The organism is Methylobacterium endophyticum (assembly GCF_050591105.1).
Taxonomy (GTDB): Bacteria; Pseudomonadota; Alphaproteobacteria; order Rhizobiales; family Beijerinckiaceae; genus Methylobacterium.
Map to the genome: position 1 here is coordinate 111,504 of NZ_JBNHES010000005.1, position 55,699 is coordinate 167,202.

Genomic DNA, 55,699 nt, shown 5'->3' on the forward strand with positions numbered 1-55,699 from the left:
CCGAGGATGGAGCGCGGATAGCACGAGCACAGGGTGCAGACGATCAGGTTGTGCTCGCGGGCGCTGTTGGCGACCACCACGAGCTGCGCCTCGCCGACCTTCATGCCGAGTTCGGCGGCGGCGGACTTGCCGTCCGCGAGCAGCCGCGTCCGGAAGGCGTCGTCGACCCAGGCCCGCGCCACGAGGCGGGCGCCGAGATGGATGCCGGGCGCCTCCAGCTTCTCGATCTCCTGATCGACCTCGCCGGGGGCGAGCAGGCCCTTCTCCACGAGCAGCGCCTGGAGCGCCGCCGTCAGTCGGGCGGCCTCGGCATTGCCCGCGTCGGTCTCGATCACCAGCGCTTCCCGCGCCGTGTAGGACGCGCGCTCGGGGACGGGGCAGGGGTCGGCGGCCTCAGGCATGCGCTGCGTCCTTCTCGGTGGCCGGCTCCATCCAGTGCTCGTAGATCTCGATCACGAGGCTGTCCTCGGGGCTTCCGGCATAGTCGGGCCAGATCTCGCGCTGCGGGAACTCGACCCGGTAGCACGCCACCACCGGGCCGCCGGTGTTGCCGACGGCGAGATCCTCCGGGTTGAGGAAGGCGCCGCAGAACTGGATCACCGTGCCGGTGCGGTGGCGGATGTAGTGGGGCGTGCGGATATGGCCGGGCTTGTTCAACTCCAGCACCCGCACCCTGTCGCCGACGGCGTAGCGGGGCATCAGCGCGGCGCTCCCGGCTCGGGCATCGCCTTCAGCACGGCGTCGAGCTCCGCGCGGGTCAGCACGCCCTTCTGCTCCAGGATGTCGATCATCGCCTCGATGCGGCGGCGATAGAAGGAGAGCGCCTTGTACTTCTCGATCCCGAACGACTCGAAGCCGCGCCGCATCTCGTCGAGGCTGACGAGCCGCCGCGTGCTGTCGCCGAGGAGGTTGCGGATCGCCTCGACCCGCTTCTCCCAATCGAGCCAGGTCAGCTCGACCTTCGGCACCGGGCCCGCCGGATCGCCGCCGATGTCGTGATAGCCGCGCATCCTCTCCTCCTCAGATTCGCTTGCTCAGACTCGCTTGAGCGGGAAACCGGCCAGATAGGCGTCGGGCTTCGTCGGGTCGAAGGGGCGGCCCATGATCGAGAGCGGCGCCATGCCGGTGGTGGGCGGGGTCCGGCCCTGCGCGGCGAGGACGCGGCCCGCGTCGGTGGCGGCGAAGACGCGCTCGGCCACGGCCCTGTAGTCGAGCTCCTGCGGGATGATCTTCCAGCGCCGCAGCTGCGTCAGCAGCCAGATGCCGGTGCTCTCGTAGGGGAAGGGGTCGAAGCCGATGCGGTCCTTCGCCTCGACGATCTTGCCGAGCCCGTCGGCGTAGCGGCCGAGCAGCACCTGCTCCAGCACGGGCTTGGGCTGGTTGAGGTATTTCGCCGGCGCCAGAAGCTCGGCGACCTCGCGCCGGTTGTCGTAGGCGTCCGCGTAGGTCGCCGCGCGCACCATGGCCCTCAGCAGCGCCGCGAAGCTGTTGGGGCATTCGCTCACGAACCGCTCGCGCACCGAGAGCGTGCAGCACGGATGCCCCGGAAAGATGTCGCGGCTCAGCACATGCAGGAAGCCGATGCCCTCGAACACCGCCCGCTGGCCCCAGGGCTCGGCGAAGAACATGCCGTCGAGATTGCCGGCGGCCATGTTCGCGACGGAATCCGGCGGCGGATAGACCCGCAGCTCGACGTCGCGGTCCGGGTCGAGCCCGTGCTCGGCGAGGTAGTAGCGTAGCAGCATCGCATGCATCGAGTGCTCGTGCGGGATGCCGAAGCGGAACCCCTTCCACTCCTTCGGGTCGCGCTTGTCCTTGTGGCGCAGCGCCAGGGTGATGGCGTTGCCGTTGGTGTTCTGCACGGCGGCGACGCGGGTCGGGATCGGCTCGGAGCCGATCCCGAGCGACATCGTGAACGGCATGCCGAGCACGAGATGCGAGGCGTCGAACTCGCCGTTGTTGAGCTTGTCCCGCACCAGCGCCCAGCTCGGCGTGCGCACGAGCGACATGTCGAGCCCCTCGGCGCGGTAGTCGCCGCGCGCGTCGGCGAGGAGCAGCGGCACGGTGCAGGTGATCGGCACGAAGCCGACGCTGAGCTTCGTCTTCTCCAGCGGCTTTCCGGCGTCCTGGGCGAGCGCCTTGGCCGTGCCGAGGGGCAGCACGTCGCCGAGCGCGGCGAGCAGGGTCGCCGCGCCGAGGCCCGCCAGCAGCCGCCGCCGCGTCGGGCCGTGCGGGAAGACCGCATTCAGCAGGGCCGCCTCGATCACCCCGTCAAGCCTGGCCTCCTCCGAGCCGGCCGGGCCGCCGGGGGCATGCGCCGCCCGCGTTCGCCCGCAGCCGCAGGCGCAGGAGGCGTCGGGCGTCTCGTTGTCGCACCGGATCATGCCGTTCGGCTCCTCGTCCGTCGGGTCAGCCTCCGCGCACGGCGGCCTGGAAGATCCCCAGCGCCTGCGCCTTGAGGGCGGTGAAGTCGGGATGGGTGGTGGAGGCGGGGGTGCGCGGGCGCGGCACCCCGACATCGAGGAAGGCGGCGACGCGGGTCGGGCGCCGGGTCAGCAGCAGCACCTTGTCGGCGAGGTAGATCGCCTCGTCGAGGTCGTGGCTGACGAGGAGCGAGGTGGTGCGCGTCTCGCGCAGCACCTTCTGGAGCTGGTCGCGCATGGTCAGGGTCATCTCGTAGTCGAGCGCCGAGAAGGGCTCGTCGAGGAAGAGCACCTCCGGCTCGATGACCAGCGCGCGCATGATCGAGACGGTCTGCTGCTGGCCGCCCGACAGCTCGTAGGGGTAGCGGTGCAGGTCGAAGGTCAGCTCGAAGCCGGCCACCAGCTTGTCGATGCGGCGTCTGCGCTCGGCCTCCGGCACGCCCATCAGCGCCAGGGGATAGGCGACGTTGTCGATGGCCCGCATCCACGGGAACAGGGCCTCGCGGTAGTTCTGGAAGACGTAGCCGATGCGGGTCTGCGCCACGGTCTTGCCGTCGAACAGGATCTCGCCGCCGTCCGTGGGCAGGATCCCGGAGATCATGTTGATGAGCGTGCTCTTGCCGCAGCCGTTGGGGCCGAACACCGAGGTGATCGCGCCGCGCGGCAGGTCGAGGTCGAAGCGGTCGTAGACGGTGTTGCCCTGGAAGCGCTTCACCAGCCCCCGGATGGTGATGTGCGTGTCCGCCGCCTCCATCCCGCCGGCCGGCGGCCGGTCGGTGGCGAGCACCCAGAGCGGCACCGCGCTCAAAGGCCGATCTCCGCCTTGGCGAGCATGATGTCGGCGACCTTCATGGGCTTCTTGAGCACGCCCTCCGCCGCGAACACGTCGACCAGCGCCTGATAGGAGGCGAGGTCCTTCGCGTTCAGGTCGGCGAAGGGGCGCAGGTAGGGCTGCGCGACGATCTCGACCTGCGGCGCCTTGATGGCGGTGTATTTCGGCAGGACGGCGCGCAGGCGCGGGAAGTCGGTCTCCGTGAGACGCGTCGCCGCATCGAGCACCGTCACCACCTTGCGGGCGGTCTCGGGGCGTTCCTTGAGGAACTTCGTCGTCAGCACCGAGACGCCCGAATAGAACGGATCGGCGACCGCGCTCGCGCAGGGGTTGGTCACGGCGCGCCTGGCCTCGCCGAGTGCCGTCGCGATGGAGCCCACGGGCTCGAGGGAGAGCGTCGCGTCGGCGCTGCCGGAGATCACCGCCGGCACCTGCAATCCGACCGCGAGCTCGACCAGCCGCACGTCCTTGTCGGGATCGAGACCGGCCTTGCGCACCACATGGCGCGAGATCGTGCGCCACTGGATGCCCGGCAGGTGACCGAGGGTCTTGCCGCGCAGGTCGGCGAAGCCGGCGATGGTCGAATCCTTCGCGACGATCAGGCCGTCGTTGATGCGGCCGAGGGCGGCGCTGCCGCCCTGGAGCCCGAACACCTTGAAGGTGCCGGGAAACTTCTCCTCGGCGAGCGCCGTGATGCCGGCGGCGGCGCCCGGCGCGCCGACATCGGCACGGCCGGAGACGAGGGAGTCGATGATCTGGTTGGGCGCCTCGAAGCGCACCGCCTCGACCTCGATCCCGGCCTTCTCGAAGAGCTTCTCCTCGAGCGCCACGTAGAAGGCCGTCGTCTGCATGATCGGCAGCCAGGAGACGACGACCTTCTCGCGCGTCTGGGCGAGGGCGGGCATGGCCGGCAGGAAGGCGCTGCCGAGGGCGGCGGCGGTGAAGGAGCGTCGGGTCAGTTTCTCGGACATCGTTCGCTCCGGGTCAGCGGCCGGCCCAGTGGACGAGGCGGCTCTCGAGGGTGAGGAGGAGGAGGTTGAAGCCGTAGCCGAGGGCGCCCGTGAGCAGGATCGTCCCGTAGAGGGCCGGCATGTCGAAGGTGATCTGCGCGTCGATGATGCGCTTGCCGAGGCCGTTGTCCGAGCCGATGAACATCTCGGCCACGATGATGACCACCAGCGCCAGGGACACGGCGGTGCGCACGCCGACGAAGGTCTGCGGGAGCGACTCGTAGAGCGTGACGTCGCGGAACACGCGCAGCCGCGAGGCGCCCATGACGCGGGCGGCGAGCATGCGGGTGGGCCGCGCGTTGATGACCCCGTAGGCGACGTTGAACAGGATGATGAGGAAGGCCGAGAACGCCGCCACCGCGACCTTCGAGAGATCGCCCAGGCCGAAGACGATCATGAACAGCGGGAACAGCGCCGTCGCCGGGGTCGAGCGGAAGAAGTCGATCAGGAACTCCACCGAGCTGTAGACCCGCCGGCTCGACCCGATGACGATGCCGAGCGGCAGGCCGAAGGCGATCGCGATGGCGAAGGCCTTGAGCGTGCGAAACACCGTCTGGCCGAGATCGGCGGCGAGGTCGCCGGACCAGAGTCCGGAGGCGACCGCCTCGACGGTTCGGAGCGGGGAGGGCAGAAGGCGCGGGTTGACGAGCCCGGCCGCATGCACGAGCGCCCAGATCAGGAGCAGCGCGGCCGGGCCGACCACGAGCGGCAGCCACCGCATCGCCGACAGCGACGCCACGGCATCGAAGCGCCAACGGGGCGTGGACACGCTTCGTGCCACGGAAACAGGGCTTGCCATCGCGGGACCCCAGGTTGTCCGCCTGTCTGCACCGGGTCTGGCAAGGGGCATGCCAATTGCATGCAATCCTGAAAACGGAGGGGACCAGACCCGTGCGAAGCGCGCCGAACGAGACGTCCGCCGAATCGAATCCCAGGCCCCGCACCCGCGCCGAGCAGCTCGCGGCCGATCTCTCGCGCGAAATCCTGGAAGGGTCGCTGCCCCCCGGCGCGCGCCTCGACGAGCACTCGCTCGCGCGCCGCTTCGGGGTCTCGCGAACGCCGGTGCGGGAGGCATTGAAGCGCCTTGCGGGGCTCGACCTCATCGACGTGCGCCCCCATCGCGGAGCGGTCGTGGTCGACATGTCGGAGACCCGGATCGCCGAGCTCTTCGAGGCCCTGGCCGAGGCGGAGGCCGTCTGCGCGCGGCTCGCCGCCCTCAAGATGTCGACGCTGGAGCGCGAGCACATCGGCCGGCTGCACCGGGCCTTCTGCGATCTGGGCCCGATGGGAGAACCGACGAGCGTCGCCGCCGCGAACCGGGTCTTCCACGAGGCGATCTATGCCGGCGCGCATAACGGCTTCCTATCCGACCATGTGGTCGCCCTGCGCAAGCGCCTCGCGCCCTTCACCGCCGCCCAGTTCCGCCTGAACGGGCGCCCGCCCGACAGCGCGCGCGAGCATCAGGCCATCGTCACCGCGATCCTGGCGCGCGACGGCGCGGCGGCGGCCGAAGCCGTGCGGCGCCACGTCCTGATCGTCGGGCACGAATGGGCGCGCTGGGCGCAGGAGCGCTCCGCGACCGGCGACGCCGCGCGCGAGACGGACCCCGCCCACGACCCGTCGATGGCGTCGCGTTAGGCAGGATTGCATACAATCGCGCCGTTGCCGGCGCGAGGCGGCGGAGGGGCGTCAGTTGCGGGGGACGTTCCCGCGCGCGGATCTCGCATGGCTCAGGAAGAAGCGCAGCATCTCCCGGCTGGCATCCGGCCCGCGCGGGTCCGTGTAGGAGCCCGCCGGGCTGCCGCCGGACCACGCATGCCCCGCGCCGTGCAGAACCCATTGCTCCACGGGCACGCGTCCGTCGGCGGCGGTGCCGAGGGTGCGCGTGTAGGACGTGCCGCCGGGCGAGGTCCCGGTCTCGACGGTGGTCTCCAGCCGCGCCTCGGGCCTGGCCTGGGCGATGACGCGGTCGCCGTTGACGGCGTTGACCGTCTGGTCGCGGTCGCCGTGGAAGACGATGGTCGGCACCTCGGGCCCGGCCGGCCTCGGGCCTCCCGCGCCGCCGCCGCTCATGGCGGCGAAGGCCGAGGGCATGTCCCGCGCCGCGCCGCAGGCGAGCCCCGAATGGACGCCGGCCGCCGCGAACACTTCCGGGTAGGTCGCCGCCATGATGGCCGCCGCGGCCCCGCCCGCCGACAGGCCCGCCACGTAGACGCGATCCGGGTCGGCCCCGAACTCCTCCACCACCGCCCCGGCGATCCCCGCGATCAGGGACGGCTCGCCGCCGCCGCGCCTCTGGTCGCCGGCGTTGAACCAGTTCCAGCATTTCTGCGCGTTGGCCGAGGGCGGCTGGCGCGGATAGGCGACGAGGACGGTCTCCTCCTCGGCGATCTCGTTCATGCGCGTGCCGGCGGCGAAGTCGTCCGGGTCCTGCTGGCAGCCATGCAGCATCACCACCACCGGCAGGGGCTGGCCGTGATAGCCGCTCGGGACGAACACCTTGTAGGCCCGGCTGCCCGCGCCGTTGGAGAAGTTCCGCTCCTCGAAGCGCGCCCCCGGCGGCACCGGGCCGGGCGCCTTCCGGGCGAGCCCGGCACCGATGCCGAGAGCGCCGCCTCCGAGGACAGAACCGAGCCCCGGCAGGCCCTCCGCGATCCCGAACCTGTCGCGCAGCGCCTGCATCGTCCCGGCGAGATCGCCCATGCCGGGGGCGTCGTGCTGCCCGGTGCCGCGCTCCGGCGCCGTCCAGGCGCTTCCCGGCGCGGCGGGGGGCGTCATCTCGATGGTCGGCGGGGCTTTTCCCGCCGGGGCAGCCTGCCGCGTGTCTCGGTCCACGCTCCGTCCCTGGAGCGCCGCGAGGGCCTCGGACAGCTTGCCGGCCTTGGTCAGGCGGAGCACCGTTCCCATCACCTTGTCGCCGAAGAGATTCATCATGCGGTCCTTGCTGGCGCGGCCGCGAGGGGCGGCCGGCGATGCCGGGGAGGGGGAATCGCGGTCTCAGGCGATCCGGTCGGAAAGGGCGGCCTTGACGGCGGCGCTCGCGTGGAAGGCGCCGAGCACCTGCACCGAGGCGATCGCCGCGCGGGCGAGCTCCGGCGTGACGTCGTCGGCGATGCTGACGAGGCCGAGGACATGGATATGGACGGGGACCCCGGCATCGCGCGCCGCCTCGAGATCGCACCGTCCGTAATGCGACAGGCCGAGGCTCAGCTTGCGCCGGCCCAGCGCCTGCCGGACGGCGTCCTCCTGCCGGTCGAGCTGGTTGCGCACGGCGGTGCGGATGAAATCCGCACGGTTGGCGTAGAACCCGTCGCGGACCATGAGGTCGACCCGGCCGAGATCGACGAAGCCGAGATTGACCGTGATCTTCTCGCTGTCGGGCAAGCGGGGCCTTGGAACGTCGATCGCATCGGCCATCTGCCAGCCATCCTTTGACCATCCGGTTGGATGGTTGATAGATGGCGACGGGAGCGGAATCCGCAAGGCCCCATCAAGCCCCCGCAGCGAGACCCGGCGACGGCGCGCATCTCCGCAGCGTGCTGCGGCCTTCCGCTCCCGCGCCGCATGCCGTAAGCGCACGGCCGGCTTCCCCAAAAATTCCGCGGACCCATGATACGCCTCGACAAGATCGGCAAGCAGAACGGCCGCCAGATCGTCTTCATCGAGGCGTCGGCCGCCCTCCAGAAGGGGGAGAAGATCGGGCTCGTCGGCCCCAACGGCGCCGGCAAGACGACGCTCTTCCGCATGATCACCGGCGAGGAGGAGCCCGACGAGGGTCAGGTCGCCGCCGATCGCGGCATCACGATCGGCTATTTCAGCCAGGATGTCGGCGAGATGTCCGGGCGCAGCGTCGTGGCCGAGGTGATGGACGGGGCGGGTCCCGTCAGCACCGTGGCGACGGAGTTGAAGGAAGCGGAGGCCGCTCTCGCCGACCCCGACCGCCTCGACGAGATGGAGGCCCTGATCGAGCGCTACGGCGAGGTCCAGGCGCGCTTCGAGGAACTCGGCGGCTATGCGCTCGAAGGCAAGGCCTACGAGGTGCTCGCGGGCCTGAGCTTCAGCCAGGAGATGATGGACGGCGACGTCGGCAAGCTCTCCGGCGGCTGGAAGATGCGCGTGGCGCTCGCCCGCATCCTCCTGATGAACCCCGACGTAATGCTCCTCGACGAGCCGTCGAACCATCTCGACATCGAGAGCCTGATCTGGCTCGAATCCTTCCTCCAGGGCTACGAGGGCGCGCTGCTGATGACCTCGCACGACCGCGAGTTCATGAACCGCATCGTGTCCAAGGTGATCGAGATCGACGGCGGCGCGCTCACCACCTACTCGGGCGACTACGCCTTCTACGCGCAGCAGCGCGCCCTGAACGAATCGCAGCAGCAGGCCCAGTTCGAGCGCCAGCAGGCGATGCTCGCCAAGGAGATCAAGTTCATCGAGCGCTTCAAGGCGCGCGCCTCGCACGCCTCGCAGGTGCAGAGCCGGGTGAAGAAGCTCGACAAGATCGAGCGGGTCGAGCCGCCCAAGCGCCGCCAGTCCATCGCCTTCGAGTTCCAGCCGGCGCCGCGCTCGGGCGACGACGTGGTGATGCTCAAGAACGTGCGGAAGCGCTACGGCAGCCGCGTCATCTATGACGGGCTCGACTTCTCGATCCGGCGCAAGGAGCGCTGGTGCGTCATGGGCATCAACGGCGCCGGCAAGTCGACGCTGTTGAAGCTCGTCACCAACTCGGCCCAGCCGGACGCCGGCACCGTCACCATCGGCGGCAGCGTCAAGCTCGGCTACTTCGCCCAGCACGCCATGGACCTGCTCGACGGCGACCTCACCGTGTTCGAGGATCTCGAAGCCTCGTTCCCGCAGGCGGGGCAGGGGTCGCTGCGCGCGCTCGCCGGCTGCTTCGGCTTCTCGGGCGACGACGTGGAGAAGCGCTGCCGGGTGCTGTCGGGCGGCGAGAAGGCCCGGCTGGTGATGGCCAAGATGCTCTACGACCCGCCGAACTTCCTCGTCCTCGACGAGCCCACCAACCATCTCGACATCGGCACCAAGGAGATGCTGATCGCGGCGCTCGCCGCTTACGAGGGCACCATGCTGTTCGTGAGCCACGACCGGCACTTCCTCGCGGCGCTCTCGAACCGCGTGCTCGAGCTCACGCCCGAGGGCATCCACCAGTATGGCGGCGGCTACACGGAATACGTGGCGCGTACCGGCCAGGAGGCGCCGGGCCTGCGGAGCTGAGCGGACGCCTCAGCGGGGCGCCTGCTCCATGAAGTCGTCCTGGAATTCCTTCAGCTCCACCGCATTGAGGTCGGAGACGGCGAAGAAGGTCAGCCCGGCCTGGCGCCAGCCGAGCATGTTGTAGCCCTCGCGCGACGTCGCCATGGGCTTCGCCGCGTTGCCCGGCCAGAGGAACAGGTTGATGACGTGCTGGCGGCGCCTGTAGACCAGCGCCGCCACGACCCGGTTGTCGAGATAGTCGAGCCGGCCGCCGGCCAGGGGGAAGCCTCGGCCTGCGAGATCGATGACGGGCGGCGAGAAGTCGATCTTGCCGGCGAACCACGGCTTCACCGTGTGCTGGTCGGAGGATGCCACATCCGTCAGGTGGCTCGCCAGCAGCGAGCGGACATGGCCGGCGACGAGCTGGCCCGACAGGTCGGCGGAGTCGCGCGGCTGAAGCGCGAGGATCGCGAGGGCGAGGCTCGCGGCAACCGGCAGTCCGGCGGCGGCGGCGCTCCAGCGGCCGGCGGCCCGGCGCCATCGCATCCACGCCTCCCGAAGCCCGGCGCCGATGGAAGGGCCCCGCACCGGGGCGGCGGCGGCGCGCGCTTCCGCGGCGAGGGCGGCGCGCACCCGCTCGTGCAGAGCCTGCGGAGCCGCGAAGGCGACGCCGTCGCGGGCGAGCACGCTCCGCACGGCCTGGAGGCGGGCGAACGCGGCCCGGCATTCGGGGCACCCCGCGAGATGGCTCTCGCAGCGCAGCGTGTTGGCCGCGTCGAGCTCGCCGTCGAGATGCGCGTGGAGCAGGGCCGCCCAGTCGGGGCAGGCGGCATCCTCGTCGCGTGCGCCGTCGTCCCGTGTCATGGCCGCTCGTCCCCGCCGTGGCGGCGCCAGGCGGCGCCGAACAGGGCCCGCGCGCGGGCGAGGCGGGACATCACCGTCCCGATCGGCACCACCGTCACCTCGGCGATCTCGCGGTAGGAGAGGTCGTCGAATTCGCGCAGCACCAGCACCTCGCGGAATATCTCGGGCAGGCCCTCCAGGGTCCGGCGCACGAGCGCGGCCTCGTCGCCGCGCAACACCGCCTCGGCGGGCGTGTCCCGGTCACGGTCGGGGACACGCTCGGCCTCCTCGCCGTCCTCGCCCGCGCCGGCGAGGGGCGCGAGACGCGCCCGCTCCCGGCCGCGCTCGGACGCCCAGTCGCGCACGCCGTTGCGCACGATGGCGAGAAGCCAGGCGCGGGGATCGCCGCCGCGAAAGCCCTCGAAGGACCGGAAGGCCCGCAGGAACGCCTCCTGCACGATGTCGTCGGCGGCGTCCGGCTCGCGGGTCAGGAAGCGGGCGAGATTGTAGGCGGCATCGAGATGCGGCAGCACGGTCTCCTCGAACGAGCCGCGCCCCGGAGAGCGGGCCTCGGCGGCGGCCGGCTGTGGCCGCGAGGCGCGGCGGCGGGCGGAGGCGAAGGCCCCCGACACCGCCAGCACGACCGTCCGCGCAAGGCGGACGACGCCGGGCCCTCCGATCCGATCGAGGACCGCGCCGACCGGCATGGGCCCGGCCGCCCCGGACACGCTCGCGATCATCCCAGAACTCCGCGCATGCCCCGAAGCCCGCTCAGCCCGCCGAGGGCCGCACCACGACCTTGCCGGTCATGTGCGGATGGAGCGAGCAGAAATACGCATACTCGCCCGGCGTCTCGAAGACGAAGGTGAAGCTGTCGTCGGTGTCGAGGGTCTTCGACCGGAAGCGCTTGTCCTGGGCCACGACGGTATGGGGGATGTCGTCGCCGTTCACCCAGGTGACGGCCGTTCCGGGGGGCACGACCACCGTCTCGGGCCCGAAGGTGAAGTTGTCGATCCGGACCGTGACCGGATCGGCCGCGCGGGCGGGCGTCGCGGCGGCGAGCATGACGACCGGCAGGGCGAGCAGGGCGGATCGCCAGAGACGGCGGGCGGGAAAGGGCATGGTCTGGTCCTGCGGGAGGAGGGCTTGCGAGGGAGGGCGGCGGCTCAGCCGACGAGCGGCGTGTCGACGATGGCGAGCGGCTCGCCACCGCGCACGAAGCTGACGCTCGCGACCCCGAGCACCTTGCGCAGCTCGCCGGCGGGCAGCTTCATCGGGCCGGGCGAGGGGGCGGTGCCGGGGGCCGGCTGCGGAAAGGCCGTCGAGCGCGCCGTGTGGAAGGCGACGGTCCCCTCGACCTTCTGGATGATCTGGTGGATGTGCCCGTTGAGCACCGTCACCGAGCCGAAGCGCTTGAGCAGCCCGAGGGCGCGGGCGCCGTCCTGCGTGCCCCATCCCCACTCGGGATAGACCGTCCAGAGCGGGATATGGGCGAAGACCACGACGGGCATGCTCGAGGACAGCCCCGCCACGTCCCGCTCCAGCCATTCGAGCTGCTCGGCACCGAGATTGCCGAGGCCGCCCGCCTTCAGGTCGACGACGTTGACGAGACCGATGAAATGCACGCCGTTCTGGTCGAAGCTGTACCAGCCCGCGCCGCGCGATCCCTTGCCGTAGCGCTCGCGATAGGAGCGGCCCTGCTCGTCGTCGAGGAGGTCGTGCTCGCCGGGCACGAAGAACAGCGGCAGCCCGGTCTCGCGCAGGATCTGGTCGGCGTCGTCGAACTCCCGATCCTTGGAGAGATGGCTGATGTCGCCGGTATGGACGATGAAGGCGGGCTTTGCCGGCAGAAGCCTTATCTTGGCGACGGCCTCCCGCAGGGTCTCCCGCGCGTCGGGATTGGCCGCCTTGTCGAAGCCGACATGGCTGTCGCTGATCTGAAGGAAGGTGAAGGGCGCGGCGCCCTCCGCGGCGGCGGCGGTCTCGAGGCCGACGGCGCGCGGCAGCCCCCCGCCCAGGGACCAGAGCAGGCCGGTGCCCGCCCAGGTCATGCATTCGAGGGCCTGGCGCCGGCTCGGGCGGCCTTCGCGCCCGGCGTCGCCATCGTCGTGATCGGTCATGGGCTCGGCTCCCGCATCGTCGGAGGGGAGTTCGCCCCCTCGGACGACCCGGACCCGCGAGCCGCGCGGTTTATTCCTGGCCCGGCGCAATATGCGGGAGGACGGCGGAGGGGAGGGCGGGATCGCGGGCCCGCTCCGCCGGATGCGACCATGGCGGGGTCGAGAAGGCGCGCGCCAGGGCGTCGATCACGGCGGTGACGCGGGCGGGGCGGGGCAGGCCCGGCGGCGTCACCAGATGGAGCGCGATCGGCGGCGGCGACCAGTCCGGCAGCACCCGCTCCAGCCGGCCGGAGCCCAGATCCTCCCAGGTCATGAAGTCGGGCTGCACCGCGAGCCCGAGCCCGGCAAGCAGGGCGGGGGTCAGCGCGTCGGCGTTGTTGGCGCGCAGCCGGCCCGCCGGCGCCACCGTCGCCTCCGCCCCGTCCGGGCCGTCGAAGCGCCAGCGGTCCGGGGTCGGCAGGTAGGCGTATCCGAGGCAGGCATGGCGGGCGAGGTCGCGCGGATGCGCGGGGCGGCCGTGCCTGTCGAGATAGGCGGGCGCCCCGACGAGCGAGCGGTTCACCGCGCAGAGGCGCCGGGCCCGCAGCGAGGAATCGCCGAGCGCCGCGATGCGCAGGCCGATGTCGAAGCCCTCGCCGACGAGATCGACCACCGCGTCGCTCAGATGCAGGTCGACGCACAGTTCGGGATGGGCCGAGAGCAGGCCCGGCAGCAGCGGCGCGACATGGCGCAGCCCGAAGGACATCGGCGCGGCGAGCCGCACCAGCCCGCGCGGCACCGGGGTCGAGGCGGTGGCCAGCGCCTCCGTCGCCTCCCCCTCCGCCAGGATGCGGGCGGCCCCCTCGCGCGCCGAGCGGCCGGCCTCTGTCAGCGAGAGCCGGCGCGAGGTCCGGTTGAACAGCCGCGCGCCGATGCGCGCCTCCAGCCGGGCGACGGTCTTCGACACGGTGCCCTTCGAGAGGCCGAGCTCCTCGGCGGCACGGCCGAAGGAGCCGGCTTCCGCCACCTTGGCGAAGACGGCCCAGGCTTCGAGATCGGGAAGGCGCATGATCGGGACGGCGGATGGCGCGAGATCGGAAACGATGAGTTTCCAGTGTTTCTATTTTCGTGGCGCTCCGCAATCCTCAGATTGTCTCCATCGCAGACGGCGGGCCCGAGCCATCGGGACGGGCGGCCGCACCCGAGGAGTATCCATCATGTCGGAGCACGGCATCCACCACGTCACCGCCTTCGCGGGATCGGCGCAGCGCAACCTCGCGTTCTACACGCAGGTGCTCGGCCTGCGGCTCGTGAAGAAGACCGTCAACTTCGACGATCCGGGCACCTACCACCTCTATTACGGCGACGAGACCGGCCGCCCCGGCACGATCCTGACCTTCTTCCCCATCGACCATGCCGCTCCGGGCCGGGTCGGGATCGGCGAGACGCAGGAGACCGCCTTCCGCGTGTCCCGCGCCTCCATCGGCTGGTGGACGCATCGCCTGATCGAGAAGGGCGTCGCCCACGAGGCGCTGGAGCAGGTCTTCGGCGAGCCGGTGCTGCGCTTCCGCGATCCGGACGGGACCATGCTGGCGCTGGTCGGCGTCGAGACGGACACGGCGGCCCCGGCCTGGACCGGCGGCGGCATCCGGGCGGAGCACGCGATCCAGGGCTTCCACGGGATCACGCTGCTCCTCGCTGAAGCCGCGCCGACCGCGGCGATCCTGACCGGCGTCCTCGGCTTCCGCGAGACGGGCCGGGAGGGATCGAGCCTCCGCTACGCCGCCGACGCGGCGGAGGGCGGGTTCGTGACCCTGCGCGCCGTGGGCGGGTTCCTGCGCGGCCGGCAGGGCGCGGGATCGGTGCACCACGTCGCCTTCCGCGCAGGCGACGACGCGGCGCAGGAGGCGATGGTCGCCAAGCTGACGGAGGATCACGGGCTCGCGGTCACGGAGCAGCGCGACCGCAACTACTTCCGCTCGGTCTATTTCCGCGAGCCCGGCGGGGTGCTGTTCGAGATCGCCACGGACGTTCCGGGCTTCGCCGTGGACGAGCCCGTCGATGCCCTCGGGGGCGCCCTCAAGCTGCCGGCGGGCCTCGAACCGCATCGCGGGCGGATCGAGGCGGTGCTGCCCGTGCTCGCCCTGCCGGAGGCCGCCTGATCGAAGGCCCCGTCCCCGCCTCGGGACGGGGCTCCCCCCCTCACGACACGCGAGAGACCGCCATGACCGAACTCTCCCTGATCCACCGCTTCGAGCCCGGCACGGATGCCGGGCGCCGGCCCCTGCTGCTGCTTCACGGCACCGGCGGCGACGAATCCGACCTGCTGCCGCTCGGCCGCGCGGTCGCCCCCGGCGCGGCGCTGCTCTCGCCGCGCGGCGCCGTGCTGGAGAACGGCATGCCGCGTTTCTTCCGGCGCCTGGCGGAGGGCGTCTTCGACGAGGCCGATGTCCGTCGCCGCGCCGACGATCTCGCCGAGTTCGTCGCGGCGGCGCGGCGCGCCTACGGGATCGATGCGCCCGTCGCCCTCGGCTTCTCGAACGGCGCCAACATCGCCGCGGCGACCCTGCTGCTGCGGCCGGAGGCGCTGGCCGGGGCGGTCCTGCTGCGTCCGATGATGCCGCTGGGGGACCCGCCGGAGGCCGACCTCGCGGGCAAGCCGGTGCTGATGCTGTCCGGTGCGACCGATCCCATCGTCCCGGCCGACAACGCCCGCCGGCTGGCGGACCTGCTCGGGCGGGCAGGGGCGCGGGTCGAGCACGCGGTGCTGCCGGCCGGTCACGGCCTCACGCAGACCGACATCGCGCGGATCGGGGCCTGGATGGAGCGCGAGCGAGTGCCCGCGACGGCGTAAAACCGCCGCGACGGCACTCACGCGCAGAACCGCCCTCGAAGCGATGGCATCGATCCTCGGGCGCGCCGGCATGAGAAGGGCGGGGGGCCTTCCGCCCCGCCCTTCTCGGCAAGCCTCGCGGGCGACGACCCGCGCGGAAAGGCGCGCCTTTCAGCCCTTCGGCATCGGCCGGCCCCGGCAGGCGGCGCGGTAGCGCTGCCGCTGGAGCCCGGTCATGTGCCGGTTGTCGGCCACCAGCGTGCAGGCCTTCTTGCGATCGGCCTTGCTCAGGCCCTGGACCCCGCTCGCGGGCACGTCCGTGGGACTGGGGGATGCGAAGGATTGGGCGAATGCCGGCATGGCGGCGGCCGACAGCAACACGATACTCAGAGCGATAAGGCGCATTCGACTCTCCAGAAAGCGACGCGCCCGAACCGGAGCAATATTCGCGCCGGTTTCACCGGACGCCGCAATCGCTTAGGCCGCCTCAGCTCTTCACCACGGTCTCGGCCGCGAGCCCATGCCGGGCGCAGGCGTTGCGCGTGTCGACCACGAGGCGCGCGCCCGCCACGATGCCGGCATAGTCGATGCCGTCATGGTCGGTCACGATCAGCACGGCGGCGGCCCGCGCGAGCGCGGCGGCATCGAGGGAAACCGAGCGGCGGCCGGCGAGATGCGGGTATTCGCGGGTCGGCGGGATCTCGGGTACGAAGGGGTCGTGGAAGCGCACCCGCGCGCCGCGCGCCTCCAGAAGCTCGGTGAGCTTGAGGGCGGGGCTCTCGCGCATGTCGTCCACGTTGCGCTTGTAGGCGACGCCGATCATCAGGATCTCCGCCCCGCTCAGCGGCAGGCCGAGGCGCCGGTCGAGGGCCTCGCCGAGCCGCTCGACCACGTAATGCGGCATGCGCCGGTTCACCTCGCCGGCGAGCTCGATGAAGCGGGTGGCGACGTCGAACTCGCGGGCCTTCCAGGTCAGGTAGAACGGGTCGATGGGGATGCAGTGGCCGCCCAGGCCCGGTCCCGGCTGGAACGGCATGAAGCCGAAGGGCTTCGTCGCCGCCGCCTCGATCACCTCCCAGACGTCGATGCCCATGGCGTCGTAGACGACCTTCAACTCGTTCACGAGGGCGATGTTGACCGCGCGGAAGACGTTCTCCGTGAGCTTGGCCGCCTCCGCCGCCGCCGCCGAGGAGACCGGCACCACGCGCGCCACGATGGCGCCGTAGAGCCGGCAGGCGATGGCGCGGGACCGCGCGTCGTCGGCGCCCACCACCTTCGGCACATCGGCGAGGGCGTGGCGGGTGTTGCCGGGGTCCTCGCGCTCCGGCGAGAAGGCGAGGAGGAAGTCCCGGCCGGCGCTCAGGCCCGTCTCCTCCAGGATGGGTCGCAGCACCTCCCGCGTCGTGCCGGGCCAGGTGGTCGACTCGAGCACCACGATCTGCCCCCGCCGCAGGCTCCGGGCGATGTCGGCGGCGGTGGCGCGGACATAGCTCAGGTCCGGCTCGCGCTGGCGGGTCAGCGGGGTCGGCACGCAGATCAGGATCGCGTCGGGCTCCGACAGCGCGGCCATGTCGCCGGTGGCCCGGAAGCGGCCCGAGGCGAGGGCCTCGCGCATCGCTCCCGTATCGAGATGGCCGATCACCGGCTCGCCGGCATTGATGCGCGCCACGCGGTCCGGGTTGATGTCGAAGCCGACGACCCGGAACCCCGCGCGCACCGCCGCCAGCGCCAGCGGCAGGCCGACATAGCCCAACCCGATCACGCCGATCACGGCGCGGCGCCCGTCGATGGCGCCCGCGAGGTCCTCGAACGCGAAGTCTTGGATCATGCGGCCTCAGTGATAGGGGTCGGCGGCGTCGCGCAGGCCGTCGCCCATGAAGTTGAAGGCGAGCACGGTGACGAGCACCGGCAGCACCGGCAGCAGCAGCCACGGATAGAGCTGCACGGCGGCGAGGTTCTGGGCCTCGTTGAGCAGGACGCCCCAGCTCGTCACCGGCGGGCGCAGGCCCAGGCCGAGGAAGGAGAGCGCCGTCTCGCCGAGGATCATGGTCGGGATCGAGAGCGTCGCCGAGGCGATGAGATGGCTCATGAAGTTCGGGATGAGATGCCGGCCGATGACCCGCGCGGGCGAGGCGCCCATCAGTTCGGCGGCCTGCACGAAATCCTCCTCGCGCAGCGCCAGGAGCTTTCCGCGCACGGCGCGCGCGAGACCGGGCCAGTCGAGCAGCCCGAGGATGACGGTGATGCCGAAGAAGACCCAGAGCGGGCTCCAGTTCGGCGGCAGCGCCGCCGAGAGCGCGAGCCAGAGCGGCAATTCGGGCAGCGAGCGCACCACCTCGATCAGCCGCTGCACGGCGGCGTCCGCCCATCCGCCGAAATAGCCGGCGATGCCGCCGAGCACGAGCCCGACCGCGAAGGAGATCGCCACCCCGACGAGGCCGATGGTGAGCGAGACGCGCGTCCCGTAGACGATGCGCGAGAAGAGGTCTCGACCGAGCCGGTCGGTGCCGAGCAGGAAGAGCGTGCCGCCCTCGGGCGCGCAGACGAGATGCCGGTCGCTCGGGATCAAGCCGAGATAGAGATAGGCGTCCCCCCGGCAGAGGAAGCGCAGGGGCTGCGGGGCGGAGGTGTCGGCGACGTATTCGCGCCGGAACGTCGCCATGTTCAGTTGCGCCGTGTAGGGATAGACGAACGGCCCGACGAGGCGCCCCTCGTGCATCCAGTGCACCCCTTGCGGGGGCGCGTACAGGAAGTCGCCGTTGCGCCGCGCCTGCCCGTAGGGCGCCAGGACCTCCACGAAGGGCACGCTCGCGTAGAGCGCGAGCAGGATCAGCGCGGAGGCGACCGCGAGGCGGTGGCGCAGGAACTTGCGCAGGATCAGCCGCCAGGCGGAGGCTGAGCCGGCGCGGGTCTCCTCGCCCGCATCCGGGTCGAACGGCGCCGGGTCGACGAAGTGGGGCGCGGCGAACTCGCTCACCGCCGACCCATGCGGATGCGCGGGTCGAGCCAGACCAGCACGAGGTCGGAGATCAGCATCCCGGCGAGCGTCAGGACCGCCACGAACATCAGGATGAAGCCCGCCATGAACTGGTCCTGGCTGCGGAGCGCATCGAGGAGCAGCGGGCCGACGGTGGGCAGGCTCAGCACCAGCGATACCAGCACCGAGCCGGAGACGAGATGCGGCAGCAGGTTGCCGATATCGGCGACGAACGGGTTCAGCGACATGCGGAAGGGGTATTTCAGCAGCGCCCGCAACGGGGGCAGCCCCTTGGCGCGGGCGGTGACGGTGTAGGGCTTGGCGAGCTCGTCGAGGAGGTTCGCCCGCATGCGCCGGATCATCGCCGCCGTGCCGCCGAGCCCGATCACCAGCGTCGGCACCACGAGATGGGCCAGCAGCGAGCGCAGCTTCGGCCAGTCCCACGGCTTGCCGGTGAAGCGCGCATCGTAGAGCCCGCCGATGGAGAGCCCGAACCAGCGGTTGGCGTAGAAGAGCAGGATCAGCGCCAGCAGGAAGCCCGGCACCGCGAGCCCCACATAGCCGAGCACGGTGACGATCGCGTCGCCCACCGTGTGCCGGTGCGTGGCCGAATAGATCGCGGCGGGGATCGCCACGAGATGCACGAAGACCACGGCCGTCAGGTTGATGAGCAGCGTCAGCCAGAGCGCGTCGCCGACGACCTCCGCCACCGGCCTGTCGTATTCGAAGGACCAGCCCCAGTCGCCCTGGAGCAGGCCCGAGAAGCCGGCCGGCCCCGGCATCGCGCCGATCCACATCAGGTATTGCTGCCAGACCGGCCGGTCGAGGCCGTATTGCCCCATCAGCATCTCGGCCTTGGCCACGGAGGCCGCCTCGCCGCCGGCGCGCAATTCGGCGATGCGGTTGGTGAGGAAGTCCCCCGGCGGCAGCTTGATGACGAGGAAGACCAGGGCCGAGATGACCGCCAGGGTCATGGCCATGGTCGCGACCCGCCGGAAGACGGCCGCGATCACGAGCGGCCCGCCCTGCGCTCGGAGGCGCGGTCCCAGAAAACCTCGTCGAGGCGCTGCACGCCGATGAGCGCGTTGGGGTCGTAGGCGTAGAGCGCCCGCTCGGGGAGGTTGGCGAGGGCGCCGGCCGTCACCACCGGCTGCAAGGCGCCCGCCACCGTGCCGATGACCCAGGTGTTCCTCGCGTGGTTCATCAGCATCTCGCGCCAAATGGCTGCCTGCACGACAGGATCGTCCGTCGCCCGCCACTGCCGGTCGAGATCGAGCAGGCGGTGGACCTCCGGCATGTCGCAGGCCTCGCCGCCCTTGCCGTGCGACTCCGCATGCATGCTCCAGCGCGGCCAGGAATAATGGTCGGGCATGGCCGGGCTGAGTTCGGTCGGCGGCATGATCGCGGTGGGCACCGCGAGGTCGAGCCCCTGGGCGGCCACCATCACGGTCATCCCGGCTACCGAGCGGCGGCGCAGGTTCGTCCGCTCCTGCGGCTTGACGGTGAGGCGGATGCCGACCTCGCGCCAGAACTCGGCGATGAGCAGCAGCCCGTCGAGCACCAAGGCGGCCTCGCCGTCGCTCTCGACCACCACCTCGATGGCGCGCCCGTCCGGCATCAGGCGGATGCCGGAGGCGTCGCGTCCGGTGAGCCCGGCCGCGTCGAGGAGCCGGCTCGCGCCTTCGGGATCGTAGCCGGCATTGAGCGTGCGCAGCTCGGGCGCGTAGAGCGGGCTTTCCGGCACGATGGTGTCGTTGCCCTCGGTGCCGAGGCCGAAGAGCAGGGTGTTGTTCAGCGTGCGCCGGTCGATGGCGAGCGAGAGCGCGTGCCGGTAGCGGACATCCCGGTTCAGCGCCCGCCAGCCGGGATCGAGGGTGGTGAGGTTCGGATAGAGCGCGATCTCGGAGCCGCGCGCCACCGGCCACAGATTCGTCCGGTAGCCCTGCGCCGCCTCGCCCTCCTTGAGGCTCGGGATGTCGGCCATGGTCAGGCCCCGGAACATCAGGTCGGCCTCGCCGGCATTGGTCTTGGCCACCAGCAGCCCGGCGGAGGCCACGTCCATGACGATGGTGTCGAGATAGGGGAGCTGCGTGCCGGCGGAATCGACGCGGTGGTAATGCGGGTTGCGCGCGAAGACGAAGCGGGTCGCCGGCGCGCGGGTGCGGGGCCGCCACCCCTGGAGGGTGGGGCAGTCCGGGTTGTTCAGCTCGAAATTGTCGTCGCACTTGTAGTGCAGAGCGGTCCAGCCGCGCAGCTTCTGCGCCTTGGCGGCGGCCTCCACAGCCTCGCGGCCGGCGTAGCGCGGGTGGAACGGCTTGAGATAGTGCGACGGGCGGTAGATCAGCGGATCGCGCGGCGCCGCGAGCGCCGGCAGGAAGCGCGGATTGGGCTTCTCCCAGACATAGCGGACGGTCAGGGGATCGAGGATCTCGACCTGGGGGGGCTTGCCGTCGACGAGGAAGAAGTCCGGCGGGCCGCCGGGGTTGAGCTCCTTGTCGTTGGCGACGTCCTCCCAGTAGTAGCGGAAATCCTCCGTGGTGAACGGTTCGCCGTCCGACCAGCGGTGTCCCTGGCGCAGGGTGAAGGTGAAGCGGCCGCCCTCGACGGCGATCTTGTCCAGCAGGTCGGGCCGCAGGGTCAGGTCGGAATCGTAGCCGACGAGGCGGGTATAGCCGTAGGTCGAGAGGTAGCGCACGTCGCGCGCCTTCGCGATCAGCGTGCGCACGGTGCCCCCCGCCGTCCCGGTCCTGCGGCCGCGCGCGGCGAGATCGACCACCAGCGGCGTCTCCGGCAGGCGCGGCGGCGCAGGCGTGTCGGCCGCCGCCGGCAGGGCGCGCAGCGCGAGCGCCGCCGGCAGGCCCGCGAGGACGGCGCGGCGGCTCGGCCCGCTCACGCGCCCGCCTCCGGCAGAGGGTGGAGCGCCACATAGGTCAGCCGCGCGGGCGAGTAGCCGGTGGCGCGGTGGAGATCGTCGAAGGCGTGGGCGAGGCGGATGCCGGCGGCGGCCTCCCGCGCCACGGGATCGTCCGCGGGCTGCTCGAAGAGGCGGCCGTTGCGCCGCCAGCGGATCGGCTCCGCGCCCTCGACCGGCTCCCGGATCATCGCGATGGTCGGATGGGCGGGGCCGCCATGGGCATGGATGCGGTGCCCGGCGGCATCGTCGTCGAAGACGAGCCGCGTGAGCCCCAGCGCCCGCGCCTCGATCACCCGGCGCCCCTGCGCGACATGATCGTCGAAGAAGGCCACCGTGCGCGCCGGGTCGATCCCCGACCAGTCGGCGCCCGACCAGTCCGCCGTGCTGTAGCGCGCGCCCGGATCGCGGTACTGGAGGCCGGAGAGATCGGGATCGTGGCAGAAGATCTCGGCTTCCGGCCGCGCCTGCCGGATCACCCAGGTGGTGAGCCCGCGGAACACGCCCGATTCGATGACGATATCCGGCTTGAGGGCGCACATCGCCACGTAGAGCTGGAGCGCGCCGTTGAAGCCGCTGCCGCCGCGCCTCTGCCGCACGGGCGCCGTCGGGATGAGATCCCAGAACCGCCGGACCAGGGCGGGCACGTCCTCGTCCGTCTCGATGCCGCAAGCCGAGAGGTCGCGCGCCATGTGGCCCGCGGCGGCCGCCAGCAGGCGGTCGACCTCGCGGGCGGAGACCGGCCGGTGCGACCAGTCGGGCGCGGCAGGCACGAGGTCGTAGCCGAGGCGGTCGAACAGGGGCGAGAGCACCCGCCGCCGCAGCCGTTCGAGCAGGACCGGAGGAGCCCCCGCCATCAGGCCGCTTCCCGCGCATGGGCCGCGCCGAGCCGGACCCGGTGGCCGGGGGCCGGCTCGTGCATGACGCCCACCTCGTCCGGGCCGAGACGGTAGGGCTCCGGCCAGCGGGCCGGGTCGGAGTGGATGCCGCTGACGGCGGAAAAGTCGAGGGGATGGTCGAGGCTCGGATCGGGCACGGCGGCGAGCAGCGCCCGCGTGTAGGGATGCAGCGGCGCGCGGAACAGCACGGCGCGCGGCGCCTCCTCCACGATCCGCCCCCGGCACATCACGCTGATGACGTCGGCCATGTAGTCGATCACCGCGAGGTTGTGGGAGACGATCAGGTAGGTCAGCCCGAGGGCCGCCTGCAAATCCTTGAGCAGGTTCAGGATCTGGGCCTGCACCGACACGTCGAGCGCCGAGACCGGCTCGTCGAGCACCAGCATCCGTGGCTCCAGCGCCAGCGCCCGCGCGATGCCGATGCGCTGGCGCTGGCCGCCGGAGAAGGCATGCGGATAGCGCCCGAGCGCGTCCGGCCCCAGCCCGACCATGGCGACGAGCTCCCGCGCGCGGGCCTTGCGCGTCGCGGCGTCGATGCCGTGGATCTCCATGGGCTCGCTCAGGATCTGCCGCACGGTCATGCGCGGATCGAGGGAGCCGTAGGGGTCCTGGAAGACGAACTGCACCTGCCGGCGATAGGCGAACAGCGCGGCGCCTGCGAGGGCGTTCACGTCGCACGGGCCGTCGCCGCCGTCGAAGAGCACCCGGCCCGCATCGGGCTTCAGCGCGCGCATCACCATGCGCGAGACCGTGGTCTTGCCCGACCCCGATTCCCCGACGAGGCCGAGCGTCGTCCCGGCCGGCAGGCTCAGCGACACGTCGGAGACGGCGCGCACGCTGCGGGCCGCGCGGCCGAAGCGGCCGGAGCGCAGGGTGAAGCTCTTGGCGAGCCCCTCGACCCGCAGCATCGGCCCGGCCGGCGCCGCGTGGCGACCGGCCTCCGGGATCACGGCGCGGGCCGGGCGGATCGGCGTCAGGCGCTCGCCGGGCGCCATGTCGAAGCGCGGGACGGCGCTCAGCAGCGCCCGGAGATAGGCGTGTCCGGGTCGGCGCATCACCACATCGCGCGGGCCGGCCTCCACGAGGCGCCCGCGATAGAGCACCGCCACGTCGTGGGCGAGATTGGCGACCACGCCGAGATCGTGGGTGATGAGCAGGATCGCCATGCCGGTCTCGTCCTGCAACCGCGCGAGCAGCGCCAGGATCTGCGCCTGCGTGGTCACGTCGAGGGCGGTGGTCGGCTCGTCGGCGACCAGCAGGGCGGGGCGCAGGATCAGCGCCATGGCGATCATGGCGCGCTGGCGCAGCCCCCCCGACAGCTCGAACGGATAGGTTCCCAGCGCGCGCTCGGGATCGGGGAAGCCGACGCGGGCGAGCGCCTCCCGCGTGCGCGCGTCGGCCTCCCGGCGCCCGGCACCGGTATGGATGCGCAGGGCCTCGCCGATCTGGTCGCCGATGCTGTGCAGCGGCGACAGGCAGGTCATCGGCTCCTGGAAGATCATCGCGATGCGCTGGCCGCGCAGGCGGCGCATCTCCGGCCCGTCGGCGGGCAGCGCCGCGATGTCGGCCTGCCTTCCCCCGTCGTCGAACAGAATCCGGCCGCGCGCGATCTCGGCCGAGCGGGGCAGGATGCGCAGGATCGACTGCGCCGTCACAGACTTGCCGGAGCCGGATTCGCCGACGAGCGCGAGGGTGCGCCCCGGCATCACATCGAGGGAAAGCCCGTGCAGCGCCGTGAAGACGTGGCCGTCCGAGCGGAACGCGACCGAGAGGTCGCGGATGGACAGGAGCGGCGTCATCCCACCCTCGCAAGGGGTTCGCGGGGGCAGTGTGGGCCCACGGGCACCGGCGCGTCCACCGCCCCCGGCCGGAACAGGTCCGCCGGATCGAGCAGGGCGACGGCGGGGTGGCGCAGCAGCACCGGCAGCAGGCCGGCGAGGAAGCTCCAGATCGCCTCGTCATGGACGCGGTGATGGGTGAGCAGGCCGAGCGGCCGGCCGCCCTGCTCCGAGATGGTCCGCGCCAGCCCGTCGAGCAGCGCCTCCGGCTCGGCGAGCGACCGGGTGCCGCGCCAATCGATCGGATCGAGATGGATGTCCGCCCGGACCAGGCCGGGCACGGGCGCCCCCGGCACCGAGGAGAGCCCGGCATAGCCGAGGCCGGGCAGCGCCTCGGCGAGATCCGACGACAGGCGGTTCCAGGGCGGCACGAAGACGGGCAGCAGGCGCTCGGCCGGCAGCCGCGCGCGGGCGAGGCGCAGCGCCTCGGCGGCATCGGCGAGCAGGTCCGGCAGGGGCCGGTGCGGCCCGAACTCGGCGGGCTTGGCGCCGGCCGGCGCATGGTTCGCATGCGCGAGGCCGTGAACGGCGAGCCGGACACCGGGCGCCCGCGCGACGCGCGCGCCGAGGGAGGGCTCGACCGCTGCCGGGATCGCCGCCACGAGGAGGGCGGCGTCGTTCTCCTCGGCGAGCCCGAGCAGCCGGTCGAGGGCGGGGCCGGCGGCGACCGCGTCGTCGTCCCGCCACCAGACCGGGACGCGGACGCCGCGCGCGCCCGCCGCGTCGAGGGCGGCGCGCAGGCGGTCGAACCCGGAGGATCCGCGCGCGCGGCGCGGCGCGGACGGCCGCGCGATCTCCTCGACGATCGCGACGGACCGGGCGGCGCCGGCGAGGTCGATGCCGTGAGGCGGCGGCGGCGGATCGGAAAGCGAGGCCGCCACCGCCGCGAGCAGGGAGGCGGCGGTGAGGCCGTCCTCCGGCACCACCCGCGCCAGCCCGCGCGCCGCGAGCCGGTCCGCCCGCAGGCGCTGCTCCGTCTCGTCGCCCCCCTCGAACGGCACCAGCACCGCGCGGGGGCCGGCGGCGAGGAGATCCACCGCCGTGTTGTAGCCGCACTGGCTGACGGAGACGGCGGCGGCGGCGAGCAGCGCCCGATAATCCGGCCGCGCGCGCGTCACGACGCCCTCGGGAAGCCCGGCGGCGAGGGCGGCGAGATCGTCCCGGGAGACGCCGTGCCCGGCGAGGATGCGCCAGCCGAGCTCCGGCCGGCGGCGGGCGGCCTCCGCCGCGGCACGCAGCAGCCCGAGGCCGGCGGCGCTGGAGCCCGCCGCCGCCACGATCCCGACCCGTTCGCCGGCTCGGGGGGCGAGGGCGCCCTCGTCCACGTAGCCGGTGTAGCGGAGCATCGGGCGCAAGCCCTCGTCGACGGGCCAGGACGCGTCGAGGGGGGCGAGCGCCGGATCGCCGTGGACGAGCACGGCATCGTAGAGGCGCGCGGCCCGCTCATGCGCCTGCGCCACCTTCTCGGGCTTCTCCGGGGCGACGAGGATGTCCCGCACCGAGGCGAGCATGGGCACCCGCCGCGCGCGGGCGGCCTCCGCGAGCGCCAGGAACTCGTCCGCCAGGCCCCGGCGGCCGAAGGGAAACAGCTCGGTGACGACGGCGTCCGGCTGGGTCTCGTCGAGCGCCGCCAGCAGCATGCGGCGGCGGCGCTCGAACAGGGGGGCGCCGGCCTCGCGGCCCTCGCCGTCGAGAAGCCGCCCGAAGGCCGTTCCACGGATATGCAGCGGCGGCAGTTGCACCACCCGGATGCCGTCGAGCCGCACCAGGGGCGCGGCGGCGCCGCCGGAGACCAGCACCGCCTCGTGCCCGGCGCATGCGAGCGCGCGGGCGAGCGCCGCCGCGCGGGTCAGGTGGCCCGCGCCGAGCAGATGCGTGACCGCGATCAGCACGCGCATGCGGGTTCCTCGGCGACGCCGGTCGGCCGGCGGTCGAGGCGGGCCGGGACGAGCCCGGCCGAGCCCGCCAGCCGGCCGGCGATGAGGTCGATGCCGGCCTCCATCGAGAAATCGGAGACCAGCCTCCGGCGCGCGCTCCGGCCGAGCCGGCTCCGCAGCGCCGGGTCGCGGATCAGCGCGAGCAGCGCCGCCGAGAGCGCCGCCGGGTCGCCGGGCGGCACGAGCCGGCCCTCGCGCCCGTCCGCGATGAATTCCGGGGTGCCGGCGAAATCGGTCGCGAGGATCGGCAGCTCCTGGCTCGCCGCCTCCATCAGCACGTTCGGCAGGCCGTCCCGGTCGCCGCCGGGAGCGGGCTTCGCCGGCAGCACGAACAGGTCGGCCGCGCGCATCGCCGCGATCACCTCCGGCTGCGCCAGCGCGCCGCGAAACGCGATCCGAGCCGACAGGCCGAGCGCCTTTACGCGCTCGGTGAGCGCCACGCGCAACTCGCCGCCGCCGATCAGGGTCAGGTGCCAGTGCAGGGTATCGGGCAAGCGGGCAAGGGCCTCGAACAGGTCGTCATGCCCCTTCTTGGCCACCAACCGGCCGACGCAGAGCAGCCGCACAGGTGCCCCCGGATCGCCCCCGTCTCGGGTTTCCCGCGCCGGGGGCGGGGGCGGGAAGCGGGCGAGGTCGAGCCCGTGATAGGCCAGCGCCGTGCGGCCGGCGCCGTCCAGCGCGCGCAGGCGCGCGAGGCCGTCGCGGGTGCAGGTCACGCCCCAGGCGGCCTCCGCCAGCTTGTCGGCGAGGTCCCAGTCGGGGGTCGTCCAGATGTCCTTGGCATGGGCCGAGAAGCTCCAGGTCCGCCCCGTGAGGAGCGCGGCGTAGCGGGCTACGCTCGCCGGGGAATGCAGGAAATGGACGTGCAGATGCATCGCGCTCGCCGGCAGCTCGCGGGCGAGCACCAGCGCCTGGCCGAGACGGCGCATCCGCGACGGGGTGGGGTCGCGGCGCAGGTCGCGCCGGAAGCGGGCGAGGAGGGCGCCGAAACCCGGCTTCCGTAGCGCCCAGGCGAGCGCGGCGAGGACGCGCAGGGGCGCCTCGTGCAGGTATTCCGGCAGGTAGGAGGCGGCCGCGCGGATCTCGCCGTGGATCGGGTGGCGGGCGGCCTCCGTCGGCCGGCGCAGGGACCAGATCGCCAGCGGCAGCCCGCGCCGCTCCAGGGCGAGCAGCTCCTGCGCGATGAAGGTCTCCGACAGGCGCGGATAGCCCTTCAGCACCACGGCGATATGGGGCGGCGTCGGAGAAGGCGGGTTCACAGGCAGGCGGCCTGGGGGAGGGCCGGCGCCGGAACGGGGGCCGCCGTCAGCGCCCCGAAGCGCCGCGCGATCCCCTCCAGGCCGTCGAGCAGGCCCGGCACCACGATCCGCGACGGCTCCGACTGGTCGGGCAGGGCGCGCAGCGCCTCGGCCATGCGCCGAGGCGAGCGCCCGTCCTCCTCCAGCAGGGCGCGGGCGAGGCCGAGCGCATGGGCGGCCTCCGCGCGGATGGTCTGCTCGCGCCTCGGCTCGCTGCGGGGCACCAGGATCGCGCGCTTGTCGAAGGAGAGGATCTCGCAGAACGTGTTGTAGCCGCCCATGGCGACGACGCCGGCCGCCCGCGCCATCAGCCGCTCGATCTCGCTGTCGAAATCGATGGCCGCGAGCTTTCCCGGCAGCCGCGCGATGCGCTCCAGGAAGCGGGCGCGCGAGGCGGCGGCGACGAAGGGCCCGAAGGCGATCAGGCTCGGCAGGGGGATGCCCGGATCGGCCTCGTAGGCCGAGATCACCCAGTCGATCAGCCCGTCGCCGTCGCCGCCGCCGCCCGGCGTCACCAGAAGGAAGGGCGCTTGCGTGATCGGCGGGGCGGAGCGCGCAGCCGCCCATCCATCGGGCAGGCTGCGGCGCAGATAGCCGGTATAGACCGTGCGATCGGCGATCTCGGCGCCGATGGGCATGCCCGCCAGCGGCTCGTGCACGCGCGGCACGCCGTAGATCCAGACCTCGTCGTAGTGGCGCCGCAGGGCGGCGCAGGCGCCCTTGCGCTCCCATTCGGGGATCAGCCGGGCGGTCTCGTCGAGGACGTCGCGCAGGCCGAGCACCACACGGCAGCCCCGCGCGGCCGCGCTCTCGAGGGCGGGGAGCATCTCGCCGTGGAAGCCGGTGGGCTCCTTGTCGACGATGACGAGGTCCGGCCGGAACTCCTCCGCCGTGCGCGCGATGATGCGGGCGCGCTCGGCCACGACGCGCTCCAGGGGCACCCCGGCATCGAGGCTCGCATAGGTGCCGTCGCGTCCCTTCACGACGGCGGGGATGCGCACCGTGTCGACGCCCTCGGCGAAGGCGTAGCGGTCGAGCACCGCCGAGCCCGACACGATGGCGACCTCGACATCGGCATGCGCGCCGGCGAGCGCATGCGCGATGGTGCGGGAGCGGCGCAGATGGCCGAGGCCGAAGGTGTCGTGGCTATAGAGCAGGACGCGCCGGCTCCGGGCCGTGCCGTCCGCGACGTCCGGCGGGCGCCTCTCGATCAAGGACCTCTCCATGCACGGGAGCCTCGGATGCGGGGGAATCTTGGGTACGGGTCAGTCCTGGGCGGAACCTTGCTTCGCATAAGCTGGGCCGGTGTGACAAACGCCGCCATTGCCGCTTATGTCGGCGCGGACTCCAGGGGAGGACGCCGACGGTCAGGCTGGAAAAACGGGGCCGGGAGCTCGGGTGATGCGTGAGTTGGAGCCGCGGCTCTTCGACTACATCTGGCGCTACACGAAGCGCGACCAGCTCATCATCTGTGCCGTCGTCCTCGCCTCGCTGCCGTTCTATTTCGCATCGCTCGACCTGCCCAAGCGCATCGTCAACGACGCGATCACCGGCAAGGCCTTCGCGCAGGGCAACCCCACGGCGCCGTTCCTCGACACCGCGATCCGCTGGCCGCACTGGCTCGGCGGCGGCGAGACGCGCCTGTTCGAGGGGTTCCAGCTCGGCCGGACGGAGCTGCTGCTCGGCCTGTCGGGGCTGTTCCTGGCCCTCGTGCTGATCAACGGCGCCTTCAAGTTCTGGATCAACCTGTCGAAGGGGGTGCTCGGGGAGCGCGTGCTGCGGCGCCTGCGCTTCCAGCTCTTCTCGCTGATGCTGCGCTTCACCCCGCGGGCGCAGCGCGAGGTGAAGGCCTCCGAGACGGCGACCATCATCCGCGACGAGGTCGAGCCGATCGGCACCTTCATCGGCGACGCCGTGGTGGTGCCCGTCTTCCTCGGGACACAGGCCGCGACCTCGCTGACCTTCATCCTGATGCAGAACATGTGGCTCGGCCTGGCGGCGGCCTCGATGGTCGGGGTCCAGATCGTCGTGATCCCGCAATTGCGGCGCGAGATCATCCGGCTCAGCCGGCGGCGCCAGCTCGACTCGCGCGCCTTCGCGGGGCGGGTCGGGGAGGTGCTCGAGGGCCTGCCGGCGGTGACGGCCAACAATGCCGGCCGCTGGGAACGGGCCGAGATCGGCGGCCGGCTCTACGGCCTGTTCGACCTGCGCCTGCGGATCTACCGGCGCAAGTTCATGGTGAAGTATCTCAACAACCTGCTCGCGCAGGTGACGCCGTTCCTGTTCTACGCCATCGGCGGCGTCCTCGCGGTGAAGGGCCAGCTCGATATCGGCCAGCTCGTCGCCGTGCTCGCGGCCTATCGCGACCTGCCGCCGCCCCTCAAGGAACTGATCGACTGGGACCAGCAGCGCCTCGACGTCGAGGTGAAGTACGAGACCGTCGCCGCCCATTTCGCGCCCCACCGGCTGAGCGCGCCGGAGCCCGAGCCCGAGCCGCAGGGCGCGCGCCCGTCCCTCGGCAGCCCGCTGCGGACCGAGGGGCTGCGGCTGAAGAACCCGGACGGGCCTCCGCTGACCTGGCCGGACATCGAGGTCGCGCTGCCCGCCCGGATCGCGCTGTCCTCCCCCGGCACGGGCCAGGCGCGCGGCTTCGCGGCGGTGCTCGCCGGCTTGCAGGCGCCCGCCGCCGGCACGGTGCGGATCGGCGGGCACGAGCTCGCGAGCCTGCCCAAGACGGCCCTGGCGCGGGAGATCGCCTATGCCGGCCCCGACCCGGTCCTGTTTCCGGGCACGATCCGCGCGAACGTCCTCTACGGGCTGCGGGATCGTCCGGCGGGCGCCGATCCGGCCCCTGCCGGCGACCCGCCCGAGCGGCAGCGGCTGATCGAAGCCGCGCGGACCGGGAACCCGGCCGAGATCGCCGACGATTCCTGGATCGATCTCGGCGCGCTCGGCCTGTCCGATCTCTCCGCTCTGGACGAGAGAATCCTGCGGCTCCTCGGCCGCCTCGGCATGGACGACGACCTCTACCGCTTCGGGCTCGGCGCGCTCAGCGTCGTGACCGGCGATTGCGAGATCGGGCAGCGCCTGATCGCCGCGCGCGAGCACCTGCGCGAGCATTTCGAGGTCTCCGGCCAGAGCGGTCTGGTGATCCCCTTCGCGCGCGGCGCCTACAACGAGCAGGCCACCATCGCCGAGAACCTGTTGTTCGGCGTGCCCGTCGATCCCTCCCTGGCGGGCCGGAGCCTCGCCGGGGACGCCCGCTTCCGCGCCGTGCTGGCCGAGCTCGGCCTCGTCGACCCGCTCTCGGCCATGGGCGTCGCCATCGCGCGCAACATCGTCGAGATCTTCCACGACCTGCCGCCGGGCCATCCGCTGTTCCGGCGCTTCTCGCTCGTGGCCCCCGACGAGATCCCCGATCTCGCCCGCCGGCTCGCCCATATCCGCCCCGGCAGCCCCCTCCCGCAGGCCGACGGCACCGTCTTCCTCGCCCTGGCGCTTCCCTATGTGGAGCCGCGCCAGCGCCTGGGGCTCCTCGACGACGGGCTGCGCCAGCGTCTCGTCGGCGCGCGGGGTCGCGTCCAGGCGGCGCTCGAGGGACCGCCGGGGGGCGGCATCGAACCCTACGACCCGAGCCGGATCAATCCGCTGATGTCGATCCTCGACAACCTGCTCTTCGGGCGCATCGACATGGCGCGCGGGCACGGCGAGGCGGCGATCCAGCGCGAGGTCCGCGCGGTGGTCCGCGAGTTCGGGCTGGAGGAGGGGATCAGGCGGCGCGGCCTGCAACACGAGGTCGGCAACAAGGGGCAGTTCCTCACGGCCCGGCAGCAGGCGGCGGTGGACCTCGCCCGCGCCCTGATCCGGCGGCCCGGCATCGTCGTCGTCGACGGCGCCTTCACCCGGATGGAGGGCGGCCTCGCGCTGCTGGTGGAGGCCGCAGAGGATCCCGGCATGACCCTCGTCGCGGTGCTGGAGGGCGACGCGCAGGCGCCGGGTTTCGACAGGTCGATCAACCCGCTCCGCGAGCACTGAACGCTCCGGCAAGGCCGGTCCGGGGCCGGGGCGTCAGGGTGCGCCGGGCGGTCCCTCGCCCTTGCCGACGAAGGGGATGCCCTCGATGGGGCATTCCTCGGTGCCGACGCTTTGGCGCGTGATCGCCCGCACGGCGTCGCGGGTGCCGTCCGGGTCCTCGATCCAGCGGCGGTAGAAGTCGTACGGGCATTCCGACATCCCGTGCCGGTTCTCCTGGGAGTTGATCATGCCCGTGTAGCCGCGGTGCAGCAGCTTGAAGAGGTGGTTCTCGGACTGGCCGTGGGCGCGGAAGTCGCGGATCAGGAACTTCGACAGGGCCGCGTACTGGATGCCCATCTCCTCCTCGCCGCATTCGCCGAGCGTCCGCCCGTCGAAGCCGATGATCGCGGAATGCCCGAAATAGGTGTAGACGCCGTCGAAGCCGGCGGCGTTGGCCACCGCCACATAGGTGTTGTTGGCGAACGCCATCGCCTTCGAGATCAGGATCTGCTGCTCCTTTGCCGGGTACATGTAGCCCTGGCAGCGGATGATGAGCTCGGCGCCGCGCATGGCGCAGTCGCGCCAGATCTCGGGATAGTTGCCGTCGTCGCAGATGATGAGGCTGACCATCAGCCCCTTCGGCCCTTCCGAGACGTAGGTGCGGTCGCCCGGATACCAGCCCTCGATGGGCGTCCAGGGCATGATCTTGCGGTATTTCTGAACGATCTCGCCCCGGTCGTTCATCAGGATGAGGGTGTTGTAGGGGGCCTTGCGCGGGTGCTCCTCGTGGCGCTCGCCGGTCAGCGAGAAGACGCCCCAGACCTTCGCCTTCCGGCAGGCGTCCGCGAAGATCTCGGTCTCGGCGCCGGGCACCGTCGAGGCGGTCTCGTACATCTCGGCGGCGTCGTACATGATGCCGTGGGTCGAGTATTCGGGGAAGATCACCAAGTCGAGCCCCGGCAGGCCGGTCTTCATGCCGACGATCATCTCGCCGATCTTTTTTGCGTTCTCCAGCACCTCCGCGCGGGTGTGGAGGCGCGGCATCTTGTAGTTGACCACCGCCACGCCGACGCTGTCGGCGCTGGAGGAAATATCTCCGTGCATCATGGCGCGATCTCTCCCTGTTGGGTCCGGCAGGTGCGGCCGTCGGTGCGCTCCAGGGCCGCGCCGTGGTCGGCTCCGGGAGCGGATCGCCCCCGGAGCACTGGTTTTGGCGTCAGTGGCTGATCATCCAGGGCCGCGCGTTCGGGAAGCTCTTGGCGGCGGCCGGTGTCTTGCTGGCGGATGTCTTGCCGGCGGATTTCGGCGAGCAGCAGCCGCAGCCCGCCCCATGAGCCGACACGCGCCGGGGCTCGTGGCGGCTGCGCTCGTTGGTGGCATGCGCCGCCCGCGTGCCCGCGTCCATGGAGGCGAGCCTCGGAGCGGTGAGGAAGGCGCGCCGGCAGCTCGTCCCACAATCCGGGCAATCGTGCGGGTCCTGGAACTGCGCCATCGGGCGCAGCACCGTGAACGGCCCGCAGGAGTCGCAAGCGTAGTCGTAGACCGGCATGTGAGCGCTTCCAGGCAAAGTGTGTGCGGTTTGCCGGCTCGGGAAGCGCGGCAAACCAAGAGGTCAGAGATCCGGCGAGAGCGGCATGTCGATGGAGCCGTCGAGGAACTTCGTCGGCCCGGCCGCGGACGGGTTGATGTCGAAGTCGAAGATGCCCGTCGGGATCCAGAGGGTGGCGCAGGCGTTCGGGATGTCGACGACGCCCGAGATATGGCCCTGCACCGGCGCGGTGCCGAGGATCGAGTAGGCCTGCGCGCCCGAATAGCCGAACTTCTTCAGGTACTCGATGGCGTTGAGGCAGGCCTGGCGATAGGCCACCGTCACGTCGAGGTAGTGCTGCTTGCCGTATTCGTCGACCGAGACGCCCTCGAAGATCAGGTGGTCGTCGTATTTCGGAGTGATCGGCGACGGCTTGAAGATCGGGTTCTTGATCCCGTACTTCGCCATGCCGTCCTTGATGACCTCGACCTTGAGGTGCACCCAGCCCGCCATCTCGATGGCGCCGCAGAAGGTGATCTCGCCGTCGCCCTGGCTGAAATGCAGGTCGCCCATCGAGAGGCCGCCGCCGGGCACGTAGACCGGGAAGTAGATCTTCGAGCCGCGCGAGAGATCCTTGATGTCGCAATTGCCGCCATGCTCGCGGCCCGGCACCGTGCGGGCGCCGGTGGCCGCGGCGGCATCCTTCGCGTCGCCCTTCAGGCGGCCCATATGCGCCGTCGGCGCGAAGGGCAGGGTGGCGAGCGCCGGCACCCGGCTGGGATTGGTGTCGTAGAGCGCCTTCTCGCGGGTGTTCCAGGTCTCCAGCATCTTCGGATCGGGCAGGCAGCCGATCAGGCCGGGATGGATCAGGCCGGGGAAGCGCACGCCCGGAATGTGGCGCGACTTGGTGAACATGCCCTCGAAGTCCCAGATCGACTTCTGGGCCAGGGGGAAATGCTCGTCGAGGAAGCCGCCGCCGTTCTTCTTCGAGAAGAAGCCGTTGAAGCCCCACTGGCTCTCGGGCTTGGCGCCGATGTCGAGGAGGTCGACCACGAGGAGGTCGCCGGGCTCGGCGCCCTCGACGCCGATCGGGCCGGAGAGGAAGTGGACGATCGACAGGTCGATGTCGCGCACGTCGTCGGCGGAGTCGTTGTTCTTGATGAAGCCGCCGGTCCAGTCGTAGGTCTCGACGATGAAATCCGAGCCCGGCTTCACATAGGCGACCATCGGGATGTCGGGGTGCCAGCGGTTGTGCACCATGTCGTTGTCGTAGGCCGACTGGCTGAGATCGACCTTGATCAGCGTCTCGGGCATCTTTTTCTCCAGCTCCCTGTTCCGTTCCGGGCGGAACGTCCCTTCCGCGCCGCTGCGCGGAGTTCAGCTCGCGGGCCGCCTGACGGGCGGGGCCTCCCTCAGACAGAGAGGAAGCGGGCGACCTGGGCCTCGTCCACGTCGGCGCGCAGCGATTCGTGGACGATCTCGCCGTTCTCCATGACGAGGAAGCGGTCGGCGACGTCGAGGGCGAAGCTGAGGACCTGCTCGGAGAACACGATCGACAGGCCCCGCTCGTCGCGGATCTTCTTCAGCGTGCGCCCCATCTCGCGGATGATCGAGGGCTGGATGCCCTCCGTCGGCTCGTCGAGGAGCAGCACCTTGGGCTTGCTGGCGAGCGCCCGCGCGATGGCGAGCTGCTGCTGCTGGCCGCCCGACAGGTTGCCGCCGCGCCGGCCCTTCATCTCCAGCAGCACCGGGAACATGTCGTAGAGGTCCTGCGGCACCTTGCGGCGCCCGGTGACGGTCAGCCCCGTCTCGATGTTCTCCTGCACCGTCATGGTCGAGAAGATCATCCGCCCCTGCGGCACGTAGCCGAGGCCGGCGGCGACGCGCGCGTGGCTCTTGAGCCCCGCGATCTCGTTCCCCGCGAGGCGGATTGCGCCGGTCTTCGTCGGCACGATCCCCATCAGGGTCTTCATGAGCGTGGTCTTGCCCATGCCGTTGCGGCCCATCACGGCGACGATCTCGCCGGGCGCCACGGAGAAGGTGAGCCCGTGCAGGACCTCGCTCTGGCCGTAAGCGGCGTGGAGGTCGTCCACGGCCAGGATCGGAGCGGCGCCGGGAACGGTCGCGACGGGAGGCGCGGCGGCGGAAGCGGACGGGGCGACGTGCAGCATGACGCTCAATGTCCCAGATACACTTCGATGACCTTGGGGTCGTTCTTGACCCGCTCCATCGAGCCCTCGGAGAGCACCTTGCCCTGGTGGAGCACGGTGACGCGGTGGGCGATGTCCTCGACGAACTTCATGTCGTGCTCGATCACCAGCACCGAGCGGCCGACGATGATCTGGTTGAGGAGCTCCGCCGTCTTGATGCGCTCGCCGACGCTCATCCCGGCCACCGGCTCGTCGAGCATCAGGAGCTCGGGATCCTGGATCAGCAGCATGCCGATCTCGAGCCACTGCTTCTGGCCGTGGCTCAGGAACTCGGCCCGCTCCCTGAGCTGGTCCTTGAGGAAGATCGTCTCGGCGATCTGGTGGATGCGGTCGCGCACCTCGGCGTCGCGCTTGAAGGTCAGCGCCCCGAACACCGAGCGCCCGCGCGGGAAGGAGATCTCCAGGTTCTCGAACACGGTCAGGTCGTCGTAGATCGACGGCGTCTGGAACTTGCGGCCGACGCCGGCCTGGACGATGGCGCTCTCGGAGAGCTTGGTCAGCTCCTGGCCCTTGTAGCGGATCGAGCCGGCGCTGGCCTTGGTGCGCCCGCAGATCAGGTCGAGCACCGTGGTCTTGCCGGCGCCGTTCGGCCCGATGATGACCCGGATCTCGTTGGGATCGACGTAGAACGACACGTCGTTCACCGCCTTGAACCCGTCGAAGGAGACGGTGAGCGCGTCGACCGCGAGGAGGTAGTCGGGCGGGGCCGACTCGGCGCCGATGACGGAGGAGGGGAGGATCGCGGCGTTCATGATGCTCTCGCTTTCGCGGTCACTCGGCCGGGGCGCCGTGGGGGACGATGGCGGGCGGCGACGCGCGCAGCCCCTTGATGCGGCGGGTCAGGCGCGGCTCGATCTGCTCGCGCCAGATCCCGGCGAGCCCGTTCGGGAAGGCGAGCACCACGGCGATGAACAAGGCGCCGAGGCCGAAGAGCCAAAGGTCGGGAAAGCTCTCGGAGAAGCTGGTCTTGGCGAAGTTGACGAGCAGCGTGCCCCACACCGCGCCGAACAGCGACAGGCGCCCGCCGACGGCGGCGTAGATCACCATCTCGATGGAGGGCACGATGCCGACGAAGGAGGGCGACATGAAGCCGACCTGGAGGGTGAACATCGCCCCACCGATGGCGGCGAAGGCGGCCGCCAGGCAGAAGGCGAAGACCTTGAACCCCGCCACCGAGTAGCCGGAGAAGCGGACCCGGTCCTCCTTGTCGCGCATGGCGACGAGGATGCGCCCGAGCTTCGACTTCTTGACGTATTGGGCGATCAGGATGCAGCCGATCAGCAGGCCGCCATTGACGAAGTAGAGGATGAACTTCGCCGAGTCGGTGCGGATGTCCCAGCCGTGGAGGGTGCGCAGGTCTGTGATGCCGTTGATGCCGCCCGTGTAGCCCTGCTGGCCGACGATCAGGATCGTCAGGATCGCGGCGATGGCCTGGGTGATGATGGCGAAGTAGGTGCCCCCGACGCGCCGCTTGAACATCGCGAAGGAGATCACCAGCGCGAACAGCACGGGCACCGCGATCACCAGGATCAGCGTCAGCGGCAGGCTCTGGAACGGCTTCCAGAACCAGGGCAGGGCGGTGAGCTGGTTCCAGTCCATGAAGTCGGGGATGCCCGGCGTGGACTGGATCTTGGTGTTCTCGACGCTCGAGGCCTCGAGCTTCAGGTACATGGCCATGCAGTAGCCGCCGAGCCCGAAGAAGCAGCCCTGGCCGAGCGAGAGGATGCCGGCATAGCCCCAGCAGATCACCAGGCCGAGCGCCACGAAGGCGTAGGTGAGGTACTTGCCGACGAGGTTCAGCCGGAACCCGTCGAGGACGAGGGGCAGGACCACCAGGATGAAGCCCGCGAGAAGGAGCAGGCTCACCCACTCCATCGGTTTCATGAACGGGTTGTCGTTCACGGTCAGCGAGGTCGAGAGTTTCTGAACGGGGCTGGTCATCGCGATTAATCCTCAGCGCCGGACCTTGAGGGTGAACAGGCCCTGCGGCCGCAGCATCAGGATGCCGACCACCGCGAGCAGGGTCAGGACCTTGGCCATCGAGCCGGATATGAAGAACTCCAGCGTCGACTGGGTCTGCGAGATCGAGAAGGCGGAGGCGATGGTGCCGAGCAGGCTCGCGGCGCCTCCGAACACGACGATCAGGAAGGTGTCGACGATGTAAAGCTGGCCCGAGGTCGGCCCCGTGGAGCCGATCATGGTGAAGGCCGAGCCGGCGACCCCGGCGATGCCGCAGCCGAGCCCGAACGTGTAGCGGTCGACCTTCTCGGTATCGATGCCGACGGCGCCCGCCATGGCGCGGTTCGACATCACCGCGCGGACCTGCTGGCCGAAGCGCGAGCGGAAGATCAGCAGCGCCACCGAGACGGTGATGATGATCGTCACCGCCATCACGAAGAGGCCGTTGATCGGCACCTCGATGGTGTCCGTGACCTGCACCGAGCCGATCAGCCAGGAGGGCAGCTCCACGCCGACCTCGCGCGCCCCGAAGATCGAGCGGTAGGCCTGCTGGAGGATCAGCGAGAGGCCCCAGGTGGCGAGAAGCGTATCGAGCGGGCGCTTGTAGAGGTGGCGGATCAGCGTCCACTCCACCAGCATCCCCATCGCCCCCGAGGCCAGAAAGGCGAGGATCATCGCCAGGAAGAAGTACACCGGGAACAGCGACGGCAGATGCGCCTGGAAGAAGGTCGAGCAGAGATAGGTCACGTAGGCGCCGAGGATCATGAACTCCCCGTGCGCCATGTTGATGACGCCCATCTGGCCGAAGATGATCGCCAGGCCGAGCGCCATCAGCACGTAGACGGAGAACAGGATCAGGCCGGCGAAGCCCTGCATGGCGAAGATCGCGCCGAGGTCGCCAAGAGAGTATTCACCGAACATCCGCGCGCTCCGCCAGACATGACGTGCGAAGGGCCCGGCGATCCGGGCCGTTCGTCAGATTCGGCGGGACGTTTTGCGGGGCGTCCCGCAAGTCCCGCGCCAGAAGCGCCGAGGCCTACTGGTAGCCCTTCGGGAAGGGGTCCGGCTTGATGAGCTCGGGGCTCGTGTAGACGATCTCGAACTGGCCGTCGGTCTTGGCCTTGCCGACGCGGGTCTTCGACCAGAGGTGGTGGTTCGGGTCGATCTTGACGTAGCCCTCGGGCGCGCCCTTGAACTCGAGGTCGGGCGAGGCCGCGACCACCTTGTCGACATCGAAGGAGCCGGCCTTCTCGCAGGCCATCTTCCACAGGAACGGCCCCAGATAGGCGGCCTGGGTGACGTCGCCGATGACAGTCTTCTCGCCCCACATCTTCTTGAAGGCGGCGACGAAGGCCTTGTTGTTCTCGTTCTCGATCGACTGGAAGTACTTCATGCAGGCATAGGCGCCGGCGATGTTCTCGCCGCCGATGCCGTCGATCTCGTCCTCGGTGACGGAGATCGTCATCAGCACCTGCTTCGAGAGGTCGATGCCGGCCGCCTTGAGCTGCTTGTAGAAGGCCACGTTCGAGCCGCCGACCACGTCGGCGAAGATGACCTTCGGCTTGGTGAGCTTGATCTTGTTGATGACCGAGTTGAACTGCGTGTGGCCCAGCGGGAAGTATTCCTCGCCGACGACCTTGCCCTTGAGTACGTTCTCGACATGCTTGCGGGCGATCTTGTTCGAGGTGCGCGGCCAGATATAGTCCGAGCCGATGAAGTAGAAGGTGTCGCCGCCCTTCTCCTTGTGCACCCAGTCGAGGCCGGCGAGGATCTGCTGGGTCGCTTCCTGGCCGGTGTAGAAGACGTTCTTCGACTGCTCCAGGCCCTCGTAGAATGTCGGGTAGTAGAGCAGGCCGTTGTACTGCTCGAACACCGGCAGCACCGCCTTGCGCGAGGCCGAGGTCCAGCAGCCCATCACCGAGGCGCACTTGTCGTTGACGAGGAGCTTCTTGGCCTTCTCGGCGAAGGTCGGCCAGTCGGAGGCGCCGTCCTCCTGGATGATCTTGATCTTGCGCCCGAGCACGCCGCCGGCCTCGTTGATCTGCGAGATCGCGAGCTTCTCGGCCTGCTGCGCTCCGGTCTCGGAGATCGCCATGGTGCCGGTCACGGAATGCAGGATGCCCACCGTCACCTCGGTGTCCGTCACCGCCAGCCCGGTGGTGTTCACCGCCGAGGTCGGGGCGGCGGCGAACGCGCCGCGCGGCATCAGGGCCAGCGCCGGAATGCCGGCGAGCCCTCTCAGCAGCTGGCGCCGCAACGGCGAGCGCAAACCGGTATCTTTCTCGTCTGCCATCGTGCCTGACCCCGATCTCGCGTCCGGCGGCCTTGAGCGTTGGCCGCGGATCGACACCGTCAGGCTAGGTCGGCCGTTGCGGCGCAGCATATACGCTGTATTGCGTATGGCCGCGCTCTTGCGTTTGGCGCACCGTCGACCCGTCTCGGTTCTGGAGTTTGATGCTCACCGCCGCATGCAGCGCGACCCGCCGTGGCGGACGGCGCTCGCCGCGTCTCGCACGCGCGGGCGGGCGTTCGCATGCGCGCGGCGTCGCCCGCGAACGGCGGCCGCGATGAGCGCGCCGCAGAGAATCATCCCGATCCGGCGCGACTACAACCGTTTCGTCGCCGACGAGACCCTCGAGGACTACGCGCTGCGCTTCACCGCCAAGAAGGCGCGGCGCTGGTCCGGGCTCGAGGTCGCGCAGACGGCGCTGGGCTCGGTCTCGTTCCTGGCGCTGGAGGCGATCGGCGGCACGCTGGTGCTGACCACCGGCTTCGCGAACACCCTGGCCGCCATCCTCGTCGTCGGCCTGGTGATCTTCGCCACCGCCGTGCCGATCACGGTCTACGCCGCCCGCCACGGCGTCGACATGGATCTGCTCACCCGCGGGGCCGGATTCGGCTATCTCGGCTCGACGGTGACGTCGCTGATCTATGCGAGCTTCACGTTCCTGTTCTTCGCCATCGAGGCGGCGATCATGGCGCTGGCGCTCCAGCTCTGCTTCGGGCTGCCGCTCTGGATCGGCTATCTCGTCTGCGCCGGCGCGGTGATCCCGCTGGTCGTCTACGGCATCCGGCTGATCAGCCGCTTCCAGATCTGGACGCAGCCGCTCTGGATCGGGCTGAGCCTGCTCCCCCTGGCCTTCATCGCCGCGCGGGGACCGGCGCCGCTCGACGCGCTCGCCGCCTTTCCCGGTCTCGACGGGGGCGGGGGCGGTTTCGATCTCGCGCGGTTCGGGCTGGCCTCGGGGGTGCTTCTGGCGCTGCTGGCGCAGGTCGGCGAGCAGGTCGACTTCCTGCGCTTCGTGCCGGAGGCCGAGGGCCCGCGCGACCGGCGCTGGTGGCTCGCGGTGCTCGCCGGCGGCGCGGGCTGGATCGTGCCCGGCATGCTCAAGATCCTGCTCGGGGCGGGGCTCGCCGTGCTGGCGCTGTCGCACGGCGTGCCACCCGAGCACGCCGCCGAGCCGACGCGCATGTACGCCGTCGCCTTCGGCTACGTGGCCGGGGAGGGGAGCCGGGCGGCCCTGCTGCTGATGGGCCTGTTCGTCCTGGTGTCGCAGTTCAAGATCAACCTCACCAACGCCTATGCCGGCTCGATCGCCTGGTCGAACTTCTTCTCGCGCCTGACCCACAGCCACCCCGGCCGGGTGGTCTGGCTGGTGTTCAACGTGGCCATCGCCGTGCTCCTGATGGAGCTCGGCATCGACAAGACCATCGGGAGCACCCTGCCGCTCTACGCCTGCGTCGTCTCGGCCTGGGTCGGGGCGCTGGCGGCGGACCTGGCCGTGAACAAGCCGCTGGGCCTGTCGCCGCCGGGCATCGAGTTCAAGCGCGCCCATCTCTACGCGATCAACCCGGTCGGCACGGGAGCGATGGGGCTGGCCCTCGTCGCGGGCTGCCTCGCCCATGCCGGCTGGCTGGGCGGGACGGTCCAGCCCTTCGCGCCGATGCTGGCGCTCGCCGTCGCCTTCTGCGCGGCCCCGGCCATCGCCTGGTGGACGGGAGGCCGCTGGTATCTCGCCCGCGTGCCGAAGACCGATTGGGGCCGCTCGGAGATCACCTGCTGCGTCTGCGAGCTTCCCTTCGAGGGCGAGGACATGGCCCAGTGCCCGGCCTATGCCGGGCCGATCTGCTCGCTCTGCTGCTCGCTCGACGCGCGCTGCGGCGATCTGTGCAAGCCGCAGGGGCGCCTGGAGGCGCAGGCGCAGGCCGCGCTCGGGCGCGTGCTGCCGGTGCGCACCGCCGCCTGGGTCGGCGCGCCGCTCGGGCGCTACCTCGCGGTGATGCTGACGCTCTGCGCCGTCATCGGGCTGATCCTCGGCATCGTCCATGCCGGGGCGAGCATCGCGCATCCCGAGCACCGCGAGATGCTGCGCGCGGCGCTCACCAGCGTGTTCTTCATCCTGGTGGTCATTCTCGGGGTGGTGGCGTGGCTGTTCGTGCTGGCGCAGGAGAGCCGCCGCGTCGCCCAGGCCGAGACCATGCGCCAGACCGCGCTCTACGAGGCCGAGATCGCCGCCCACAAGATCACCGACGCGAAGCTCCAGGAGGCCAAGGAGCGGGCCGAGGCCGCCAACCACGCCAAGAGCCGCTACGTCGTCGGCCTGAGCCACGAGCTGCGCACCCCCTTGAGCACGGTGCTCGGCTACGCCCAGCTCCTCGAATCCGATCCCGCGATCCCGGCGGCGCGCCTCAACGGCATCCGGGTGATCCGTCGCAGCGCCCAGCATCTCTCGGGCCTGATCGACGGCCTCCTCGACATCTCGCGCATGGAGGCGGGCCGCCTCCAGATCCATCGCGACGAGGTCAGGCTGTCGGAGTTCCTCGACCAGATCGTCGACATGGTCCGGCTCCAGGCGCGGGAGGCGGGGCTGCAATTCCGCTTCACCCGCCCCGAGATCCTGCCGGCGGTGGTCGCCACAGACGAGAAGCGCCTGCGGCAGGTGCTGCTGAACCTGCTCTCGAACGCCATCAAGTTCACCGATTCTGGCACCGTCTCCCTCGATCTCAGCTACCGCAGCCAGATCGCCGTCTTCACCATCCGCGACACCGGCCCCGGCATCCCGGAAGCGGATCTCGAACGGATCTTCGAGCCCTTCGAGCGCGGTTCGACGGCAGCCGCGCGCAGCACGCCGGGAACCGGGCTCGGGCTCACCATCGCGAACCTGCTGGCGCATCTGCTTGGCGGCGAGATTACCATCGCCAGCACGCCCGGCGCGGGCACGCAGGCGCGGCTGCGGCTGATGCTCGCCTCCGTGGCCCAGCCCGCCGCCGCTGCGCCGCCCTCGCCCTCGACGAGGGCCGAGCGGGCCTATGCGGGCGAACGGCGCACGGTGCTGGTCGCCGACGACGATCCCGAGCACCGCGCCCTGATGCGGGCCATCCTCGAGCCCCTGGGGCTTGCGGTGCGGGAGGCGGAGTCGGGGACGGCCTGCATCGCGGCGGTCGCCGAGGAGGTGCCGGACCTGATCCTGCTCGACATCGCCATGCCGGGCCTGAGCGGCTGGGCCACCGCCGCGGCCCTGCGCGCGGCCGGCCATGCGCGGCCGATCGCGATGATGTCGGCCAATGTCCACGAGATCAGCCCCGTGCGGGGCGACGACGCACCGCACGACGCGATCATCGCCAAGCCCTTCGACCTGCGCGACGTTCTGGAGCGCGTCGGCAAGCTGCTGCGCCTCGACTGGACGGAGGAGGACATCCCGGCCGCTCCCATCTCGGGCCCCGGTCCCGAGCATGTCGGCGAGCTGCTGCGCCTCGGGCGGATCGGCCATATCCGCGGCATCGAGGCCAAGCTCGCCCAGCTCGAGGAGGACGCGGCCGCGTCCCCGGCCTTCGTCGCGCAGATGCGCGGCCTCGCCGGGAGCTACGACCTGCGCCGCTACCTCGCCGTCCTTCAGGAGCTCGCGCGCGATGGCTGAGCCCCACCGCGACGTGATCCTCGTCGTCGACGATTCGCCCGACACCCTGCGATTTCTCACGGAGGCGATCGAGCGCTCCGGCGCCACGGTGCTGATCGCGGTGGCGGGCGACCTGGCGCTCGCCGTCGTCGACGAGGTCACGCCCGACGTGATCCTGCTCGACGCCGTGATGCCCGGCATGGACGGCTTCGAGACCTGCCGGCGCCTCAAGGCCAAGCCCCATCTCGCGGGGGTGCCGGTGATCTTCATGACCGGCCTGAGCGAGACCGAGCACATCGTGGAGGGCCTGAGCGCGGGCGGGGTCGACTACGTCACCAAGCCCATCGCCCCCGACGAGATCCTGGCCCGCATCCGCGTCCATCTCGCCGGCGCCAGGGCCGCGCAGAGCGCCCGCGCCGCCCTCGACACCACCGGCCGCACGCTGCTCGCCGTCGCGGCGGACGGCGCCGTGCTGTGGTCCACCCCGCAGGCCGGGCGCCTGCTGGCGGGCCTCGCCCCCGCGGCGCAGGACGGCGCGACGGCGCTTCCGCCGCAGAGCCGGGACTGGCTGCGCGCCTGCCTCGCCGGATCGTCCTCCGCCCCGCTGACCCTGCGGGACCGGACCGGCGCAGCGCTGACCTTGAGCTTCGTCGGGCGCACCCCGGACGAGATCCTGCTCCGGCTCTCCCGCGACGATCCCTCCGCCGGCCCGGCGCGGCTGCGGGCCCATCTGCCGATCACGGCGCGCGAATCCGAGGTGCTGTTCTGGCTGTCCCAGGGCAAGGCGAGCCGCGACATCGGCGAGATCCTGGGCCTGAGCCACCGCACGGTGACGAAGCATCTCGAAGGCATCTACGCCAAGCTCGGCGTCGAGAATCGCACGGCGGCCTCGATGATCGCCAACCGTTTCCTCCAGGATTTCGGATAGCCCCCGGAAGGCCCGGCGCGCGGGTGGACGTGATCCGGGACGGCCCGCGCAGTCGCCGCGCGTAGAATGCACGCTTTCGCGCCAATATAGGATCGATCCGGGCAGTCTCTGATCGATCGCTGCGCATGCCGTTGCTTGACCTCGACCCGCCTCCGGGGCGCAGGGCCGCTTTCGCCTCCATCCAGCAACTAATTGCTATCTGCGGCCGGCGGCGCTGGGTTTAATCGGTCCGGTTCCAAGGCAGCAGTTTCCAAGGCAGCAGTCGATGACGGATGCACCGATGAGACTTCCCGCCCAGCCGCCCTTCGACCCGGAGGCGATCCCAACCGACGCGGTCGTCTCGCGGGGCGGGCGCGAGCTGCGCCTCGTCTGGGCCGGGGGCGAGGAGGCGGTGCTCGCCGCCGAGACGCTGCGCCTGCGCTGCCGCTGCGCGTGGTGCACCCGCGACCGCCTTCAGGAGCGTTTCCCGGCCTCCTTCGAGGCCGTCGCCGTCACGAAGATCGACGAGATGGGCGGCTACGCCGTCAATATCGGCTTCTCCGACGGACATGCCCGCGGGATCTTCCCGTGGGTCTACTTGCGCGACCTCGCCCGCGAGGGCGCCGCGCCACCGGCCGAGGACCAGACGCCGCGCGCGGCCTGATCCTTCACCAAGCCCCTTCGTCCAGAGCGCGGTCGTCTCGCGCTGCCCAAGCGAGTTTTGCCATGAGCGCCTCCACTCCCAAGGTCGAGATCATCGAGACCGACATCCTCGTCATCGGCGGCGGCACCGGCGGCCCGATGGCCGCCATCAAGGCCAAGGAGGCCGACCCGAAGCTCAAGGTCGTCCTCATGGAGAAGGCGAACGTGAAGCGGTCCGGCGCCATCAGCATGGGCATGGACGGGCTGAACAATGCCATCGTGCCGGGCTACGCCACCCCCGAGCAGTACGTGAAGGAGATCACCGTCGCCAATGACGGCATCGTCAACCAGAAGGCGGTGATGGCCTACGCGCAGGGCTCCTTCCCGATGATTCAGTACCTCGACAAGCTCGGGGTCAAGTTCGAGAAGGATGGCTCGGGCGAATACAACATGCGCAAGGTCCACCACATGGGGACCTACGTGCTGCCCATGCCGGAAGGTCACAACGTCAAGAAGGTGCTCTACCGGCAGCTGCGCCGCCTCCAGGTCGGCGTCACCAACCGCTACATGGCGACCCGCCTGCTGAAGGGCGCCGACGGGCGCATCGCCGGCGCCATCGGCGTCAACACCCGCACCACGGAGTTCCTGGTGGTGAAGGCCAAGGCCGTGGTGCTGGCCTGCGGCGCCGCCGGGCGCCTCGGACTGCCGGCTTCGGGCTACCTGTTCGGCACCTACGAGAACCCCTCCAATTGCGGCGACGGCTACGCCATGGCCTACCATGCCGGCGCCCAGCTCGCGAACCTCGAATGCTACCAGATCAACCCGCTCATCAAGGACTATAACGGCCCCTCCTGCGCCTACGTGACGGGACCGTTCGGCGGATACACCTCGAACAACAAGGGCGAGCGCTTCATCGAGTGCGACTACTGGTCGGGCCAGATGATGCTCGAGTTCTGGCGCGAGCTCCAGGGCGGCAACGGCCCGGTGTTCCTCAAGATGGACCACCTGCGCGAGGAGACCATCTCCGAGATCGAGACCATCCTGCACTCGAACGAGCGGCCCTCGCGCGGTCGCTTCCACGAGCGGCGCGGCACGAACTACCGTAAGCGCTCGGTGGAGATGCACATCTCCGAGATCGGCTTCTGCTCGGGCCACTCGGCCTCGGGCGTCTGGGTCGACGAGCAGGCCCGCACCACGATCCCCGGCCTCTACGCCGTCGGCGACATGGCGAGCGTGCCGCACAACTACATGCTCGGCGCCTTCGTGAACGGCGGCATCGCCGGCGCGGACGCGGCCGCCTACTGCGCCGCCACCTCGCTCGCCGATTACGACCAGGGCGATTTCCTGGCCGAGCAGGAGCGCATCCTCGCCCCGACCCGCCGCGAGGACGGGCTCACGCCCCACGAGATGGAGTTCAAGACCCGCCGCCTCGTCAACGACTACCTGGAGCCGCCCAAGATCACGGCCAAGATGGAGCTCGGCCAGCGCCGCTTCGCCGAGATCCGCGAGGACCTCGACCAGCTCGTCGCCCGCGACCCCCACGAACTGCACCGCGCGCTCGAGATGCAGACCATCCTCGATTGCGCCGACATGGCGGCCCATGCCTCGCTCTACCGCACCGAGAGCCGCTGGGGCTTCTACCACCTGCGCGTCGACTACCCCGAGGCCAGCCCCGACTGGGCCTGCCACACCGTCCTCTACAAGGACGACAAGGGCCGGATGGCGAGCGCCAAGCGCGAGGTCGACCCCTTCATCGTGCCCGTCGCCGAGGAAGAGATGAACGCCTACCACCAGCTCCGCATCAAGACTCCGGCCGCCGCCGAGTAGTTTTTTTGGTGGCGGATGGTCCTGCCGGACCATCCGCGATCCGCCGCACGGGCGGCGACGCGCCGTCGCGCTTGCGCCCTGCGGGCGAAACTGCCGCTCTCAGGGCGGGATCGAATATCCGAGGAGAATTTTGATGCCGATCATCACCCAGGCCAAGAGCGCCGCCGTCGTCATCGACGACGACAAGTGCATCGCCGAGAAGGGCTGCCGCGTCTGCGTCGATGTCTGCCCGCTGGACATCCTCGCCATCGATGAGACCAAGCAGAAAGCCTACATGAAGTACGACGAGTGCTGGTACTGCATGCCCTGCGAGGTCGATTGCCCGACCAACGCCGTCAAGGTCAACATTCCCTACCTGCTGCGCTGAGGCCGACCATGGCACCCGTGTTCGACACCTTCGACGACGACCTCGACGATCTCGCCGAGCGCGCCGCCGACCCCGATGCCGGCATCCGCCGCGTCGCCATGATGGAACTCGCCGAGGCCGTCGGGCCGGAGGCCAAGGTCCTGCTGCTCAAGGGGCTCGGGGACGACGACGCCACCGTGCGCGCCGCCGCCGCCAAGGCGCTCGACGAGCATGACGGCCCGGAGGTGGTCGAGGGTCTGGTCCGCTCGCTCGAGGACACGGACGAGGACGTGCGCCGCACCGCCGCCGAGACCCTGTCCGAGAAGAAGGAGCCCGCCTGCGGGCCGCTCCTGATCGAGCGCGCCGAGCACGCCGATCCCTTCGTGCAGGCGGCGGCGCTGCGGGCGCTGCGCGAGCTCGTGCTGCCCGACGCCCTCGCCGCCGCGCTGAAGGCCCTGCGCAGCGCCTCTCCCGAGGTGCGCCGCGAGGGGCTCGGCGTCATCGGCTACCTCAAGGCGGAATCGGCCCTGCCGGCGCTGCTCGCCACGGCCCGCGACACGGATGCCAGCGTGCGCCGCGCCACCATGGCCGCCCTCGTGTTCCTGCGCTCGGGCGGTCCGGGCGTGCCGACGCTGCTCGCCGGCCTCAAGGACGAGAACTGGCAGGTGCGCGAGGAGGCCGCCGTCTCCATCGCCAAGAGCCGCCTTCCCGAGGCGGTCGAGCCGCTGATCGCGGCGATGGACGACCCGGTCTGGCAGGTGCAGGCCAAGACCGCCAACGCGCTCGGCCGGATCAAGCCGGTGGAGGCGATCGGCGCCCTCGGCCGCGCCCTCGAATCCGACGTGAGCAACCTGCGCAAGGAGGCCGCCGCGGCGCTGGGCGAGATCGCCGACCCGCGCGCGCTCACCTTCCTGGAGCGTTCGGCGGAGGACCCCGACCCGGACGTGCGCAAGCTGATCCGCTGGGCCATGGGGCGCTGCCAGCCGAGCTGAACATGGACGGTCCGTTCCGCCGGAAAGCGGAAACGGAGAAAGAAGGCGCTGCGGCCCCGCCAGGCCCGGCGCCTTTTTTCTTTTCTGATCACAATGGCTTACTGCGTACGAAGAGGCGGCTGACGGGCGGCTCGGAGCGGTCTAGTTTGGAGCTGGTACAAGCTTTGCTGCCTTCGCCTTAGGCAGCCAGGCAGGAGCCCGCGATGCAGACGACCCTCCTCCGCACGGATACGGCCCATCTCTCCTCGGGCCTGTCGCTGCCCTCCTGCCTGCCGAGCGCCAGCCCGATGGAAGCCTATCCGCAGCCGAACGGACCGCGCCCGCTCCTCGAGGGCCTGAGCGAGTCGGAACGCGCCCAGATCCTGGAGAAGGGCCGCCGGCGCGTGCTCTACAGGGGCGCGACGCTGTTCACCCAGGAGACGCCGAACGACGGCATCTGGCTCGTCGAGACCGGCCGCATCCGGGTGTTCTACGCCGCGCCGACCGGCCGCGAGATCACGCTCGCCTATTGGTATCCCGGCAACTTCGTCGGCGGCCCGGAGGTGTTCGGCACCGGTACCCATAGCTGGTCGGGCATGGCGGCGAGCAACTCCACCGTGCTGCATCTGCCCGGCGCGGCCCTGCGGCAGCTCGTGGCCAAGATCCCGGCGCTGGCCTTCGGCATCATCGACGGGCTGACCTTCAAGGGCCGCTGCTACTCGGCGCTCGCCCAGATGCTCGGCACGCGCTCGATCACGGACCGGCTCGCCTTCCTGCTGATCCATCTCTCGGGCCTCTACGGCGTCGAGGAGGAGGGGGGCGTGCTGATCGCCGCCGACTTCACCCATGCCGACCTCGCCCACATGGTCGGCGCCACCCGCCAGTGGGTGACGATCAGCCTGAAGCGGCTGGCCGAGCAGGGCGTCGTCACCACGCGGCGCTCGCAGATCCTGATCCAGCGCCCGGACCTGCTCGCGCGCATGCCCGGTGGCGAGGAGCACGCTTAATTGGAATGCTTCTCGCTCAAAGTTGCATCACCGCCGACAGTCGCCGGACTTTTTGAGCAACTAATCGACTCGCTATCGACGTCTCCGTTTGATCGAGAAGCACCCGGCGGCCGATCATCCCCTCGATGTCGAGACGGCATCTGACGGGATAGACGGAGCGCCTGATGACATCGGCTGTGTTGAGACGGAACTCGGTCTCCGTCGTTGCTCTGCTGGCGATGGCGGGCTCGCTTCTCTGCACGCCCGCGCGGGCCGAAACCACGCTGACGGTGGGCATCGGCACCCAGGACACGACCACCAACACCGCGACGGTCGGGGTCGTCGTCCGACAGCTCAAGCTCATCGAGAAGCACCTGCCGAAGACCGGCAAGTACGCCGACATGAAGATCCAGCTCGACTGGCAGAACTTCACCTCCGGGCCGCCCGTCACCAACGGCATGATGGCCGGCAAGCTCCAGTTCGGCGCGATGGGCGACTATCCCCTCGTCGTGAACGGCTACACCTTCAAGAACAACCCCGAGAGCCAGTCGCAGCTCATCGCGGTCGCCGCCTACAACCTCTACGGCTCCGGCAACGGCATCGTGGTCCACAAGGACTCCGAATACTTCTCCTTCGAGGACCTGAAGGACAAGGTCGTCAGCGTGCCCTTCGGCTCGGCCGCGCACGGGATGGTGCTCAAGGCGCTCCAGGACAAGGGCTATCCGTCGAGCTTCTTCCGCCTGGTCAGCCAGAGCCCCGAGGTCGGCTCGACCAACCTCCAGGAGAAGAAGATCGACGCGCATGCCGACTTCGTCCCTTTCGCCGAGCTGCTGCCCTTCCGGGGCTTCGCCCGCAAGATCTTCGACGGCGTCCAGACCAACCTGCCGACCTGGCACGGCGTCGTGGCGCGCACCGACTTCGCCAAGCAGTATCCCGAGATCGTGGACGCCTACATGCAGGCGATCCTCGACGCGCAGGCCTGGGTGAAGGCCGATCCCAAGCGCGCCGCCGAGCAGATCGCCGCCTGGACCGGCACCGACAAGGAAGTCGTCTACATCTTCCTCGGGCCGGGCGGCATCATGACCGTCGACCCGACCATCAAGAAGCCCCTCGTCGACGCGGCGGCCGAGGACGTGAAGGTCTTGCAGAAGCTCGACCGCATCAAGGACTTCGACGTCGCCCCCTGGGTCAACGACAGCTACATCCGCAAGGCCTTCGCCGAGCGCAAGCTCGACTACGACAAGCAGCTCGACTCGACGGCGAACTACGAGGTCTCCGGCGATGACGGCTACTGCAAGAAGCCCGTCACCGAGCCGCGCAAGGCCGGCGAGATCTGGATCAAGGGCGGCGACATCAAGCCCTATTCCAGTGCCTCCTGCACGCTCGCCGCGCTCAACGAGATCAAGGCCAAGGGCGGCGAGGTCAACGTCGCCTACGTCTTCGACACGGCGCGCGGCATCAAGCTCTTCGCCAGCGAGGCCTTCTACGTGGCGGACGGCAAGGGCGGCCTCTCGCCCTTCCTGCTCAAGCAGGACGCCGAGGCCGCCGCCAAGACGGGAGGCGGCAAGGTGATGCCCTTCACCGATGCCCTCAAGGCCGTCGTGACGCGAGGCTGAAGATCATGGAAGCCGCCGTTCTCCGTTCCGTCTCGCCGGCCCCCCCGGCGGCCGCGCCCGCTCCCGCCAGAGCCGAACCGCCTCCCCCGGCGGTCTCGGCCCCCGGCGGGGGCGGCAGGGCGGGCCGCTGGCTGCGCCTCCACCGTCCGCAGATCCGGGCCGCCGCGATCGGGCTGATCTCGCTGGTGCTGTTCGTCGGCGCCTGGCAGCTGCTGACGGCGAACCGGGTGGTGTTCTACGTCCGCTTCGTGAACGTCCCGGCGCCGACCGACGTGATCGGGCGGGCGATCATCGCCCTGCGCAGCCCGATCTTCGGCGATCACGTCCTCATCAGTTGCCGGCGCATCCTGTTCGGCTTCCTCCTCGCCGGCGGCCTCGCGGTGCCGCTCGGGCTGCTGATGGGCCGTTTCCGGCTCCTGCGCGAGATCGCCTTCCCGATCTGCGAGGTGATGCGCCCGATCCCGGCCATCGCCTGGGTGCCGATGGCGATCATGCTCTGGCCGACCAACGAGGGCTCGATCATCTTCATCACCTTCCTGGGCTCGTTCTTCCCGATCCTCATCAACACCCTGCAAGGCATGGCGACCGTCGATCCGGTGCTGGTGCGGGCCGCGCGCTGCCTCGGGGCGCGGGAGGCGGCGCTGTTCCGCGAGGTCTACCTGCCGGCCTCGCTGCCGCAGATCTTCACCGGCCTCACCGTCGGCATGGGCGTCGCCTGGGTCTCGCTGATCGCCGCCGAGATGATCTCCGGGCAGTTCGGCATCGGCTACTTCACCTGGGAGGCCTATTCCCTGGTCCAGTATTCCGACATCGCGCTCGGCATGATCACCATCGGCATCCTCGGCCTCGCCTCGAGCTTCGCCATCCGCTTCGTCGGCCGGCTCGCCATGCCCTGGTCGGCCGCCCGCTGATCCCGGTCCCGAGACCCCACACACCAAGGAGCCAGCCATGGCCGCAACGGCGAAGGGCCTGATCGAGGTCCGGGATTTCTGCCTGCGCTACGAAACGATGGAGGGCGCCGTCGAGGCGGTCTCGAACGCCTCGCTGACCGTGCGGCCGGGCGAGTTCGTTTCCATCATCGGCCCCTCGGGCTGCGGGAAGTCGACCCTGCTGAACGCGCTCGCCGGCTTCCTGACGCCCTCCGGCGGCACCGTCACCGTCGACGGGGAGGCGATCTCCGGCCCCAGCGCCGACCGGGGCATGATCTTCCAGCAATATTCGCTCTTCCCCTGGAAGACGGTCCGCGAGAACGTCGAGTTCGGCCTCAAGATGAAGGGCATCTCGCGCGGCGAGCGCGAGCGCCAGGCGCGCACGCTGCTCGGGCTCGCCGGCCTCACGCCCTTCGAGAACCATTATCCCGATCGGCTGTCGGGGGGCATGAAGCAGCGTGTCGGCATCGTGCGGGCGCTCGCCACCGGCCCGCGCATCCTGCTGCTCGACGAGCCCTTCGGCGCGCTCGACGCGCAGACGCGGCTCATCATGCAGCAGATCCTCACCAACATGTGGCAGCGCCTGAAGATCTCGGTGCTGTTCGTGACCCACGACATCGACGAGGCGATCTTCCTGTCCGACCGCATCTACGTGATGACCGCCCGGCCCGGCTCCATCAAGGCCGAGATCGAGGTGCCGCTGCCGCGCCCGCGCCAGCCCGCCATGACCCTGTCCTCCGAGTTCCTGGGACTTCGCCGGGGGCTGATGTCGCTCATCCGCGAGGAGAGCATCCGCGCCATGGGCGGCGAGGTCAACGCCGAGGCGATGAAGGGGCTCGCCATCAACCTCGAGGGCCAGGACATCGCCGCGGTGCTCTGAGGAAGCCCGAAATCGGAGCATTTTCGAGCGAGGCGGCTCCGGCTTCCGTGAAGAGAATGCGTTCCACCCAAAAAAGAGAGGCGATTCCGCCGGAGGCGGAACGACTCTAGCCGAAAGCTTTCAGACAATGGCCTATGTCGTCACCGAGAACTGCATCCGCTGCAAGTATACCGACTGCGTCGAGGTCTGCCCCGTCGACTGCTTCTATGTCGGCGAGACCATGCTGGTGATCAAGCCCGACGAGTGCATCGATTGCGGCGTCTGCGAGCCGGAATGCCCGGCCGACGCCATCAAGGCCGATACCGAGCCGGGGCTGGAGGGCTGGCTCGCCTTCAACGCCAAATACGCCGAGCTCTGGCCGAACATCAGCGAGAAGCTCGATCCCGCCCCCGACGCCGCCGCCTGGGACGGCAAGGACGGCAAGCTCCAGGCCGTCTTCGGCACCGAGAATCCGGCCTCCGCCTGATCCACCCCACTCATTGCGATTGGAACGACCCAGATGAGCAAGTTCAACGAGGAGCGTGTGGTTTCGGTCCATCACTGGACGGATACGCTGTTCTCGTTCCGCACGACGCGGGACCCGTCTTTCCGGTTCCGCAACGGCGAGTTCACGATGATCGGGCTGGAGGTCGAGGGGCGCCCGCTGCTGCGGGCCTATTCGGTGGTGTCGGCGAACTACGAGGAAGAGCTGGAATTCTTCTCGATCAAGGTCGCCAACGGCCCGCTGACGAGCAAGCTCCAGCATCTGAAGGTCGGCGATCCGATCATCGTCGGCAAGAAGCCCACCGGCACCCTGGTGCTCGACAACCTGCTGCCGGGGCGTAACCTCTACCTGCTCGGCACCGGCACGGGGCTGGCGCCCTTCCTGTCGATCATCAAGGATCCGGAGACCTACGAGCGCTTCGAGAAGGTTGTGCTCGTGCATGGCTGCCGGCGGATCGAGGAGCTCGCCTACGGCGACACCATCACGCAAGAGCTGCCCAACCACGAGTTCCTCGGCGAGACCGTCTCCGAGCAGCTGATCTACTACCCGACCGTGACCCGCGAGCCCTTCCGCAACACCGGCCGGATCACCGACCTGATGACCTCGGGCAAGCTGTTTTCCGATATCGGCCTGCCGCCGATGTCCATCGAGGCCGACCGCTTCATGCTCTGCGGCTCCCCGGAGATGATCCGCGACACCCGCCAGCTCCTCTCCGACGGCGGCTATGTCGAGGGCAACCACGGCGAGGCCGGCCACTACGTCATCGAGAAGGCCTTCGTCGAGAAGTGACACCCGCGTGAGCAAACGCGGGCGCTACCCCGGCGTCAGCGGCTTGATCTTCAACTGGTCGATCACCCAGCGCCATGTGCCGTCCGCCTGCTCGCGGGCGGTCTCCGTCGAGATCGTGCCGTTCGGCAGCCGCGCGAAGGTCATGGCGAGCGCGCCGCTGCGGATCGGCGGCAGTTCCTCGACGGGCGGGAACCCGGACTTGCGCGCGAGGAGATCGGTATAGAAGGCACGAATCTCGGCATGGCCCGTTGCCACGATCCGCCCCGCCGCGAGCACCGCGTCCGGCTCGTAGAGCGCCACCAGCCCCTCGACGTCGCCTGCATTGGCCCGCCGGTTGAACAGGCGGGCGAGATCTTCCGGGGCCTGTGCCCCCTCACGGCCGGCGTCACTCATCGCGATTCCTCCTCTCGTGTTTCGTGGAGAACCCACAAGCAGCGGCATCGGGTCCGCCGCCGGCTCCGCCTATTCGAGGCTCACGCCCTTATCTATTTGAGGCTCACGCCCTTGCCGTCGCGGACCGAGACCGCGACGGGGATGCCCATCTTGACGCTCTCCGACACGGTACAGAACCGCTCGAACTGCTCCATGACGCGCGCGATCCGGGGCAGGTCGACCGCCTCGGCGCCGAGCCGGATCCCCACGTCGATGCCGACGATGCGCAGCCGCCCCTCGGCGTTGCGCTCGACCCGGCAGGCCGCCTCGGCGCAGACGCCCCCGCCGTCCTGTCGGAACTTGCCGAGCGCGAAGACCAGGCTCGCGCAGAGGCAATTGGCCACTCCGGCGATCAGGATCTGCTCGGGGAAAGGCCCCTGGCCGCCGCCGATGGGCTCGGCCTCGTCCACCGCCAGATGCGGCAGCGCCGCGCCGAAATCGACGGTGAATCGGTAGTCCTCGACCTGTGTGATCCTGATCGTCGGCGCCGGCGCCATCGCTCGTCCCTTCCGCTGCCGCCCGAGCGGCGTCCGCCCCGCGCGGCAAGGCGCGGCCGGATGACATATAGGCCCGATTATCAAGGATCGCCGGCCGCTCCCGGCCACGGGCCTTGACGTATTCTGCTTATTGGCATACCAAATGCCAGATAGAAAATACGAAACGCGTTCAGTTGTGAACTGCGCGACCGGGGAGAGCCCGGTCCCACGCACGGAGGAATTCGACGCATGACGAACGACGCCACACCCCGCAACCGGCGCTAGAGCGAGCCCGAGCCGTGTCCGGCACGGAAGCATCGCCCGCGATCGATTTCGCCCAGCTCGTCGCCAATATCGGCGACGCGGTGGTGGTCTCGGACGCCGAGGGCGCGATCACGGTCTGGAACGCGGCCGCCGAGCGGATCTTCGGGTTCTCCGAACCCGAGGCCATCGGCCGGTCGCTGGACCTGATCACGCCGGAGCGCCACCGGGCGCGCCACTGGCACGGCTACGCCAAGACCATGAAGAGCGGCGTCACCCGCTACGGCACCGAGCTGCTGCGGGTGCCGGCCCTTCACAAGGACGGCCGCGCCCTGTCGATCGCGTTCACCGTGGGCCTCCTGTTCGACGACGGCGGGTCCGTCACCGGCATCGCCGCGGTGATCCGGGACGAGACGAGCCGCTGGAACGAGGAGCGGCAGCTGCGCCGGCGCCTCGCCGAGCTCGAAGCGGAGCAGACCGGCTCGCCGGCCTGAGACGCCCCCGACCCCTTCAGCCCGCCGGACGACGCGGCGGTTGATCTTCACCCACCCACAACATCATCAAAAAGAGAGGAAAGGCCGAGATGACCCAGCCGCTGGAAGGTATCAAGATCATCGACTTCACCCACGTCCAGGCCGGTCCCGCCTGCACGCAGCTCCTCGCCTGGTTCGGCGCGGACGTGATCAAGGTCGAGCGTCCCGGCGCCGGCGACGTCACCCGCACGCAGCTGCGCCACGTCGAGGACGCGGACGCGCTCTACTTCACGATGCTCAACTCCAACAAGCGCTCCCTGACCCTCGACACCAAGACCCCCCAGGGCAAGGAAGTCCTCGAGAAGCTCATCAGGGATTCCGACGTCATGGTCGAGAATTTCGGCCCCGGCGCGCTGGACCGCATGGGCTTCTCCTGGGCCCGCATCCAGGAGCTCAACCCCGGCATGATCCTCGCCTCGGTGAAGGGCTTCTCCGACGGCCACCACTACGAGGACCTGAAGGTCTACGAGAACGTCGCGCAGTGCGCGGGCGGCGCCGCCTCCACCACCGGCTTCTGGGACGGCCCCCCCACCGTGTCGGCCGCCGCGCTGGGTGATTCCAACACCGGCATGCATCTGGCCATCGGCATCCTCACGGCGCTGCACCAGAAGAACAAGACCGGCAAGGGCCAGAAGGTCGCCGTCTCCATGCAGGATTCGGTGCTCAACCTCTGCCGCGTGAAGCTGCGCGACCAGCAGCGCCTCGACGCCCTCGGCTACCTCGAGGAGTACCCGCAGTACCCGCATGGCGAGTTCTCGGACGTGGTGCCGCGCGGCGGCAACGCGGGCGGCGGCGGCCAGCCGGGCTGGGTGCTGAAGTGCAAGGGCTGGGAGACCGACCCGAACGCCTATATCTACTTCACCATCCAGGGCCATGCCTGGGCCCCGATCTGCAAGGCGCT

At 70.5% G+C, this 55,699-nt stretch carries 53 protein-coding genes (2 of these 53 only partly in view); 19 read left to right on the plus strand and 34 right to left on the minus strand.

Annotated features, from left to right (window positions below; all coding sequences use genetic code 11):
- The 7 genes in view from ACP56T_RS07905 to ACP56T_RS07935 are tightly spaced (at most 25 nt apart) and all read right to left on the minus strand, a layout consistent with a single transcriptional unit that may run on beyond the window.
- On the minus strand, positions 1-401 hold the 5' portion of the coding sequence (locus ACP56T_RS07905) for a nitrile hydratase subunit alpha (RefSeq protein WP_430911594.1). 286 nt of this gene lie to the left of the window's left edge; 401 of the gene's 687 nt are visible here — the first part of the coding sequence; it begins with the start codon at positions 399-401; its stop codon lies off the left edge, out of view.
- Positions 394-699 carry an SH3-like domain-containing protein gene (locus tag ACP56T_RS07910; protein ID WP_430911595.1) on the minus strand — a complete coding sequence of 102 codons (306 nt, stop codon included), beginning with the start codon at positions 697-699 and terminating at the stop codon, positions 394-396. The genes ACP56T_RS07905 and ACP56T_RS07910 overlap by 8 nt, the downstream gene beginning before the upstream one ends.
- Entirely contained in the window at positions 699-1,010 is a 312-nt protein-coding gene (locus ACP56T_RS07915; protein WP_430911596.1) for a nitrile hydratase, read from the minus strand. Before ACP56T_RS07915 ends, ACP56T_RS07910 begins: the two co-directional genes overlap by 1 nt.
- A 24-nt stretch (positions 1,011-1,034) precedes the next feature.
- Positions 1,035-2,384 (minus strand): CmpA/NrtA family ABC transporter substrate-binding protein, encoded by a 1,350-nt coding sequence (locus tag ACP56T_RS07920; protein ID WP_430911597.1) that lies wholly within the window; start codon positions 2,382-2,384, stop codon positions 1,035-1,037.
- A 25-nt stretch (positions 2,385-2,409) separates the two neighbouring features.
- On the minus strand, positions 2,410-3,222 hold the full coding sequence (locus ACP56T_RS07925) for an ABC transporter ATP-binding protein (protein WP_430911722.1): 813 nt from the start codon (positions 3,220-3,222) through the stop codon (positions 2,410-2,412).
- Positions 3,223-3,227: 5 nt separating this feature from the next.
- Positions 3,228-4,226 (minus strand): ABC transporter substrate-binding protein, encoded by a 999-nt coding sequence (locus tag ACP56T_RS07930; RefSeq protein ID WP_430911598.1) that lies wholly within the window; start codon positions 4,224-4,226, stop codon positions 3,228-3,230.
- A gap of 13 nt (positions 4,227-4,239) precedes the next feature.
- On the minus strand, positions 4,240-5,034 hold the full coding sequence (locus ACP56T_RS07935) for an ABC transporter permease (RefSeq protein ID WP_430911599.1): 795 nt from the start codon (positions 5,032-5,034) through the stop codon (positions 4,240-4,242).
- 122 nt (positions 5,035-5,156) lie between these two features.
- Here ACP56T_RS07935 and ACP56T_RS07940 point away from each other — a divergent pair, with 122 nt between their 5' ends.
- Complete coding sequence (locus ACP56T_RS07940) at positions 5,157-5,903, plus strand: GntR family transcriptional regulator (RefSeq protein ID WP_430911600.1); 747 nt, start codon at positions 5,157-5,159, stop codon at positions 5,901-5,903.
- Between the two features lie 51 nt (positions 5,904-5,954).
- Here ACP56T_RS07940 and ACP56T_RS07945 read toward each other — a convergent pair whose 3' ends face one another.
- The gene (locus tag ACP56T_RS07945; RefSeq protein WP_430911723.1) at positions 5,955-7,196 is read right to left on the minus strand and encodes an extracellular catalytic domain type 1 short-chain-length polyhydroxyalkanoate depolymerase; all 1,242 of its coding nucleotides are present in this window, start codon (positions 7,194-7,196) and stop codon (positions 5,955-5,957) included.
- A gap of 66 nt (positions 7,197-7,262) precedes the next feature.
- The gene (locus ACP56T_RS07950) at positions 7,263-7,682 is read right to left on the minus strand and encodes a CopG family transcriptional regulator (protein ID WP_430911601.1); all 420 of its coding nucleotides are present in this window, start codon (positions 7,680-7,682) and stop codon (positions 7,263-7,265) included.
- Positions 7,683-7,874: 192 nt separating this feature from the next.
- Between ACP56T_RS07950 and abc-f the strand changes: the two genes are divergently transcribed.
- Positions 7,875-9,497, plus strand: coding sequence for a ribosomal protection-like ABC-F family protein (abc-f, locus tag ACP56T_RS07955; protein ID WP_430911602.1), 1,623 nt, complete (start codon positions 7,875-7,877; stop codon positions 9,495-9,497).
- A gap of 9 nt (positions 9,498-9,506) precedes the next feature.
- Here the strand turns inward: abc-f and ACP56T_RS07960 are convergent, their stop codons facing one another.
- The 5 genes from ACP56T_RS07960 to ACP56T_RS07980 all read right to left on the minus strand — a co-directional run bounded on the left by ACP56T_RS07960 (position 9,507) and on the right by ACP56T_RS07980 (position 13,487).
- Positions 9,507-10,340, minus strand: a complete 834-nt coding sequence (locus ACP56T_RS07960; protein WP_430911603.1) for an anti-sigma factor family protein — start codon at positions 10,338-10,340, stop codon at positions 9,507-9,509.
- A complete protein-coding gene (locus ACP56T_RS07965; protein ID WP_430911604.1) occupies positions 10,337-11,059 on the minus strand; it encodes a sigma-70 family RNA polymerase sigma factor in 723 nt (240 codons plus the stop codon). Before ACP56T_RS07965 ends, ACP56T_RS07960 begins: the two co-directional genes overlap by 4 nt.
- 31 nt (positions 11,060-11,090) lie before the next feature.
- The gene (locus tag ACP56T_RS07970; RefSeq protein ID WP_430911605.1) at positions 11,091-11,441 is read right to left on the minus strand and encodes a cupredoxin domain-containing protein; all 351 of its coding nucleotides are present in this window, start codon (positions 11,439-11,441) and stop codon (positions 11,091-11,093) included.
- A gap of 44 nt (positions 11,442-11,485) precedes the next feature.
- Complete coding sequence (locus ACP56T_RS07975) at positions 11,486-12,439, minus strand: metallophosphoesterase family protein (protein ID WP_430911606.1); 954 nt, start codon at positions 12,437-12,439, stop codon at positions 11,486-11,488.
- Positions 12,440-12,509: 70 nt separating this feature from the next.
- Positions 12,510-13,487: a LysR family transcriptional regulator gene (locus ACP56T_RS07980; protein WP_430911607.1), complete on the minus strand. Its 978-nt coding sequence runs from the start codon at positions 13,485-13,487 to the stop codon at positions 12,510-12,512.
- Positions 13,488-13,635: 148 nt separating this feature from the next.
- Between ACP56T_RS07980 and ACP56T_RS07985 the strand changes: the two genes are divergently transcribed.
- A complete protein-coding gene (locus ACP56T_RS07985) occupies positions 13,636-14,580 on the plus strand; it encodes a ring-cleaving dioxygenase (RefSeq protein ID WP_430911608.1) in 945 nt (314 codons plus the stop codon).
- A gap of 62 nt (positions 14,581-14,642) precedes the next feature.
- Complete coding sequence (locus ACP56T_RS07990) at positions 14,643-15,272, plus strand: alpha/beta hydrolase (RefSeq protein ID WP_430911609.1); 630 nt, start codon at positions 14,643-14,645, stop codon at positions 15,270-15,272.
- 150 nt (positions 15,273-15,422) lie between these two features.
- Here the strand turns inward: ACP56T_RS07990 and ACP56T_RS07995 are convergent, their stop codons facing one another.
- The 10 genes from ACP56T_RS07995 to ACP56T_RS08040 all read right to left on the minus strand — a co-directional run bounded on the left by ACP56T_RS07995 (position 15,423) and on the right by ACP56T_RS08040 (position 28,325).
- The gene (locus ACP56T_RS07995) at positions 15,423-15,656 is read right to left on the minus strand and encodes a hypothetical protein (RefSeq protein WP_430911610.1); all 234 of its coding nucleotides are present in this window, start codon (positions 15,654-15,656) and stop codon (positions 15,423-15,425) included.
- An 82-nt stretch (positions 15,657-15,738) separates the two neighbouring features.
- The gene (locus tag ACP56T_RS08000; protein WP_430911611.1) at positions 15,739-17,079 is read right to left on the minus strand and encodes a nucleotide sugar dehydrogenase; all 1,341 of its coding nucleotides are present in this window, start codon (positions 17,077-17,079) and stop codon (positions 15,739-15,741) included.
- Between the two features lie 6 nt (positions 17,080-17,085).
- Positions 17,086-18,228, minus strand: coding sequence for an ABC transporter permease (locus tag ACP56T_RS08005; RefSeq protein ID WP_430911612.1), 1,143 nt, complete (start codon positions 18,226-18,228; stop codon positions 17,086-17,088).
- Complete coding sequence (locus tag ACP56T_RS08010) at positions 18,225-19,208, minus strand: ABC transporter permease (RefSeq protein WP_430911724.1); 984 nt, start codon at positions 19,206-19,208, stop codon at positions 18,225-18,227. The genes ACP56T_RS08005 and ACP56T_RS08010 overlap by 4 nt, the downstream gene beginning before the upstream one ends.
- A gap of 29 nt (positions 19,209-19,237) precedes the next feature.
- Positions 19,238-21,121 carry an ABC transporter substrate-binding protein gene (locus ACP56T_RS08015; protein WP_430911613.1) on the minus strand — a complete coding sequence of 628 codons (1,884 nt, stop codon included), beginning with the start codon at positions 21,119-21,121 and terminating at the stop codon, positions 19,238-19,240.
- Positions 21,118-21,996, minus strand: a complete 879-nt coding sequence (locus ACP56T_RS08020; RefSeq protein ID WP_430911614.1) for a hypothetical protein — start codon at positions 21,994-21,996, stop codon at positions 21,118-21,120. Before ACP56T_RS08020 ends, ACP56T_RS08015 begins: the two co-directional genes overlap by 4 nt.
- Positions 21,996-23,837: an ABC transporter ATP-binding protein gene (locus ACP56T_RS08025; protein ID WP_430911615.1), complete on the minus strand. Its 1,842-nt coding sequence runs from the start codon at positions 23,835-23,837 to the stop codon at positions 21,996-21,998. The genes ACP56T_RS08020 and ACP56T_RS08025 overlap by 1 nt, the downstream gene beginning before the upstream one ends.
- The gene (locus ACP56T_RS08030; protein ID WP_430911616.1) at positions 23,834-25,774 is read right to left on the minus strand and encodes a glycosyltransferase; all 1,941 of its coding nucleotides are present in this window, start codon (positions 25,772-25,774) and stop codon (positions 23,834-23,836) included. Before ACP56T_RS08030 ends, ACP56T_RS08025 begins: the two co-directional genes overlap by 4 nt.
- Positions 25,762-27,072, minus strand: a complete 1,311-nt coding sequence (locus tag ACP56T_RS08035) for a glycosyltransferase family 4 protein (RefSeq protein WP_430911617.1) — start codon at positions 27,070-27,072, stop codon at positions 25,762-25,764. Before ACP56T_RS08035 ends, ACP56T_RS08030 begins: the two co-directional genes overlap by 13 nt.
- Positions 27,069-28,325, minus strand: a complete 1,257-nt coding sequence (locus ACP56T_RS08040; protein ID WP_430911618.1) for a glycosyltransferase family protein — start codon at positions 28,323-28,325, stop codon at positions 27,069-27,071. Before ACP56T_RS08040 ends, ACP56T_RS08035 begins: the two co-directional genes overlap by 4 nt.
- Positions 28,326-28,512: 187 nt before the next feature.
- Here ACP56T_RS08040 and ACP56T_RS08045 point away from each other — a divergent pair, with 187 nt between their 5' ends.
- Positions 28,513-31,146 carry an ABC transporter transmembrane domain-containing protein gene (locus tag ACP56T_RS08045; protein ID WP_430911619.1) on the plus strand — a complete coding sequence of 878 codons (2,634 nt, stop codon included), beginning with the start codon at positions 28,513-28,515 and terminating at the stop codon, positions 31,144-31,146.
- A 33-nt stretch (positions 31,147-31,179) separates the two neighbouring features.
- On the opposite strand, the gene ACP56T_RS08050 is transcribed toward ACP56T_RS08045, so the two are convergent.
- The 8 genes from ACP56T_RS08050 to urtA all read right to left on the minus strand — a co-directional run bounded on the left by ACP56T_RS08050 (position 31,180) and on the right by urtA (position 39,115).
- Positions 31,180-32,232 carry an aliphatic amidase gene (locus ACP56T_RS08050; RefSeq protein WP_430911620.1) on the minus strand — a complete coding sequence of 351 codons (1,053 nt, stop codon included), beginning with the start codon at positions 32,230-32,232 and terminating at the stop codon, positions 31,180-31,182.
- A gap of 109 nt (positions 32,233-32,341) precedes the next feature.
- Complete coding sequence (locus tag ACP56T_RS08055; RefSeq protein WP_430911621.1) at positions 32,342-32,674, minus strand: FmdB family zinc ribbon protein; 333 nt, start codon at positions 32,672-32,674, stop codon at positions 32,342-32,344.
- A 63-nt stretch (positions 32,675-32,737) separates the two neighbouring features.
- Positions 32,738-33,967 carry a formamidase gene (gene fmdA / locus ACP56T_RS08060; protein ID WP_430911622.1) on the minus strand — a complete coding sequence of 410 codons (1,230 nt, stop codon included), beginning with the start codon at positions 33,965-33,967 and terminating at the stop codon, positions 32,738-32,740.
- A gap of 98 nt (positions 33,968-34,065) precedes the next feature.
- Entirely contained in the window at positions 34,066-34,755 is a 690-nt protein-coding gene (gene urtE / locus ACP56T_RS08065; RefSeq protein ID WP_430911725.1) for an urea ABC transporter ATP-binding subunit UrtE, read from the minus strand.
- Positions 34,756-34,829: 74 nt separating this feature from the next.
- Positions 34,830-35,615, minus strand: coding sequence for an urea ABC transporter ATP-binding protein UrtD (gene urtD / locus ACP56T_RS08070; RefSeq protein WP_430911623.1), 786 nt, complete (start codon positions 35,613-35,615; stop codon positions 34,830-34,832).
- A gap of 19 nt (positions 35,616-35,634) precedes the next feature.
- On the minus strand, positions 35,635-36,804 hold the full coding sequence (gene urtC / locus ACP56T_RS08075) for an urea ABC transporter permease subunit UrtC (protein WP_430911624.1): 1,170 nt from the start codon (positions 36,802-36,804) through the stop codon (positions 35,635-35,637).
- Positions 36,805-36,816: 12 nt separating this feature from the next.
- Positions 36,817-37,743, minus strand: a complete 927-nt coding sequence (gene urtB, locus ACP56T_RS08080; protein ID WP_430911625.1) for an urea ABC transporter permease subunit UrtB — start codon at positions 37,741-37,743, stop codon at positions 36,817-36,819.
- Between the two features lie 115 nt (positions 37,744-37,858).
- Positions 37,859-39,115, minus strand: a complete 1,257-nt coding sequence (gene urtA, locus ACP56T_RS08085; protein ID WP_430911626.1) for an urea ABC transporter substrate-binding protein — start codon at positions 39,113-39,115, stop codon at positions 37,859-37,861.
- A 274-nt stretch (positions 39,116-39,389) separates the two neighbouring features.
- On the opposite strand from urtA, the gene ACP56T_RS08090 reads away from it, so the two are divergent.
- The 12 genes from ACP56T_RS08090 to ACP56T_RS08145 all read left to right on the plus strand — a co-directional run bounded on the left by ACP56T_RS08090 (position 39,390) and on the right by ACP56T_RS08145 (position 53,096).
- Complete coding sequence (locus tag ACP56T_RS08090; RefSeq protein ID WP_430911627.1) at positions 39,390-42,740, plus strand: ATP-binding protein; 3,351 nt, start codon at positions 39,390-39,392, stop codon at positions 42,738-42,740.
- Positions 42,733-43,647 carry a response regulator transcription factor gene (locus ACP56T_RS08095; RefSeq protein WP_430911628.1) on the plus strand — a complete coding sequence of 305 codons (915 nt, stop codon included), beginning with the start codon at positions 42,733-42,735 and terminating at the stop codon, positions 43,645-43,647. The genes ACP56T_RS08090 and ACP56T_RS08095 overlap by 8 nt, the downstream gene beginning before the upstream one ends.
- Positions 43,648-43,927: 280 nt before the next feature.
- Positions 43,928-44,290 (plus strand): gamma-butyrobetaine hydroxylase-like domain-containing protein, encoded by a 363-nt coding sequence (locus tag ACP56T_RS08100; RefSeq protein WP_430911629.1) that lies wholly within the window; start codon positions 43,928-43,930, stop codon positions 44,288-44,290.
- A gap of 62 nt (positions 44,291-44,352) precedes the next feature.
- Complete coding sequence (locus ACP56T_RS08105) at positions 44,353-46,095, plus strand: fumarate reductase/succinate dehydrogenase flavoprotein subunit (RefSeq protein WP_430911630.1); 1,743 nt, start codon at positions 44,353-44,355, stop codon at positions 46,093-46,095.
- A 133-nt stretch (positions 46,096-46,228) separates the two neighbouring features.
- Positions 46,229-46,462 (plus strand): 4Fe-4S dicluster domain-containing protein, encoded by a 234-nt coding sequence (locus ACP56T_RS08110; protein ID WP_238273811.1) that lies wholly within the window; start codon positions 46,229-46,231, stop codon positions 46,460-46,462.
- A gap of 8 nt (positions 46,463-46,470) precedes the next feature.
- Entirely contained in the window at positions 46,471-47,433 is a 963-nt protein-coding gene (locus ACP56T_RS08115) for a HEAT repeat domain-containing protein (RefSeq protein WP_430911631.1), read from the plus strand.
- 287 nt (positions 47,434-47,720) lie between these two features.
- Positions 47,721-48,419, plus strand: a complete 699-nt coding sequence (locus ACP56T_RS08120; protein WP_430911726.1) for a Crp/Fnr family transcriptional regulator — start codon at positions 47,721-47,723, stop codon at positions 48,417-48,419.
- Positions 48,420-48,583: 164 nt separating this feature from the next.
- Positions 48,584-50,014 (plus strand): ABC transporter substrate-binding protein, encoded by a 1,431-nt coding sequence (locus ACP56T_RS08125; protein WP_430911632.1) that lies wholly within the window; start codon positions 48,584-48,586, stop codon positions 50,012-50,014.
- Positions 50,015-50,019: 5 nt separating this feature from the next.
- Positions 50,020-50,925 carry an ABC transporter permease gene (locus ACP56T_RS08130; protein WP_430911633.1) on the plus strand — a complete coding sequence of 302 codons (906 nt, stop codon included), beginning with the start codon at positions 50,020-50,022 and terminating at the stop codon, positions 50,923-50,925.
- A 37-nt stretch (positions 50,926-50,962) separates the two neighbouring features.
- Complete coding sequence (locus ACP56T_RS08135) at positions 50,963-51,823, plus strand: ABC transporter ATP-binding protein (protein ID WP_430911634.1); 861 nt, start codon at positions 50,963-50,965, stop codon at positions 51,821-51,823.
- 127 nt (positions 51,824-51,950) lie between these two features.
- Positions 51,951-52,289: a ferredoxin FdxA gene (gene fdxA, locus ACP56T_RS08140; protein WP_430911635.1), complete on the plus strand. Its 339-nt coding sequence runs from the start codon at positions 51,951-51,953 to the stop codon at positions 52,287-52,289.
- A gap of 33 nt (positions 52,290-52,322) precedes the next feature.
- Positions 52,323-53,096, plus strand: coding sequence for a ferredoxin--NADP reductase (locus ACP56T_RS08145; RefSeq protein WP_430911636.1), 774 nt, complete (start codon positions 52,323-52,325; stop codon positions 53,094-53,096).
- A 24-nt stretch (positions 53,097-53,120) separates the two neighbouring features.
- Here ACP56T_RS08145 and ACP56T_RS08150 read toward each other — a convergent pair whose 3' ends face one another.
- Both ACP56T_RS08150 and ACP56T_RS08155 read right to left on the minus strand, forming a co-directional pair.
- Complete coding sequence (locus ACP56T_RS08150; RefSeq protein WP_430911637.1) at positions 53,121-53,489, minus strand: YybH family protein; 369 nt, start codon at positions 53,487-53,489, stop codon at positions 53,121-53,123.
- 92 nt (positions 53,490-53,581) lie between these two features.
- Positions 53,582-54,025 (minus strand): OsmC family protein, encoded by a 444-nt coding sequence (locus tag ACP56T_RS08155; protein ID WP_430911638.1) that lies wholly within the window; start codon positions 54,023-54,025, stop codon positions 53,582-53,584.
- Between the two features lie 278 nt (positions 54,026-54,303).
- Here ACP56T_RS08155 and ACP56T_RS08160 point away from each other — a divergent pair, with 278 nt between their 5' ends.
- Positions 54,304-54,759: a PAS domain-containing protein gene (locus ACP56T_RS08160; RefSeq protein WP_430911639.1), complete on the plus strand. Its 456-nt coding sequence runs from the start codon at positions 54,304-54,306 to the stop codon at positions 54,757-54,759.
- 89 nt (positions 54,760-54,848) lie between these two features.
- On the plus strand, positions 54,849-55,699 hold the 5' portion of the coding sequence (frc, locus tag ACP56T_RS08165) for a formyl-CoA transferase (protein WP_430911640.1). It continues 400 nt past the right edge of the window; only the first 851 of its 1,251 coding nucleotides appear in the window; it begins with the start codon at positions 54,849-54,851; the stop codon falls past the right edge of the window.

What these genes read in the sequence shown, in the direction of transcription:
- fdxA (WP_430911635.1), top strand. Translation starts at nt 51,951, where the DNA reads ATGGCCTATGTCGTCACCGAGAACTGCATCCGCTGCAAGTATACCGAC.
- ACP56T_RS07915 (WP_430911596.1), bottom strand. Translation starts at nt 1,010, where the DNA reads ATGCGCGGCTATCACGACATCGGCGGCGATCCGGCGGGCCCGGTGCCG.
- urtD (WP_430911623.1), bottom strand. Translation starts at nt 35,615, where the DNA reads ATGAACGCCGCGATCCTCCCCTCCTCCGTCATCGGCGCCGAGTCGGCC.
- ACP56T_RS08045 (WP_430911619.1), top strand. Translation starts at nt 28,513, where the DNA reads ATGCGTGAGTTGGAGCCGCGGCTCTTCGACTACATCTGGCGCTACACG.
- ACP56T_RS08095 (WP_430911628.1), top strand. Translation starts at nt 42,733, where the DNA reads ATGGCTGAGCCCCACCGCGACGTGATCCTCGTCGTCGACGATTCGCCC.
- ACP56T_RS07995 (WP_430911610.1), bottom strand. Translation starts at nt 15,656, where the DNA reads ATGCGCCTTATCGCTCTGAGTATCGTGTTGCTGTCGGCCGCCGCCATG.
- ACP56T_RS08055 (WP_430911621.1), bottom strand. Translation starts at nt 32,674, where the DNA reads ATGCCGGTCTACGACTACGCTTGCGACTCCTGCGGGCCGTTCACGGTG.
- ACP56T_RS07975 (WP_430911606.1), bottom strand. Translation starts at nt 12,439, where the DNA reads ATGACCGATCACGACGATGGCGACGCCGGGCGCGAAGGCCGCCCGAGC.
- ACP56T_RS08135 (WP_430911634.1), top strand. Translation starts at nt 50,963, where the DNA reads ATGGCCGCAACGGCGAAGGGCCTGATCGAGGTCCGGGATTTCTGCCTG.
- ACP56T_RS07970 (WP_430911605.1), bottom strand. Translation starts at nt 11,441, where the DNA reads ATGCCCTTTCCCGCCCGCCGTCTCTGGCGATCCGCCCTGCTCGCCCTG.
- ACP56T_RS08000 (WP_430911611.1), bottom strand. Translation starts at nt 17,079, where the DNA reads ATGATCCAAGACTTCGCGTTCGAGGACCTCGCGGGCGCCATCGACGGG.
- ACP56T_RS07920 (WP_430911597.1), bottom strand. Translation starts at nt 2,384, where the DNA reads ATGATCCGGTGCGACAACGAGACGCCCGACGCCTCCTGCGCCTGCGGC.
- abc-f (WP_430911602.1), top strand. Translation starts at nt 7,875, where the DNA reads ATGATACGCCTCGACAAGATCGGCAAGCAGAACGGCCGCCAGATCGTC.
- ACP56T_RS08150 (WP_430911637.1), bottom strand. Translation starts at nt 53,489, where the DNA reads ATGAGTGACGCCGGCCGTGAGGGGGCACAGGCCCCGGAAGATCTCGCC.
- ACP56T_RS08090 (WP_430911627.1), top strand. Translation starts at nt 39,390, where the DNA reads ATGAGCGCGCCGCAGAGAATCATCCCGATCCGGCGCGACTACAACCGT.
- ACP56T_RS07960 (WP_430911603.1), bottom strand. Translation starts at nt 10,340, where the DNA reads ATGACACGGGACGACGGCGCACGCGACGAGGATGCCGCCTGCCCCGAC.
- ACP56T_RS07945 (WP_430911723.1), bottom strand. Translation starts at nt 7,196, where the DNA reads ATGAATCTCTTCGGCGACAAGGTGATGGGAACGGTGCTCCGCCTGACC.
- urtA (WP_430911626.1), bottom strand. Translation starts at nt 39,115, where the DNA reads ATGGCAGACGAGAAAGATACCGGTTTGCGCTCGCCGTTGCGGCGCCAG.
- ACP56T_RS08145 (WP_430911636.1), top strand. Translation starts at nt 52,323, where the DNA reads ATGAGCAAGTTCAACGAGGAGCGTGTGGTTTCGGTCCATCACTGGACG.
- ACP56T_RS07965 (WP_430911604.1), bottom strand. Translation starts at nt 11,059, where the DNA reads ATGATCGCGAGCGTGTCCGGGGCGGCCGGGCCCATGCCGGTCGGCGCG.
- ACP56T_RS08115 (WP_430911631.1), top strand. Translation starts at nt 46,471, where the DNA reads ATGGCACCCGTGTTCGACACCTTCGACGACGACCTCGACGATCTCGCC.
- urtC (WP_430911624.1), bottom strand. Translation starts at nt 36,804, where the DNA reads ATGACCAGCCCCGTTCAGAAACTCTCGACCTCGCTGACCGTGAACGAC.
- ACP56T_RS07930 (WP_430911598.1), bottom strand. Translation starts at nt 4,226, where the DNA reads ATGTCCGAGAAACTGACCCGACGCTCCTTCACCGCCGCCGCCCTCGGC.
- ACP56T_RS07985 (WP_430911608.1), top strand. Translation starts at nt 13,636, where the DNA reads ATGTCGGAGCACGGCATCCACCACGTCACCGCCTTCGCGGGATCGGCG.
- ACP56T_RS08025 (WP_430911615.1), bottom strand. Translation starts at nt 23,837, where the DNA reads ATGACGCCGCTCCTGTCCATCCGCGACCTCTCGGTCGCGTTCCGCTCG.
- ACP56T_RS08130 (WP_430911633.1), top strand. Translation starts at nt 50,020, where the DNA reads ATGGAAGCCGCCGTTCTCCGTTCCGTCTCGCCGGCCCCCCCGGCGGCC.
- ACP56T_RS08010 (WP_430911724.1), bottom strand. Translation starts at nt 19,208, where the DNA reads ATGGCCATGACCCTGGCGGTCATCTCGGCCCTGGTCTTCCTCGTCATC.
- urtB (WP_430911625.1), bottom strand. Translation starts at nt 37,743, where the DNA reads ATGTTCGGTGAATACTCTCTTGGCGACCTCGGCGCGATCTTCGCCATG.
- ACP56T_RS08050 (WP_430911620.1), bottom strand. Translation starts at nt 32,232, where the DNA reads ATGATGCACGGAGATATTTCCTCCAGCGCCGACAGCGTCGGCGTGGCG.
- ACP56T_RS08120 (WP_430911726.1), top strand. Translation starts at nt 47,721, where the DNA reads ATGGAAGCCTATCCGCAGCCGAACGGACCGCGCCCGCTCCTCGAGGGC.
- ACP56T_RS08030 (WP_430911616.1), bottom strand. Translation starts at nt 25,774, where the DNA reads ATGCGCGTGCTGATCGCGGTCACGCATCTGCTCGGCGCGGGCCACCTG.
- ACP56T_RS08110 (WP_238273811.1), top strand. Translation starts at nt 46,229, where the DNA reads ATGCCGATCATCACCCAGGCCAAGAGCGCCGCCGTCGTCATCGACGAC.
- ACP56T_RS08100 (WP_430911629.1), top strand. Translation starts at nt 43,928, where the DNA reads ATGAGACTTCCCGCCCAGCCGCCCTTCGACCCGGAGGCGATCCCAACC.
- fmdA (WP_430911622.1), bottom strand. Translation starts at nt 33,967, where the DNA reads ATGCCCGAGACGCTGATCAAGGTCGATCTCAGCCAGTCGGCCTACGAC.
- ACP56T_RS07950 (WP_430911601.1), bottom strand. Translation starts at nt 7,682, where the DNA reads ATGGCCGATGCGATCGACGTTCCAAGGCCCCGCTTGCCCGACAGCGAG.
- ACP56T_RS08125 (WP_430911632.1), top strand. Translation starts at nt 48,584, where the DNA reads ATGACATCGGCTGTGTTGAGACGGAACTCGGTCTCCGTCGTTGCTCTG.
- ACP56T_RS08155 (WP_430911638.1), bottom strand. Translation starts at nt 54,025, where the DNA reads ATGGCGCCGGCGCCGACGATCAGGATCACACAGGTCGAGGACTACCGA.
- ACP56T_RS08105 (WP_430911630.1), top strand. Translation starts at nt 44,353, where the DNA reads ATGAGCGCCTCCACTCCCAAGGTCGAGATCATCGAGACCGACATCCTC.
- ACP56T_RS07990 (WP_430911609.1), top strand. Translation starts at nt 14,643, where the DNA reads ATGACCGAACTCTCCCTGATCCACCGCTTCGAGCCCGGCACGGATGCC.
- ACP56T_RS07980 (WP_430911607.1), bottom strand. Translation starts at nt 13,487, where the DNA reads ATGCGCCTTCCCGATCTCGAAGCCTGGGCCGTCTTCGCCAAGGTGGCG.
- ACP56T_RS08020 (WP_430911614.1), bottom strand. Translation starts at nt 21,996, where the DNA reads ATGGCGGGGGCTCCTCCGGTCCTGCTCGAACGGCTGCGGCGGCGGGTG.
- ACP56T_RS07910 (WP_430911595.1), bottom strand. Translation starts at nt 699, where the DNA reads ATGCCCCGCTACGCCGTCGGCGACAGGGTGCGGGTGCTGGAGTTGAAC.